This is a genomic window from Reticulibacter mediterranei (assembly GCF_016587455.1).
On record NZ_BNJK01000001.1, the window covers coordinates 4,667,405 to 4,724,189 of the forward strand.

Sequence of the window (56,785 nt, forward strand, 5' to 3'; positions counted from 1 at the left end):
TTCTGGCGCTGGCTTTATCGTTGGCCCCGCGATTGGCGGCTTTGCCTCGGAGCTGGGCTACGCGGTGCCTGTCTATATCGCTTTTGGCCTTACTGTAGTCAGCGTCGTCTGGGGCTACTTTTACCTGCCCGAAAGCCTCAGTAAAGAGCATCGGAGCGAGCAGATTACCCTGCCACAGCTAAATCCATTGACGCAATTTCGCAAGCTGTTTGCTATAGTACAATTACGCTGGTTGTTGCTGGCGATCTTTCTCTTCGCGCTCCCTTTCGCTATCATGCAAGCCAATATTGCGGTGCTGGTGAAGGATAGTTTGAACTGGAATGCCGATACGATTGGCCCGATTTTTTCTGTCGTAGGCGTCGTTGATATTCTGATGCAAGGTGTGTTGATCGGGCGTCTGCTGCCGATGTTCGGTGAGATCAAGCTAACAGTTGGTGGATTGGTCTGTGTGGCTGGTGCATATCTGCTGCTTGGGGTCATCGCGTTGATCCCTTCACCTTTGCTCGTGTTTGGTGGCGTTGCCCTTTTTGCGGTTGGTACGGGCCTATTGGAGCCTTCGCTCAGTGGTTTGTTATCCCGTGCAGCCGGACCACGCCAGCAAGGAATCGTTCAGGGTGGTAGCCAGTCGATTCAATCGCTGGCAATGATTATAGGACCGCTGCTGGGCGGCATACTCTATACACAGATCAATCATGCGGTGCCATACTGGGTCGGTATTGGCTTCGTGGCCCTGGCGATTATCGCAACCTTCCTGGCTACTCCTGTCTTGAGAGCCAATCAAGCCGCCGATCAGGCATAGGCAACTCGACAGATTGCTGCAATTGGTGCAATCTGTCGAACAGAGCCTCTCCTCAGTTGTGGGTGGTGGGATTTATTTTGCATCGTGGAAAATAATCCCGAGACTGAAGCGCTGGCCGGAGAGGATTGGACTTACTCCATGCCGAATGTTGGCCCGATACCATCCTCGCGTTCCAGCAACCGGGCGATGATGGGTAGGAAAGATGAGACCCTCTGCCTGCTCAAGCGTGATGACGCGACCAAGAGATTGTGCGCGTGGACGCTGCTCAATGAGCAGCGACTCGCCACCTGTATAATCGATGTGGCGCTGGTTGAGGACAAAGACGACCTGAAACGGAAAAGCGATTTCCCCATAGATATCTTGATGCAGGCAGTTGTAGCCGCACGTCTCGTACCACAATATGAGAGGCGTTGGTCTCGTTTGATTATGTGTGTGGCAACGTTGGAGAAAGCTGGATAGCTCCTCTGGATAAGAAACATCGCTTGCAAGTTTTTGCATCCAGCGATTGGCAATCCCGGCGAGATGAGGATAGAGCGACTCACGAAGCTTTTGTACTGGTTCTGGCAGGGGATAGGCCAGGTACTTGTATTCGCCTATGCCAAAGCGATGGCGGGCCATGTCGATGTGGCTACGAAACTTGCTCTCATCCCGATATAGCTCGATCAGGTTGTGGCATTCCTGTTGAATGAGCACCGGCGGTAGTATAGCATAACCCTGCTCATCGAGGTTATGTTCAAGTGTGTGCCAGTCAAATTGATTGATTTGTTCGCCGATAGCAATCGTTCGAAACATAATAGTGCACCTCCAATAGTCCTTTGTGCTTGTAGCATAGAACTATTGGAGGTGTCTGGCTATCCGATTCTTGCGCTGGCAATTTGAGGAAAAGCTAAAAGGCCATCGATAACAATGACCCTTCAGCTGCGGTTTGCGAGGATTATTGCCCGCCCTCGAAACCAGAGAGATTAATGCCTAGTTCCGGCATCACGTCGCTTGAAGTGTCTTCAACGAATTGAATTTTCTGTTCATCATCGTTGAGGACTTCAACGTTAATGCCCAGACTTTGCAATTCTTTGACCAGCACTTTAAACGACTCTGGCACGCCAGGTTCGACGATATCCTCACCCTTGACGATAGCCTCGTAGGTCTTGACGCGACCAACTGTATCGTCGGACTTGACGGTGAGGATCTCCTGAAGGATATGGGCGGCACCGTAGGCCTCCAACGCCCAAACCTCCATCTCACCGAAGCGCTGCCCACCAAACTGCGCCTTTCCACCCAACGGCTGCTGAGTAATCAGGCTGTATGGGCCAGTTGAGCGCGCGTGGATCTTGTCTTCGACCAGGTGTGCCAGCTTCAACATGTAGGTGTAGCCAACCGTGACCGGATGGTCGAAGGGTTCGCCAGTGCGTCCGTCAAACAACTGCACTTTACCCGAATCTGGCAGATTGGCGCGACGCAGCATCTCTTCGATGTCTTCCTCGCTGGCCCCATCAAAAACGGGGGTTGCAATCTTAAAGCCGAGGGCGTTGGCAGCCCAGCCCAGGTGGGTCTCCATGATCTGACCGATATTCATGCGGTGCGGCACACCCAGCGGATTGAGAATAATGTCAACCGGGGTGCCATCGGGCAGGAAGGGCATATCTTCAATCGGCAGGACGCGCGAGATGACGCCTTTATTGCCGTGCCGTCCCGCCATCTTGTCGCCAGCGCCGATCTTGCGCTTCTGTGCAATGCTGACCCGGACCAGTTGGTTCACGCCGGGAGGGAGCTCGTCGCCAGCCTCACGCGAGAAGATCTTGACCTCAACGATTTTGCCGCGCTCGCCGTGTGGTACACGCAGCGAGGTATCTTTGACCTCACGAGCCTTTTCACCAAAGATGGCACGCAGCAGCTTCTCTTCTGCCGTCAGTTCGGTCTCGCCTTTCGGGGTGATCTTGCCGACCAGGATATCCTGAGCGCCGACCTCTGCCCCGACATAGATGATGCCGCGCTCGTCGAGGTTGCGCAGTCCCTCTTCACCCACATTGGGGATGTCGCGCGTGATCTCTTCTGGTCCCAGCTTCGTATCGCGCGCCTCTGACTCGTATTTCTCAATGTGAATCGAGGTGAAGTAGTCCTCACGCACGATGCGCTGGCTCACGAGGATAGCGTCCTCAAAGTTGCCGCCCTCCCAGCTCATGAAGGCCACCAGGATGTTCTGACCCAGCGCCAGTTCACCCAACTCGGTTGAGGAGCTATCAGCGATCACCTGTCCTGCGCTGACCATGTCGCCCTTGTTAACGATAGGGCGCTGGTTGATGCAAGTGCCAGCATTCGAGCGCACGAATTTGCGTAAACGATAGGTATGTAGCTCTCCCTGCTCATCCATCACCTCGATCTTGCGCGCCGTCGAGGACATTACCTCTCCGTTGGTGCGGCTGACGATCACTTGCCCAGAGTCGACGGCAACTTGTCGCTCCATACCGGTGCCGCAGATTGGAGACTGTGGACGCAGCAGCGGGACCGCCTGCCTCTGCATGTTCGCACCCATGAGTGCGCGGTTCACGTCGTCGTGCTCCAGGAACGGGATCAGTGCGGTGGCGACGCTGACGGTCTGCCGAGGCGAGACATCCATAAAATCGATGCTATCGGAGCGCTCTTCAGCAAACTCACCCTGGTAGCGAGCCAGCACGCGCTCTTCAGCAAACTCGTTGTTCTCGGTCAGCTTTGCATTGGCCTGTGCGATCCAGTAGTTCTCTTCGTCATCGGCGGTGTGATAATCCACTTCGTCAGTGACAAAGGGCTTGATGCGTACAGGAGCATCGCCCAGCAGTTCGGACAACTGCTTGAAGAGCGCCTCATCGACACGCACATAGGTCCGAGGCTTGATGAGCACGGTGTCATCGGGCAGCTTCACGCCTTCGCGCTCACGTCCAATGACGCCCCGGAACTCGCGTCCAATCAGGCGGGGATCGTTAGCAGCCAGACGTTTGCAGACCTTGCGATATGGAGTCTCGATGAAGCCGAAAGGATTGATCTGCCCATAGGTCGCCAGGTTGCCTATCAGACCGATGTTTGGACCTTCTGGGGTCTCAATCGGGCAGATGCGGCCGTAGTGCGACTGGTGAACGTCACGGACATCGAATCCAGCGCGATCACGGGAGAGGCCGCCAGGACCGAGTGCTGAGAGACGACGTTTGAGACCGATCTCGGAGAGCGCGTTGGTCTGCTCCATGAACTGGGAAAGCTGGCTCCCACCAAAGAACTCGCGCATCGCAGCCACTACAGGGCGAATATTGATGAGCGCGTTGGGTGTGGCCTGTCCAGGTTCCTGAATGCTCATGCGCTCTTTGACGACGCGCTCCATACGCAGCAGTCCCACGCGGAATTGGCCCTGGATCAGCTCACCAACACAGCGCACACGGCGGTTGCCCAGATGGTCGATGTCGTCCTTGCGGCCATGCCCATTATTGAGATAAACCATGCGACGAACGATATTGACCAGATCATCCTGAGTGAGGATGCGCTGATGTTGTGGAATGCTCAGGTCGAGCTTGCGATTGAGCTTGTAGCGCCCGACGCTGCCCAGATCGTAGCGGCGCGGATTGAAGAAGAGGTTGCGCACCAGCGAGCGCGCATTCTCCAACGTGGCCGGATCGCCCGGACGCAACTTTTTGTACAGTTCGAGCAGTGCTTCGTCTTCCTTCTTGATCGGATCACGATCCATTGTCGCCTGAATATAACGGATCGTCGCATCATCATCAACGCCCGCAAAGGCGTCGAGAATGCCCTGGTCCGTCGAAAGGTCCAGCTCTTCGATGTGATAATATTCGCGAGCGAGGCCTGAGATGGCGCGCAAGAGCGTTGTCACAGGAATCTTACGCTTGCGATCGATTTTGACGGAAAGCAAATTTTTGTTGCTGGTCTCAAACTCCAACCATGCGCCGCGATTAGGAATAAGCTTGGCTGATACGAGCCGCTTTCCGGTCGCCTCGTCTTCATCAATACTGTAGTAGACGCCGGGAGAGCGGACGAGCTGGCTGACCACGACGCGCTCAGCTCCATTGATAATAAAGGTGCCTTCGCGTGTCATGAGAGGGAAATCGCCCATGAAGATATCTTTTTCGATGATCTCGCCAGTTTCTTTATTGATCAGGCGCGCTTTGGCCGTGAGAGGAGCGGAATAGGTGGCGTCGCGGTCACGGCACTCCTCCTCAGAATAGCGGGTTGGTCCAAACGGCTCTGGAGGAACAATAAACTCCAGACTCAGATTTTTTCCTGTAAAATCTTCGATGGGAGAGATTTCTTCAAAGAGTTCGCGCAGACCTTCGCGCTTGAACCACTCGAAGGAATCTATTTGAATCTGGATCAGGCTTGGCATGGGTCGAATATCTGGGATACGTGCGAAGGATACACGCTCAGGGAGCGCGATGGCTTTAGTATTGACAGCCATAGGATAGTGTTTCTCCTTTCACCGGGTCGCCTACAATCGCCTACAGAGGAAAGGCACGCTAAAAGCGTCTGGTTCGTACTTTTGCTCTTTTTCTTCTAAAGAAGAGACAGATTGTATCTTTTGCTAGGGTAGCAAAAAACATGCGAAAAAACACCGACCCTATGGACGATGTTTTTTCCAACAAATACTGTTATAATTAGTATAGATGGATGTGTTGCTGAATGTTCAGAAACGTATTTTCATATGAGTGCAGTTTGAGATGACAGGACAAGCCAGCTCTCAAAGATGTACTTTACTCTCTATTATACCCTCTTTTACTCGGTTTCTCTATGCCCCACTACTTTTATCCCCCACTTCCAGCACTTGATCTTCTGCCTGTGGGTGTCGTCCCAGGTATACCCACGCTTCATGCAACAGTTCATCGGGAATTCCCTGCTGATCGCGCAGCGTGTAAAGAGCCTGCGGGATAAGCTGAAGATCGGTCGGCCAGGAGACGTGTTGTGTCCAGACGACGCTGCAGCCAACATCCTGCATTGCATCGAGAATGGGCTGACGATGCCACCACAGAAACGGTTCTGGCAGATGTGAAGGGGAAGCATATTGGAGGGCCAGTACCTCTTCGGGTTGGGGACGCAGAGAGCCGCCAATGGGTCGCGCTGCGAAAATCGCGCTGTGGGGACTGCCAAACCATTGTGGGCGAGTGTAAAGGCCGACGAGTCGGGTTAGTTCCACTACCAATAAGGACGTTTTGAGTGCAGCAACGGTCAAAATGACCTTGCACTCCTTTCCTATCCTTGCTATAATCACCCTTATTAAGCGTTGGGGAATTACCAAAATGTGCCAGGAAAAAGAGTATGCCACGAACTGCACAATGGGTGCTACGCTGGTCGAGCGAAAGAGATAGCTATGAACTGCTTGGGCAGGGAAATGTCTGTGTGTTGCAGGGGAAGAGCGAATGGTTACTGGATTGGTTGATGGCGCATTCCTCGTTCTCGTTTCAGGGAAAGCAGGGGCGTGTGAGCCTGCTCAAAGAGGCGCGATCACGTGGAGAAGAAGGCTACTGGTATGCCTATCGCTCTTATCGACGGCAGACCTTGAAAAAGTATGCTGGACGCTCAGCAGATTTGACCGTTGATCGCCTGGAAACTGTTGCCAGAGCCTTGACTAACGAGGGGGAGAAGCTGGAACAGCAACCAGTCTCTTTGATACAGCGCGTCCCCTTGCTGCCAACAAAATTGCACCCACCCCGCCAGCAGAGCAGGCTTGTCGCGCGTGAACGGTTGCTGGCGCGGCTGGATAGTGGGTTAGCATATAAATGTACTCTACTTTCGGCCCCGGCTGGCTTTGGGAAAACGACCCTGGTGAGCCAGTGGATAGCCGACCGATGCGAGAAGCGCATGCTACTGCCTGTTGCCTGGGTTTCTCTGGAAGCGAGGGACAACAGCCTCTCTCTTTTCTGGCGCTCCCTGATTACTGCTTGCCAGCTATTTGACTCCGCCATCGGTCAATCATCTCTTGAATTGCTGGACCGTTCGCAAAAGCCATCAGCCGAACCGCTGTCCTTTGATCGTTTGCTTGCGGCATTCGTCAACGATCTCGTTCAACTTGCCGATAGAAGAGTGCTTATACTGGAGGATTATCACGTCATTGCCTCGGCTCAGATTCACGAGACGCTGATGGATTTCATCGATCATCTGCCGCCGTCGTTGCATGTCGTGATCGTGACCAGGAGTGATCCACCGCTTCCTCTCGCTCGCTGGCGTGCGCAAAACGATGCCTATGAATTACGGGCCATAGACCTGCGCTTTTCATCGACAGAAGCTCAAGTTTTTCTGAAGCAGAATTTCTCTTTGCAGCTTGCTACTGCGGCGCTTCAGCGTTTTTTGCAGCGTACCGAAGGTTGGGTGGCAGGCATGAAATTGACCGTCCTTGCGCTTCAGGGGCGTGATGATCCGCAGGAGATCGAGCATTTTCTCTCGACGTTTAGCGGTAGCCATCGCCACATTCTGGAATATCTTGTGATTGAGGTGCTGAACGCTCAGCCAGAGCCATTGCAGACATTTCTCCTGCAAAGTAGTTTGCTTGATAGCCTGACGGGTACGCTCTGTGATGCTATCACAGGTCGGCACGATAGCGTGCTTTTGCTTGAACAATTGGAGCGCACAAATCTTTTTCTGCTAGCCCTTGATGGATCGGGTCACTGGTATCGCTACTACGCCCTCTTTGCGGAGGCAATGCGTCACGAAGCAAGACGCCGCCTGGATGGAGAGTCGATTCACACGATCTATATGCGCGCGAGTCTCTGGTATGAACAGCAAGAGATGTGGACGGAGGCAATAGAGGCTGCTCTCTCTATCCATGATTTCTTGCGGGCGGCTCGTTTGATCGAGCGTGTGGTTGAAAAGAGGGAGACGCCCTATCAGATGCATCTGTTGCGTGGCTGGTTGGAGCAGTTGCCAGAGGCGATATTGCATGAACATCCGACGCTTGATTTTGCCCTGGCGGTAACATTGCTGTTCACTCTGGATCGCTCAGCCCCAGCCAGTCGTCCGTTGATCGAGGCTCCGCTCAAGAAGTCCGCACACTACTGGCGGAGCGCAGGCAACGATGAGAGACTGGGGATCGTACTGGCCTTTCATTCGCTGCTCGTTTTTTGGCAGGGAGATTACAAAGAATCGTCTATTATTGCAAAGCAAGCATTGGAGCTCTTGCCTGCACACGAGGTTGATGCGCGCGGTATGAGCTTACTCAATGTGGGGTTGCTGGAACTCTTAATGGGAAGGCTTCAGGTGGCTCGACAGGTGTTCACAGAGGCACGGTCCTGCTGCGAGGCCGCAAAAAATCTCTATTCGACCCTGGCCGCTCTGATTGCTTTAGGCGAGATCTGCTATCGACAGGGAGAACTACATCAGGCGGAACAGTTCTATCAGCAAGTGCTCCGCAAAACGGAGGATGGTAGAGCATTGGACGACAGGGGGCACGCTCTGGCTGGACGTGCACAACTCTCCTATGAGTGGAACAGATTGGAGCTTGCAGAGCAGCAGGGACGAGAGGCGCTGGCGATTGGCAAGCAGCTTTCTCTAGAGTCGCTGCTCGTTGTGGCCTCCCTCGTATTGGCACAGATACACGTTGCTCGTGGCGAAGTTGAGCAGGCAATGTCGCTGTTGCAAGAGGCGATTGCCCAGGCAAAAAAGCCACGCTATCAGCGAGAGCTGCATCTCTATCAGGCAAGACTTGCGCTCCTGAGTGGAGATGTAAACGCTGTACAGCGCTGGGAAGCTTCTATGCAGCAGGCCAGCGACGATCTGTTTCGCCTGCAGCAGGAGCAGGAGGCGCTGTTGCAAGCTCGCCTCTTGATCTCGCAAGGAGAGGCCGAAGCCGCTCTGAGCTTGCTCGATTGCTGGTTGGCAGAGGCCAGGGAGATGAAGCGCGCAAGAAGTGAGATAGAGATCTTGCTGCAACAAGCTCTGGCATATGGTTGCCTTAACGATCAGCCTCGTGCAGGACAGGCGCTTTTGCAGGCATTGGAACAGGCGCGGCCTGAAGGTTGTCAGCGCGTCTTTCTGGATGAAGGGAGGCCCATAGAGGTGCTGTTGCGTTCGCTGCTTGCTGAGATGCGTGCGCAAAGGCGTTCCAGTTCGTTGCGTTCGTCATTGCTGGCATATATGCGATTGTTGTTGTTTGCTTTTCAGGGATATCAAGCCGAAGGAGTGCATAGAGATGGCGTGGTAAGGGTGCTGAGTCCCCAGGAGCAGCGTGTGTTGCGTTTGCTGGTTGCTGGCAACTCCGGGCCGGAAATTGCTGAAGAACTGGTGGTCTCTATTAATACCGTGAAGACGCAGGTGAAAAGTATTTATCGTAAGCTCAACGTAACCAGTCGTCAGGAGGCCCACGAGGTCGCTCACCTGCTCCATTTGTTGTAAATCCCCAACGAGATATCTCCCCGAAAATCACCCTCACGGGTGATAGGAACCTTTCAATGGTGCTCGTAATAGTGGGTGTGAAGCTGCTTCACGCTACGATTATGAGAATTGGATAGACCGAAAGGGGATGATGTTTGTGGATACAACTTATGTAGAAGTTAATGAACAAGGGCGCAAGCCGCGGCGGCCCGTTCGTCCGGTGCTGGGTCGCGTCTACCTGGGGATAGCTGTATTGCTGGTGCTGCAAGTGATATTCCAGGTGTTTCTGGCGGGTGCTGGGGTCTTTGCCGGGGGAAACTGGTTCATGTTTCATGCTATCAACGCCTCCCTGATCCTGCTGGTAGCACTTGTGTTCTTGATTATTGGCCTGTTCGCGCGCTTGCCTCGCTCAATGAACTGGTATGGCACTTTACTCGTTCTTTTAGTTATAGTACAATCTTTGTTGATCTATCCGCCGCGCAAATGGGGTATGCCGCTACTCAGCGCTCTGCATCCGGTTAACGCTCTGTTCATATTCCTGTTGCCTCTCTACCTGGCTATTCGTGTGCGTCAGATCCTGCGCGTTCCCGCTGCAAATGGTCACTAAGCAGGCTGCGCCTGGAGAGATCGATCTGACTAAATGGTGAAAATGGAAGGATTATTACTGTGTATAGAAAATTGCTCTACATGCTCACTATGCTTTGCATTGTCAGCCTTGTTCTGGTTGCCTGTGGTGGTGATCGGTCGGACGGCAGCGCTGCAAATAGCGGTTCTGCTGCAATAACTGGCAATCAGGCGCATATGAACGATTCGCTGTTTGTGCAGAGTTCGATTACGATTAAAAAGGGAGAAAGTGTGACGCTGGTTAGCGATACCTTCACGCCGCACATCATCGCGAATGGCACGTGGGATAACGGGCAGGCACGACCAGAGGCGGAGGCAGGCGCACCAGCGGTTAAGGGGGTACAGGTCAACGGCAATAGTTCAAGTACTGTTGGGCCTTTCACTACTGCCGGAACGTTCCATCTCTACTGTACGATCCATCCGGGGATGAATCTGACAGTTGTGGTGCAATAAAAGAGCGCTTCCAAAACAAAAATAGAGGGCGCATGTATAGCCCTCTATTTTTGTGTACGTTTTTTTGTTTGGAAGCCCGTCTTTACGGGCACTACCTGTCGATCTGAAACACCATCCCTAGTAAGCGAACGGAAATCTTCATAGGTATCATTAAGCCTCCTTTCGGCTTTTGGCCTGACGAAGAACTGTCGTTGCTCACAACCAGGGCAATTTGTTTGTCCCTGGGATTTTCAGTGGTCCGCCTCTACGGACACTCCTGACTCACCTTAAACACCATCCCCAGTAAGCGAACGGGGATCTTGATTGGTGACATCAAGCCTCCTTTCGGCTGATCCTCCTGAGAACTTTTTCGCGAACTAGCGTATCCGTTATCGGTGTCCATCCAGCTGCCCGTCTTTACGGGCACTCCCTGGTGACCCGAAACACCATCCCCAGTAAGCGAACAGGGATCTTCATTATGGCCTCCTTTCGGCTTGCCTATGTGAGACCCTCATTTTTACCGGATCTGATTTATATTTGCTCATCTCGTCCGGCTCCTGTTCCCGAAAAGGGAACACTCCCATTGTAACACCCAACATGAATGATGTCAAGGTTTCTACTAGAGAAATTCTCACATGAGTTTAAAAATTTATTGTTGTGTTATTTTATAGTGTAATTGGGTTCGTAGTCGAGCAATTTATCGCGGGGAACTACACAATAAGCGCTCCGCGATAAATTGCTCGACTACAAAAGAGTGAGGGGTAAAAGATGCAGTGAGCATTGCGCAACGATCCCCTGAACATGTGCGTGTCTATAGCAGCATGCGGACTAGATCGAGCAATATGGAGGAATACAATGGTATCTTTGAAACGGGTAATAGAGCCTCATCAACTGATCTCTTCTCTGCGCGGGACTATTGCCGGCACCATTGGCACCGTCCCTATGACGCTGTTTATGCTGGTAATGCATCGCCTGTTACCGCGCTGGCAGCGTTATGCATTGCCGCCAGAGGAGATTACGCGTGAGGCGGCAGAACGTATGCAGGTTCGGCAACATATGACAAGGCCGCAAGAGCTGGCTGCCGCGCTCGTTTCTCATTTTGGCTATGGGGCCAGTATGGGAATACTCTATAGCATGTTTATTGAGTCATGGTCGCTGGCCGTTGTGGTTAAGGGTATGCTTTTTGGGCTACTCATCTGGGGAGGGAGCTATCTGGGTTGGTTGCCCGCTGCAAACTTCTCGGTAGCAGCGTCAGATGAGCCGCTGCGCCGCAACACGCTTATGATCGCAGCCCATTTGATCTGGGGAGCAACGACTGCACTTGTCAGTGATGCCTTAAAGAAAAAGCTGCAAAGAGGCGACCTGTTCATGTAGTTGCGGAGAGCATCTGATCCCTCTAAAACTCTTATGTCTACCCATCCGTTGTAAAAGAGACGGGATTGAGCGGCAGAATTGAGAAAGCGGGCAGACAGACAGAGTGATACCAGGTGGAGGTCGTTCGGTCTGAAAATTGCCACGAATAAGGAGGGATACGCATTTATGGAGCTGCATGTCGCGGGCAACATCCTCTATATGAGCATTGAATTGCCCTATTTGGTCATTATCATTGTCGTCCTGATTGTTATCGCCTTGCTCAGAAGGCGATAACAACGATGAACGTTAATCGTTGGAGCTATCTATTCCCTGGGCGGTTTGGATGCGCTCCTGAATATAGGGAAGCAGTTCTCCGACCAGCGTGTAGCGATCCAGAGGCATAAGATAGACGCCCTGGATATGGGGATAAATGGTATCAAAAAGTTCTTTAATGATATCCACTCCGGTTGCTGCCCCGGCTTCTCCAGCCTGGCGCAATCGTGTACGCACGCTTTCAGGAATCACGATGCCGGGTACTTCGTTATGGAACTTCTCGGCCTGCTGATATGAGTGCAGCGGTTGCAGACCTGCCAGCACCGGGATCGGCAGCGGGCCGTAGCGCTGCTTGTAGCGCTCAAGATAATCGAACAGAATGGCAGGATCATACAGCGGTTGTGTCATGATGAAGTTAGCTCCTGCCTCGATTTTGCGATGCAGCCGCTCGATATCAAGATCGACATCGGGGGCAGTGGGGACGGCGGCACACCCGATGAAGAAGTTGCTGGCAGCAGCGAGCTGGCGTCCCGTTCCATCAAAGCCTTGATTGAGATTATGAAGTATAGCGATTAAGCCGATACTGTCCACGTCCCATATCCCCGTTGCGTTGGGAAAATCGCCGTGACTGGGCGGATCGCCAGTGACTGCCAGCACGTTATGGATGTTAGAGGCGTAGGTGCCGATGAGGTCGCTCTGCACAGCCATCAGGTTGCGGTCGCGGGGCGTGAAGTGGACGATGGTTTCGATCCCAATACGATCTTGTATCAAGCGGGCGGCAGTGGTGTTATTCATGCGCACACGCGCCATCGCATTATCGGGAATGTTGATAAAGTCCACCCCTATATTGCGTAGATACGAGGCATTTTCCAGGAAGCGCGAGAACTTCACGCTGCGTGGTGGCCGCATCTCGGTGCTGACGACAAACTTGTTCTTCCCCAGCATACGAGCAAGCTTTGTGGGATATTGCGCATTTGCAGGGTGTGAGCCGCCTTCGTTTGGGATTGTTGGGCGTTCGCGCACGGATTCGACGCGTGGTGCTGGCACAGATGGTGCGCTGGTTGCCAGGTTGGGCGCGAACTCGACCAGGACTTTGTGCATCGCCGCGATATGCTGCGGAGTTGTGCCGCAACAGCCGCCGATCATGCGGACACCGGCATCGAGAAAGCGACGGGCGTAATCTGCGAAGTAATCGGGGGTAGAGACATAGATAAAGCGGTTGCCCACGCGCCTGGGCAGACCTGCATTAGGCTGAGCGGCAACGATGAAGGGATTATTCGGATCGCTGAGCATGCCCGTTACGACATCATATGTGCTGGAAGGACCAAGCGCGCAGTTAACCCCCACCACGTTAGCTCCCAGCTTGTGGAGCGTGTGGGCAACGGTCAGGGCATCTTCACCGCTGGCAATAGCGCTATCCTCGTCGAAGGTCATCAGAGCTACCACCGGCAACTCAGTCAGGCTACGAACTGCCATAAGCGCTTCGCGCATTTCGTCGAGATTAGAGATGGTTTCGAGTATGAATAGATCGACTCCTGCCTGTAAAAGTGCTTCGGCCTGTTCGCCAAACGCCGCTCGCGCATCCTCTGGCTGAATCGTGCCGAGTGGAGCCAGCGGGCTGCCCAACGGACCGATGTTCCCGGCAATAAAGATCTGCGCATCGCACATTTCGCGCACATCGCGGGCGATCCTGGCTCCGGCGCGATTGATCTTCTGCACCTGGGTTTCCAGACCGTGTTCGGCGAGGCGATAGCGATTGGCCCCGAAGGTATTGGTTTCAATAATTTCGGCCCCGGCAGCGACATAATCGAGGTGAATTGCTTTAATCAGTTCCGGTTCGGTGAGGTTCAGTTGCTCAAAGCAGCGTTCGTATGAGATGCCGCGTGCGTAAAGCTGCGTTCCCATCCCTCCATCACACAGAATCGGCCCCCGTGCGAGCCTCTCTAAAAAAGGGCTGTTTGTTTGCATTAGCTAGTGTGATCCTTTTTCCTTCTCTATAATTGGCGGCAGTATGAGTATACCTGTTTCTGTAACCCCTCTCGAAACAAATATGTCCGGGCTGTGTATTCTCTGCTGTGTATTATAACTCAAGTGCATCGAGGAAGACAGTGCGCGCAATCCGCAGGTTTCCCGGGCATGTCCATAGGAGAAAACCACCAGAGAGCGCCGTTGTAGAGATAAGGATACAACTTTTACATCTTATGGAAGTTTCCTTTCAAGATCGGCAAAGTGTTTCGTAGTCTAGCGATTTATCGCGTTGGGGCAAAGCTCCTCTCACGTGGACTCAACACGATAAATCGCTAGACTACGAAACACTTTGCCGGATTTGGTTGGAAAAACTTATAATCGGCGTGAAGCAATCAACATATCCCAAATAGTAGATCGTGCAGATTGACCACACGAGGTCAATCAATTACAATAGGGATAGTCCTATAATGAGCGAAGATGTAATTGGATTTCGCTGACAAATTTGTAAGGAGGACCGATGAGCATCAGGAAAGCAGTCCTACCAGTTGCAGGCTTAGGGACACGGGTGTTGCCTGCCAGTAAGGTAGTGCCGAAGGAGCTATTACCCCTCGTTGATAAGCCAACGTTGCAATATATTGTTGAAGAGGCCGTTGCAGCAGGAATTGATGAGATCATTTTTGTGACCAGTGCCAGCAAGCGCAGCATTGAAGATCACTTTGACATATTCAAAGAGCTTGAGCAGGCGCTGGAACGCAAAGGGAAGCGCAAAGAACTGGAAGAGTTGCGCCGCATTCGCACAATGGCAACCTATGCGTCAGTGCGTCAGCCTGAGGCGCTTGGTCTGGGACATGCCGTTCTCTGCGCAAAGAAGCTGGTAGGTGACGAGCCGTTTGTTGTCATGCTCGGCGACGATCTGGTCGATCCCGCGACCCCGTGCCTGCCACGTATGATAGAAATTCATGAGCAGTACGGCGGTTCGGTGCTGTCGCTTTTCAGCGTGCCAGAGCATGAGATCTCCCGCTTTGGGATTGTTGCTGTTGAAGAGACCGAGCCAGGTTCAACGACGGTCAAAGTGAACCACATGGTTGAGAAGCCAGCGGTAGAAGAGGCTCCCTCCGATCTGGCAGTGGCGGGACGCTATGTTCTGACGCCCGACATCTTCGAGATTCTGGAGCGCACCCCGGCAGGAGCAGGCGGCGAGATCCAACTCACTGATGCTATCGAGGTACAGGCGCAGGAGGGACGCTGCTACGGCCTGAAGTTTGGCGGCTTTGGCGGTATTCGCTACGACACAGGCACGCCGCTTGGCCTGCTCACAACCTCCATCGCCTACGCGCTCAAACGCTCCGACATCGCTCCGGCTCTGCGTGAATACATGCGCCAGGCATTGACCGAGGGGTAGTAGCGACAATCCCTTGCGGTTGTCGCAATCCCTTGCAGTTGTCGTAGTAATGACCCTTCTCACATAGCGACAATCCCTTGCGGTTGTCTCGGGAAATATGTAATATACATGTGTTACCCGCGACAACCACAAGGGATTGTCGTTACAGGATGGTGCGTCCAACGGAGTAGATCCTTACCCGGAAAGAGAGCGATAACATGGCAAAGTCACTAGAGAAGATCCAACAAGGTGCAACCGATGTACTCTACGAGAGGCTCACTGCTCCACTGCTCTATCTTTCCAGCGAGGAGGTGGGTTGGGAAGGACTGATCGCCCAGGCCTTCCATGAGCCGATGGAGATGGAGGGCTGGCTCTCGCCTCCTCCATCACGCGATATTTCTCTCGTTCTGTTTCAGGGGGGGGCAATGCATATGGAGCAGCGACCGATGAACGGTTCATGGAAGGCGCTCAGTGTACATCAGGGGGATTTGATGTTGCAGGCCGAGCCAGTGCCGGCCAGTGAAGTGCGTTGGTGGAACCTGACAGACGCGCCAACGCAGACGTTTCATCTGAGCTTGAGTCGAGAGCTATTTGCCCGCACTGCTGAAGAGGTGGGGGACCGTGATCCAGATCGCCTGTCTCTGGCAGGGCGTACTGGCTTTCAAGATCCGCTTTTGATGCAGATTGGGTTTACATTGTGGCGAGAACTGGAGGTACATTCTCCAGCCGGAAAGCTCTATGCTCAGACAGCCGCTCAGATGCTCGCCGTCCATCTTTTGCGCCATTATACTTCTGTGGGAGAGCACATCAAGGAGCCAGCGCAGGGTTTGACACAACAACAGATGCGCCGCCTGACAGATTTTGTGCAGGCGCATCTCGGCCAGGATCTCTCCCTTGAAGCGCTGGCTCAGCAGACGGGCTTCAGTCCCTATTACTTTGCTCGCCTGTTTCGTATGACAACGGGAGCAAGCCCCCACCAATTTGTGATGCAGCAGCGCATCGAGCGCGCGCAACACTTGCTCAAAAAGACTGATACCCCGCTGGCTCAGGTCGCGCTGGAGAGTGGCTTCGCCAATCAGAGCCACCTGACCCACGCCTTCAAACGCTATCTTGGCCTCACTCCACGTGCCTATCGACAAGATAGCACGATCTGATCTCTCTGTCGTAGTCGGTGTTTTTATCAAAAATCTGCGCAGATTTTTGATAAAATCGCAGGGATAGGCAAGATTGGCGGGTGCCTTTCACCGTATCATTGAAGCACGACGTTGCCATGGAGATGCAGCGAAGATGTAGTCAAGAGCAATGAAAGGAAAAGAAAGATGGGACTTGAGCTATATATGCTTGGCCTGATTCCGCAGAATATCAACGCATCATTGGAGTTTTATCGTCGACTCGGCATTGATCTTCCAGAGCGTATCGAAGGGCCGCCACATGTCGGAGCCAAGATGGAAAGTGGGATAACCTTTTTCCTGAATAATATGGTTGAATTGGTGCCAGAAGCGGACCGCCCCCGCGTCATGCTGGAGTTCTACTTGAAAGAGCGGGCCTTAGTAGACGCGAAATATGCCGAACTCACTGGCTACGGCTATCAGGGCTATCGTGCCCCGTTTGACGTTCCTCCCATCAAGATGTATTTTGCCATGATTAATGATCCCGATGGCAATATCGTCTTGCTCTCCGCCGACCAGGAATCCTGAAACGGAGCTTGAACAGAAGGAGGAAGCAGATGAGCAAATACTCTTTGTTCATCTGCTCTTTTCTCTTATAAGCTTAACATTGCTGTTATTGCACAATAACGGTAAGATTCATACCTGAATGGATCGTGCAGTAGAGCTTAAAAGTGCCAGCGGTTGTGAAGGGGCCAATGCTGCCAGAACTATTGCCATTGATCTGTACGCTCTTCACCTCGGGCGCGCCCGATTCTTTTGCGGCCTTCGCCTGCCCGTTGTCCCATGTGCCGTTCGCGATAATATGCGGCGTAAATGTAGTGGAAACCAACGTGATGCTCTCCCCTTTGTGAATCGTGATAGAAGATTGCACGAATTGTGTATCGTTCATCTGCACCTGATTGCCTGGAGCTGATCCTCCAGAAGCGGTGTCGCCTGATCTATCGGCACCACAGGCCGCCAGAAGTAGAGCAAAAAAACTGCATATGGTTATAATGATCATTAATTTTTTCACGGTTTGTCTTCTTTCTCTATTTTATCTATATATGTCGTAGCTGCATGATTCATCATAATTGTTTCACGTATTATAAATTGTAGGATAAGCTCGATAAATCGCGCAACTACGAAAAGCCTGATCACTATTAGCTAGCGGCCGCTGTTTGTTGAGCGGGTTGTTTGAGATGCCCGTAGCGTGTGTAGATGGTTTGTATCACCAGCATTGCTCCGATACCGACGAGCATATGTGCTAGCCGGATCAGCCAGTGCAGATCGCCAACGAGCAGTCCAGCCTGGATGACGCCAAAGACAGGGATGATGAGGGCATAGACGATGCCGATGACTCCCAGCAACCTCACTCCGCTGCTGAATACCATAATGATGCTCAGAATGAGAAATGAAAGGGTAAACGTAATCCCGACAAGCATATGGATGCCAGGAATGCTATTGATGCTCGTAACCCAGAAAGTCAATCCAAGCAGAAGAGTGATAATACCCGTGATGCGAGCGATCCAGTTGATAATACGTACTGCGGTCATCAAGAAAACTCCTTTTTCTTTTGTGTCAGTGACGATGTATAACGATGAAAAAAGGAAAAATACTGTGTTATTGTAGGTGATACCTCAGGAGAGCGCGCACCTGGTCTGTAATCGCGCTATGGTGCGCTTCAGCCACGAACGTTCAGCAGCCAGGAGCGTACGCATATGATCGTCGATGGCAAGTTGAATGATATCTTGTTCCGGCTCGCCAGCTGGCAACTGTTCCAGCATATCCTGTGAGCGTATGACCAGATCGAGGCGCTGCTCCAGCACCGTCAGAGCTTCTTCGGGCGAGAGTGCATGCAGGAAAAAGAGGCCAAGATCCATCTCCCCCGGTTCTCTGCCAGCTGAACGGAGAACACTATGAAACAATGCAAAGAAACGCTGCTGTTCGCTCGTCGTTACGGCTGGTAGACATAAACAGATGATTTGCCACATCGATCTCTCCCTCATTTTTATTCTTGAATGAGCATGTGAGCATGAAGCTTTTGAATGGTACGTTGAAGCCAGTTTAGCTCTGCATCCAGCATGGTATGGTAGTGATCCAGCATCAAAAGCGAGGCCGGGTCAGCATACTGGCTAGACATGGCTTCTCGATTGAGTTGAGCAAGGAGATGCTCCGCCAGATCGCGCCGTTTTTCCAGGGCTGCGAGCATTTCCGGCATGCTCAGGGCATGAAGGAAATGAGCCTGTCCAGTCTCCTGCCACAGCGTTGCCAGCGTGTACTCAAGCTTTTCTGTTGATCTCTGTGTCATGGTTCGATCTCCATTGCTCCGTGTTGTTCGATGTGTTCTGTGGCAATAGTGTAGCCAATGGAGATGACAAAAAGGTGAACCTGGGGCTGAGATTTTGTCATTGATTTGTCATATTCTGGGCCATGTCCTCACATGAGGGCAGAAGTGGCTTGAGGACCAGGACGTTGGAAGACGAACACTCAAGAGCGCCCCGTTCTGTGAGACTCTGAGGGTATTCCAGATATCCTGGGCAGAGTTGACGAACGTTGAAAAGTGGCCCTCATTGGAGTATGACGAAGATCCTGGCGACAATGTGCAGAAAGGCAAATCAAGCTGCAACGAGGGATGCTGACCTATGGAGGAACCAGCTCTCTGAGATCGGGAATGGCAGCTACAATGCACATTGTCGCCAGGATCTTCGTCCTGTCTCATTTCCAGATTGCTGTCAAAGGATATCCTTAGTTGTTTTCAGACTGGATCGAACCGAAGAGGCCGTGTGATTCATCGGCGATACCAGCGGCGAAGAAGAGCGTGTTACGTGCGCCCGCCTGACCACCGTTCCCGAAGCCTAATCCCCATAGGCCATTAATGGCAATGGGACGGCCAAATTGATTCTTTGGTTGCCCAAGGAAGGCTCCCGTGCAAGGATCGAAGACGTTGATCTGACCATCGCCGAAGTTGCCGACCCACAGGTCATTGCTGAAAGGGCCAAAGTGCTCCGGTGCCAGGGCCAGACCCCAGGGAGAATTGAGCTGACCATCCGAAATGAGACGCCGGAGCAACTGCCCATTGGTGTCGAAGACATCAACGAACCCATTGCCCGCACCTGCTACGTCATCATGATGGGCTGCGTCTTGCAAGGCAAAGGTGACGTAGAGCTTGCCACCAATGTTTTGGATGCCGAAGGGAGCGAAACATTGCGCTGGCGGCCCTGGTATAGGACATTTGCTCGCCAACTGCGGGTCAGTGAAGGATTTGACGAGCGTAAATTTCGCATCGAACATCTCTACGGTGCCAAAACGGAAATTGGTAGCGTAAATAAAGTTGCGAGAGCCGCTGCGCCCAAGGGCCAGCCCCTTGTAGACTGCACCCACGAACCCATGCTGAGCTACTGTTGAGCGATTCACTGCAATGATGGCATGGGTTGGGTCCACCGTCGGATCCCAGCCTGAGATCGTGCCATCTTCGGTGGCAAAAATAAATTGGCTTGGACTCGACTTGCCATGTTGTGAGACAACGAAACCCTTTGTGTTGTTGAAGACGTTGCCCGTTGGGGTTCCACCAGGCTTGCCTCCTGGCAGCGGGATAGTGATTACAAGCGGAGCGCTTCCCGAGGGGAACGCTTTGCCGTTGCCCCGATACGCCGTAGCCACGCCTGTGCCATTGTCCGAAACGAACCATGGACCGGTAGAACTATGTGACAGTCCCCAGGAGTTGACTAGATTCGGGTCGGTAAAGCGAGCGACCCCTCGGATGTCTGAAACCAGATTGGTCTGTTGGTAGAAGCCATTCCCATGCGCCAGGGCGGCTTGAGGGCACATCGCAAGGAAAGAAAGCGCGAGACCGAATACGAGCAATTTGCTACACAATACTGTTAAAAAGCGGCTGTTGCGCTTATCAGGTAGTATCATAGTTTCACTCCTTTCAAAGAAGTAAAAATAGAAACAAACAACTGTCACACCGCCTTCATCCCAAGCCCGGTGCGACGTAAGCTGTCATGAAGAGCAGAGGAACGGTTACTCCATGCAGAAACTGTAGAGTTGTTCATTGCTCGTGTCCGATTTCATTGGGTCGGAACTCTCATCGCTTGAACTCGCCAATTTGTAGGCGATGACAGCGATCTGGACAGTGAAAAATGCCGCATGTTCCGTTTCCATTTTGGAAGTCGGAACGAGCTAACCGTTCTATCGTCTATGCCCGTTACTCTGCCTCTGGTGTTACCTTCCGTGTGTGGAACTCCCACCTAACAAGCAAGCATCTCTTTTTATAATAAGTAGTGGGAAAAATTTCGTTGAGGTAGCTTTGGTACGTTCCCCGAATGTTTGCTCATTTTTGGTAAATGATGAGTTTATCGAGTGGTTTTGGGCTTTTCTTTGAGCACAGAAAACCAGGCCGGAAATGCCCAATAAACTCATCATTTACCAAAAATGATACTGTTGGCAAACCCTTGAAAAACACGAAGCCTTTTTCAACGGTCAAAATCCATTTTGAGCCAGGGAACGACGACAATTGGCGGTGTACCAGTGCTAAAAACTGGAGTGGGATGATTTGTATAGAGAACATCCCATGTGGAATCCATCCCCTTCTGTCCGCGATAATGATCCTGATGATGATTGGTTCTAACACTTCTCATCTCTCTCTTGTATAATAAAGGGCGAAAGCATTTGCTCTTTCTGCAACAGTTTTGAAGAAAGAGGACGAAGAGGTAAGGAAGCATACAACATGAAGCATAGTGCCTACCGAGCTTTTGAGCCTGTCTCATTTTCGCAGGTGACGATAGAAGATGCATTTTGGGGGCCACGTTTACAGATCAACCGGGAAAAGACCATTCCTCATATTTATCACATGTGTCAGCAGACCGGTCGTCTCGATGCCTATCGCCTGGATTGGAAGCCTGGAGATGAGCATATCCCCCATCAATTCTGGGATTCGGATGTCGCCAAATGGATCGAGGCGGCGAGCTATAGCCTGGTGAGCATGCCTGATCCCGCACTTGACGCCCTGCTCGATGAAGTGATTGCCCTGATTGCCTCTGCACAGCAGGCCGATGGGTATCTGAATCCACACTATACGGTGGTCGAGCCGGACAAACGCTGGGCCAATCTGCGGCATGGACACGAACTCTATTGCGCCGGTCATCTCATTGAGGCCGCTGTCGCGCACTTTCAGGCTACCGGCAAATCTACATTGCTCACTGTTGCCTGTCGCTATGCCGATTACATTGCGACCATTTTTGGTCAGGAGCCAGGAATGAAGCGCGGGTATTGCGGCCATGAGGAGATAGAACTGGCTTTAGTCAAGCTGTATCGCGTCACCCATAATACGCGCTATTTACAACTCAGCCAGTATTTTATCGATGAGCGTGGGCAGACACCATGCTATTTTGATACCGAGCCTGCTCCCGATTACCATGCATTAGGGCTGGAGTATCACCAGGCTCACCAGCCTGTGCGCGAACAGACTGAAGTGGTTGGACATGCAGTACGTGCAATGTATCTTTATAGCGCGATGGTCGATCTTTTCTGCGAGACAGGTGATGAGACGCTGTTGCAGGCATGCAAGCGCCTCTGGCACCATCTCTGCTCCAAACGCATGTTTCTTACTGGTGGCATAGGCTCGTCCATGTTGAATGAAGGCTTTTCTTCCGACTACGATCTTCCTAACGATACCGCCTATGCCGAGACCTGTGCTGCCATCGGACTGGTCCTCTGGTGTCATCGCATGTTGCAAGTAGAATGCGATGCGCAATACACCGATATTATGGAGCGCGCACTCTACAATGGCGTCCTCAGCAGTGTCTCGCAGGATGGAACGACCTTCTTCTATGTCAATCCGTTGGCAACCCAGGCTGATCTTGCGCGCCAGCGTTGGTTCGATTGTGCCTGTTGTCCTACCAATATCACGCGGTTGCTGGCTTCCTTTGGTCACTATATCTATTCACAGAACGAGCACGAGCTGGTTGTGCATCTGTATGTTCAGGGAACGGTCCGTGCAAAGATACAGGGGCAGCCTGTCGTACTCAGGCAAGAGACTGCCTACCCCTGGGATGGGCGCGTCAATCTGACTGTGGAGTTGGAGGGGCCAGTGGAATTTGCTCTGCGCCTGCGTATTCCTGGCTGGTCGTCGGGAGCAATGCTGATGGTGAACGGTGAGCGCGTCGATCTGAATGGGCTGAGTGAGCATGGGTATGCGAAAATAGAGCGGGTATGGAGCAATGCAGATCGGCTCACGCTCTTTTTCCCTCTGCCCCTCGTTCGTATGTATGCCTCCCCAGAGATTGCTGCCGATATCGGGCTGGTGGCCTTACAACGTGGGCCGCTCGTCTATTGTTTGGAGAGTATCGATAACGCTGTCCCCCTTCATCGTCTGGTCCTTCCCCGTACATCTGCTGTACAGATCGTTGACGAGAGTGACAGTGGATTGGATGGTGTGGTGACTGGGATTGCCGATGCTCTGGCAGTTGGCAGCACCGATTGGGAGGAGGCGACGCTCTATCGTCCCCAGCCGCCTGGGATGCAGCCTGCCGCGCTCAAAGCGATCCCTTATTATCTCTGGGGGAATCGAGGCGTCACCACTATGCGTGTCTGGCTGCACGAACAGAGCATATAACATATTTTCATGTATAATTGTATAAAAGAATGAGGAGGATAGGTGTGTTTTTCTTTCGTTTCTCGTCTGGCTGTCTCTGCGATGGTTTCTCCCACTTCCATCATCCCTCCAGGGAGCGCCTATAGCCCATTATCGCTCCGTCTGCGCAAAAGGATTCTCCTCTGCCCTCTTCTTACGTGTCTGGATCAACAGCATGACAGAGGGCAGACTCAATCGGGTTCCATTTCGCTCAGGACTTCAGCGGCTAGGCGTTCCATTTGCTCGGCGTCGTCGAAGAGCAGGTGGAGCTGGATGAGTTCAGCTCCCGCAGCCGCGACCTCACGCAGCCCTGCGATGCAAGCCGAGGGAGGACCGTACACGGCAACCGTGCTCAAGCCAGAAGCACCATAAATCTGCTTGAGTGCGGCGTCAACCCGCTCCCGGGCGCGAGTGGTGTTGTCATCGACAGCGATGTAGACCCGTTTGGCGATTGGGAACGTAGTGGGGTTCTGGTGTGCTTCTACTAGCGCAGCACGCAGTTCGCTCACCTGCTGACCAAACTGGGCGGTGGTAGAGCTACCAGCACCAAAGAACCCGGTCCCCAAGCGCGCCGCACGGCGGACGGCTGCTGGGTGATTGCCCCCGATCCAGAGCGGGGGATACGGTTTCTGAAAGGGTTTGGGTTCCATAGACGCGTCATCGAGTTGCCAGAAGCGACCGCTGAAGGAGATATGAGGCTCGGTCCAACAGGTCTTCATCAACCGCACTCCTTCGGTGAAGCGAGCAATAAAGCTCGCAGGATCAACCTCGAAGGCCGAGAACATTCTACCCCTCCCACCGGTGCCAATCCCGACCTCGATGCGCCCACGACTGAGCTGATCCAGGGTGCTGATACTTTTGGCAAGGTGAACAGGGTTGTGCAATGGGCTGACGAAGACGGCGCATCCCAATCGCAGTCGCTCTGTGCAGGCTGCGGCGAAGGTCATGAGTTCGAGCGGAGCCAGGGTGGGCGCGGAGCCAAGCACTGATTCTTGCGTCCAGGCACTCTGAAAGCCGAGTTCCTCAGCCCTGGTCAGGTAGTTGCGCAACCTGGTTGGATCAAATGCGCCGTCAGCAATGCGTTGGGGGATGGAAAGAGCGAAGTGCATAGTAGTCTCCTGAGAGTCAATGAACTAATCTCTTAAATTGAATACTCATGGCACATCTCTTACTATACCACCTTTTACCAGGATATCCTGTTACCGAATTTACCTGAAGCAAACAGAATAACATCATTGTATCGTCATATTTTCAGCGTTCTCAGAAAACGCAAGGAAGAAGGTAACATGAGAAAAGTCATTGCAGTAGAGTTTTTAACCCTTGATGGCTTCGTTTCAGGACCTGGACCTGAGATGGATTGGGTGGGGGATATCTACACGGATGAAATCGCACAAGCATTGGGTGAAGGCCAAAAATCGGTCGACACCTTTTTATTGGGACGGGTTACGTATCAAGGCATGGTCAATTACTGGCCTGAGAAGACCATAGAGGAAGAACCGTTCCTGGCCGACCACATTAATCCGAAACCTAAGCTGATCTTTTCCCAAACACTGAAAAGCGCTCCCTGGGGCAATCATAACAATGCAAGAGTGGTCAAAGAGAATGCTCTTGAAGAGGTGCAAAAACTCAAGCAGCAGTCTGGCGGGGATATGATGATTATTGGGAGCGCCAACCTCCTTCAAAGTTTTGCGCAAGCTGGCCTCATTGATGAGTATGTTCTGTACGTTCATCCCATTTTTGTCGGCAGCGGAGCGCCCTTATTCAAAGAGAAAGTCAACCTCAAACTGGGAGAAACAAAGACGTTTCGTAACGGCGTCGTCAGGTTGACCTACCAGAATGCCTGAAAGGGTGACGAAAAATAACTTGGGAATCTTCCTGGATATCCGCCACAAAATGACGGCCTGAGCTTCCCGGAGGCAAGAAACTTGAAGATTATCTTATCTGTTGCTCATAGGTAATTGGACTCAAGTAGTGGAGAGTCGAATGTCTCCGAACGCGATTATAAAACACTCGGTATATTCAAAAATGGTTTGCCTGGTCTCTCGTCGGCTTTGAAAGCGATGCCGGTCAACACTTTCCCCTTTGAGCGTCGAAAAGAAGCTCTCCATTGCAGCGTTATCGTAGCACTCGCCCACCCGACTCCGGCTTGCAAGGATGCCCTTCTCGGCTCACCTGGCTACGTAGTCGGTGGCTGTATAGGGCTGTTTTGATCGGAGTGCAACAGCATTTCTGCTGGAGGTGTAGGATGGGCCAGTGCCATCTCCAGAGCATTTCTGACCAACTCCTCATCATTGGTTTCACCCATTGCCCAGCCTACGACCAAGCGCACAAACAAATCCAGGATCACGACCGCACACAGCCAACCTCCGCCGTCCAGACATCGGTCGTATCGCTGACCCATTTTGCCATTTTGTATTGGGTGCGACTGCGCTGAACGCTCGATTGAGCAAGTTAGGTGCCACTGGTGCGCCTTTGCGCCCTTTTGTTCTGAGGGGTTTATTGCGCCTGCGTTTGGTGGCCAGATCCATCTCGCGCATGAGACGAGCTGTGCGCTCACGAGAACAGCGAATGCCACGTCCGCGCAGTTCCACATGGACCCGCGGACTGCCATAGGCCCTCGATGGGCATGAAAGATGTTAACGAAGGGGAGCCAGCCTGTGGTGGGGAGTGAGAGCAGGTGAGAATTTAGACCATTTCTTTGTCATTGATTTGTCATATTGATGTGCGATAATCAAAAAGAAGAATGAAATACCTGTTTTTTGCTTGTATCAACCAGCCACGCAATGTGAGGTAAGTAGCATGCGCATTCTTGTGATAGAAGATAATCATCGACTAAACAGTTCTCTTCAGATGAATTTGACGCACGAAGGATATAGCGTTGACGCAGCCTATGATGGGCAGGAGGGTCAGGATCTTGCCGAATTGACGCCTTATGATCTCATCATTCTGGATATTCTCTTGCCGAAAAAGGATGGTCTGGAGGTCTGCCGAGATCTGCGGCGGCGACGAGTACATACCCCGGTGCTGCTGTTGACGGCGCGCGATAGCGTGGATGATCGCGTGAAAGGACTGGATTGTGGGGCTGATGATTATCTGGTTAAGCCGTTTGCGATGCGTGAGTTGCTGGCACGTTTGCGCGCTCTCTTGCGTCGTCAATCTCCCTACAAAACCGGGCGCATGGAGATGGGCGATCTGGTGATTGACCCGGTGACACATAGCGTGGAGCGGGACGGCTGTCCAGTCGAATTGACGCCCCGCGAATATGCATTGTTGGAATACTTTATGTACCATCCCAATCAGGTTGTTACGCGCGATATGATTGAGCAACATATCTGGAACTACGATTTTGAATGTGGCTCAAATGTGATCGATGTCTATGTACGCCGTTTGCGGAGAAAAATTGATGATCCTTTTAAGGTCAAGTTGTTGACAACTATTCGAGGCGTTGGCTATCGTCTGACTCCACCGCCGCAAGAGCGAGCATGACAAATGAAACGACGATCCCCTGTACAGGTTATTGTACGCTTCTTTTCTACCGTAAGGACGCGTCTGACCTTATGGTATCTGGCGGTAATCGCGGTAATTATGGTTGTCTTTGGCGGAAGCCTTTATGCCTCGCAGATGATCTTCAACGCAAGCACCGCCGCGAACCAGCTGGAGACGCGGCTGTCACAGGAAACGCAGAGGTTAGAGCATAGCTATAAGCAAGCGTTGCTGAAAGGCCAGATGCCCGCGAACCAACAACTAACGCTATCGGAAGATGAGATTGTTCTCTTGCTAAGTCCAGATGGCAACATTCTGGATCAACATGGGCCGCTGACAAACGATACCACACAGCAGTTGTTGAGCAGCGCGCAGAGCGGCCTGGCAACCTATGATCTCGCCATTTCTCAATCGAATGATAAATACAACAACGGGTGGTGGAATAACTGGCATGGCAAAGATACTAACTATCACATCCTCATTACACCAATCCTGAATAGCAATGCACGGATTGGCACGCTGATAGTTGGCCTGGTGCCCCAGTATCCATTCCCGTTGCTGTGGGCCTGGTTTTTTCATGCATTGATGGGGCTATTATTCGCTGCAATTGGTGGCTACTGGCTGGCAGGTAAAGCGTTGCGGCCCGTACGCACGATTACACGCATGGCGAATGAGATTCATGCCAGCGATCTGCGACGGCGTTTACATTTGGAGAGGCAGGATGAGTTTGGAGATCTGGCCGCCACGTTCGATCAGATGCTTGCTCGCCTTGAAGCTGCCTTCAAACGACAAACGCAGTTCACCGCCGATGCCAGCCACGAGTTGAGAACTCCACTTACTATTATCAATCTAGAGATTAACCGTGCACTCACCCAGTTGCAGCGGCCCGACGAGTATCAGCAGGTGTTGGAGCTGATTCAGGCCGAGAATGAGCAGATGACCGCTATTGTCAATAGCCTGTTGCTGCTGGCACGTGCGGATACCGGCCAGATCATGCTACATCAGGAAGAGGTTGATCTGAGCGATATTGCCCTTGCCTGTGTCGAGCGCCTGTGGCCTCTGGCAAAGCAGCGCAATATCAGTTTATCAATGGGAGAACTGCCCGAGCTGCTCGTGAGTGGCGATCCACATTATCTCGGTCGCATGCTCACCAACCTGATCGAGAATGCCATCAAATATACCAGCGGCGTTGGCAAGCGTGTGCACGTTGAGTTGGCCTGCGAGGAGCAGCGCCGGGGCATTATTCGTGTGCAGGACGACGGGCCGGGCATTGCTGAAGAGCACCTCCCCTATCTTTTTGATCGCTTTTATCGCGTCGATAAAGCCCGCACGCGCAAACAGAGGCAGGCAGGAGGCGAAGAGGTTGGCGGGACGGGGCTTGGTCTCGCTATTGTCCAATGGATCGTGCGGGTTCACGGCGGAGAAGTGCGGGTGGTGAGTATGATTGGGGCGGGTTCCATCTTTGAGGTGCGCCTCCCATTACGATCATGCGAGCCAGAGCAGCCATCCAGCCTGGAAGCTGTTTCGCATGGAGCAGGGGACAAGATGACAGATCGGTGACAAAAAAAGCTGCTAAAGTTCACTGCGATGTCATGTACTGGGGCTATACTCTCTCTATAAAATCGGTGACAGAAATATGACGAAACATCGCTATGATCGTTTCGCTGGAAAAAGAGAGGATAATATTATGCATTGGGGTATGGGCTTCTGGCCCCTGTTTCCGCTGTTGTGGATCGTGTTTCTTGTCTGTATCGTTGGTGGGATCATCCGCTGGGCAAGGTTTGGAGGCCGCAGGGGAGCCTTTTATGGCCCCGGAGTGCCAGTGCCAGAGCAGCCTTCAGCACTTGAAATCCTGAGCCAGCGTTATGCACGCGGAGAGATCGATTCAGAGACCTTTGATCAGATGCGCGAACGCCTGGAGAGCGTCAACAGGCCGCGCTATCCATAGTTGATCTAATAGAGAGAAAGACCCCCAACCAGATGAGCAGTTGGAGGTCTTTCTCTGTGTTGATGGCTAATGTGTGATCGTTACAGCCTCGGGCGGTTCAACAACTTCTTTGCTTGCTGCCGGCTCGCTCTTCGCTTTCTCTTCGGATGAGCCGGAGGTGAGGGCGCTAAATTTGATCCCCAGCAGACTGAGGTTGATAAAGGCCATTGTTGCCATAATCAGCGCGGTCAGTGGATGCGAAAACACGAACATATTCACTGCCAACGTTTTATCAAAGCCGAGCAAATCGCCAAAGACGAGGCCGCCAATCAGTTCGTTCCATCCCACCTGCCCAGGCGGTGTCGGCAGAATGGTGAACATATTGAAAAAGGTATAGCCGAAAATCGACATCCCAAAGTTGATTGTGTCGAGTCCCACAGCCCAGAACGAGAACATGGCGAACAGTCCATCGCAGGTCACAGCCAGACAGGTGAGCAGGACGGCGGGAATAAAGGTTTTGGGACGACTTGCAGCTGCAAGCAGGGAATCGACAAAACCCATTGCGAAGCCTTCGATCTTTGTGCCAATTTTAGCGGGGAGCAGGCGGCACATAAATTTAATGAAGGCAACGGCTTTGCCGCGATTCCAGGCTGTCAGAGCAACGACAAAAATGACGCCAATCAGGATACTGCTAATCAGTGCCAGCACGCCCCACAGTACCAGATTCATATGAATGCCCGGAATGAAGGGGACGACTGCCATAATGATGAGCGCGGGCATCAGGTCAAGCGCCTTATCCATCGCAACGGTTGGTAGGGATTGACTGACGGGGAGACCGGTTACGCGCTTGAGCATAATACTTTTGGTCAACTCGCCGCCCTGGACCGGTAATAATACATTTACGAATATGCCGATCCAGTAAATTTGCACTGTTTTGATCGGGCTGACCTTCTGGATTGGTCGCAAGAAGAAGCTCCAGCGGGTGCCGCGAATACTAAAGGCTGCCATAAAGAAAAAAGCCGCCAGTGACCCCATTAGCAGACCGTGTGGCGTGCCGAGATGGAGTTGGAGTTGTGCTGCCGCTTTGGGAATGTCGATAAATCGGAATGTCAGGACCAGCATTCCGATGCCGATCAGTCCACCCAGGATAACTTTGACGGCTGGTTTGCCTAAGAACGCTTTCCAGGCTGGTACGGCTGTGCCAGTCGTGGATGATGAGGCTGTGCCATCATTTGCTGTCTGATCTTCAGGACGTACGGCACGTAGGGAGCCGGTAAATTCTTTAATGCCTTGCTCCCATTCGTCTGCTGCAATGGTGGTGGTTGCCCCTGCCACTGTCACCTCATCGGGATGTGGCGTTTGTGGGATGCGCACGGCTTGAAGCAGGCCACTGATCTGCATCAATTCCACCGGACTCATGCGATGCGTATCGAGGTCAGGAACCAGTTGATCGTCCAAATCCTCGTAGGAGGAGAGATTATCGAGGGAGATGGGAGAATGGACACGGGGAATTTTGAGGGTAGGCTGTGCTGTAAAATCGAGCGCATGCATCTCTAGCTCTAAATCGTCGCCAGTATCTTGTGCCCCTGCATAGTCATCGAAAAGAAATTGGTGTGGATGTTTGAATAATCCACTCGGACTTGATGGAGGACGTGGTGTATATGGAATTGTTTTCGGTGATTTATCTTCCAGGTGCATCTAAACCTCACGCTAGCATTGCTTTTCATTCAAGGATTTAAAAGGGAACCTCTATATATATTACTGTAGCAATGAAATCGATAATGCCAGTAAAATTTCTTCTCGACCTTCCTTCTATTTTCTTAGCATAGGACTGAGGAACCGTCAAGAAAGGGCCATTGGTATAAGGTATAAAGGCTATGCCGAACTTCTCAAAGGTAGTACAATATGGTGAACAGCAAGGACTGATATACACTGAACTATAGAGATAAAGAAGGAATCATCTATATGGCTCTGACAATAGGGATTATTGGATTACCACAGAGCGGAAAAACAACGCTCTTTAATGCATTAACGAAGGCAGACGCACCGATTGGTGGATACGCTACCAGCACAGTGCAGGCGAATCTGGCGGTTGTGCCGGTCCCGGACCCGCGTTTGCAGCCGTTGGCCGATATCTTCAAGCCGCGCAAAGTAACGCCTACGACTGTCGAGTTTGTTGACGTAGCCGGTATGGGGCAGGCGGCTTCTGCTGGGAAAGAGAAGCGTGAAGGGTTGAGCGCCGAATTTCTGGGGCATATTCGCAATGCCGATGCACTGGCAATCGTGCTGCGAACCTTCGCCAACGAGAACGTTCCGCATATTTATGGGAGCATCGACCCCGAGCGCGACCTCGATAGCCTCAACGCGGAACTGGCCGTTACCGATCTCGCTACAGTTGAGAAGCGCCTGGAACGCACCTCACGCGCTGCAAAATCGGGCGATAAGAAATATCAACCCGAGATCGACCTCTTGCGCCGTTTGCAAGAGACGCTGAACGAGCTAAAAATGGCAAGCGAGCTTGAGTTCTCACAGCAGGATCAGGCCGTGCTGGGCGAGTTGTTCTTGCTCACGATGAAGCCGCGCATGTACGTGTTGAATGTTAGCGAGGATGTGTTGGGAGATGCTAACGAACTGCTGGCAAAGATCCGCGAGGGCGGTGATGTGCAGGTTGAGAGCCTGGAGGGAGAGCTAAAGGGGATTGCCAGGATTGCGCAACGTGCGAAGGCCGAGGGTGCCGAAGTGGTGGCCGTCTCTGCACGTTTGGAAGCAGAACTGGCAGAACTTTCCGAAGAAGAGGCCCATGAGTATCTGGAAGCGCTGGGGTTGCCACAGTTGGGAGCGGACCGCGTGATTCAGGTCGGGTATCGCCTGCTCAATCTGATTACGTTCCTGACAGCTGGTGAAGACGAGGTGCGCGCCTGGACTGTGACGAAGGGGGCGAAAGCACCAGAGGCCGCAGGCAAGATCCACTCCGATATCGAGCGCGGCTTTATTCGCGCCGAAGTCACTCACTTCGATGATTTCATGGCCTCTGGCTCGTTTGCCGCCGCCTCCAAGAAGGGCTTGCAACGGCTCGAAGGCAAAGAATACGTCATCAAAGACGGCGATATCGCTCATTTCCGCTTTAACGTTGGGAAATAGGGTAGATATCTAGAATGTAAATATGAGTCATCCCAAATTTTTTTGCGGCGACTCCTGCTCGCTGCGCAGCGGTTCGCTGTTGAAGGAGGGGATGGTGGCTGGTGGGAGGCAACGCCTCCCACCAGCCACCATCCCCTCCTTCAACAGGACGAAGTGCCGAAGGCGCTGAGGAGTGAGAGAGCCGCAAGGAAAAAGTTCGGGATAACTCCTTATAACGTTACACCGCAACCATAACGGGGCGGAACATCTTCTCTTCTAGTCCAGCTTTGACAGAGGACCATTCGCTATCGAGAATGCTGTAGTAGACCGAATCGCGGCAGAAGCCGTTTGGTAGCACCATATGGTTGCGGAGAATGCCCTCTTTGACGGCTCCGAGACGTTCGATGGCTCGCTGCGAAATCTCGTTGCGACTATCGGTCTTGAATTGTACGCGCACGGCTCGCAGCGTCTCGAAGGCGTGGCGCAACAGCAGGTATTTACATTCGGTGTTAATTCCAGTGCGACGCGCCTCTTTTGCCAGCCAGGTCCAGCCGATTTCGAGACCGCGATCTTTAGATGAGATGTTCATATAGCGGGTCGCACCAACAACTCGATTGGTGGCCCGGTCGATGATCACAAAAGGGAGGTCGGTTCCCTCTTCCTGGCCGCGCAGAGCAGCGCGAATCCAGGCCACCATATCAGCCAGCGAACGACCGGGATTGGTGGGCATATAGAGCCAGATGGAGGGATCTTGAGCCGCCTCATATAAATCTTCCACGTAGTCCATGCTCAACGGCTTCAGGTAGACGACATGTCCCTCTAAGGTAGTTGGTTCGATTTTCATGCGTAACATGTGGGTAGTGTGATTTCCTTATAATATGTATTGAACTGGTCGTCGGGCGCGCTTTCCATGCCCTGTGGCCTGATAAAAGACACAAAAAAAAGAAGGGTTAGTTCCTATTTCATTATACTCATCAAATCTGCATTCTATTTTATACAACAATGTATAAGCATCTCTTTATGCCCGACAATTGCAAATGGTGATCTCTATGTGAGAGACGGATGAGTTCATCAAATATAAAACGGTGCATCGATAGATTTTGTCACACGCTCAGCTTTTCGGGCCAGTTCGTCATATTAGCTGATGGCGAAGCTGGCCTGTCCATAGATGTGTCTGCGATCCCGACCGGGAACGGACGGTCCCAGACGCATATGAGCGAGCGTGCGCTGTTCTCTGAAGCCATAGCGATGCAACAAACGCATGCCTGCCTCATTGCTGACTGGAATGATGGCTCGTGGTGCGCCTGCAAAGGGCAAGGCCTGGGCGCGGCTCAAGAGTTGCTCGGCAACCTCAACATTTGTCGCCATCCAGGGGCCTAACATATCTTCCTGAGCGATCAAGAAGCCGGTAATGGAGCCGCCTGGATCGCGAGCAATGAAGGCGCGTTGCGGATCGTCGGCCAGGTAGGACGCCAGTACGTGGCCGCGTGCAGCACCGAAATAGGCGGCATCGAAAGCGACAAGCTCTGGCAGGTCTGATGCTTGCAACTGGTTGATTGCTTCATTCTGTGGAGGCATTATCTCTAATATATTATCGCGCTGCAAGAGCATTGCCCCATCGTCCTCCACAAAGCCAAGACGTGGATAGAGCCGCGCTCCATCCTTGCTTGCGTCCAGCAAAACGGTCGGACAGCCATGCGCTTCAATGCGCCGCAATAGCTCTTCCATAATGGCTCGTCCAATGCCACGTCTCTGCGCTGTGGGGGAGACTCCCATCAGGCCGATAAAGCTGAACGGGCCGTAGTGCGTCGCTCCACCCATACCGATCGGTTTGTCGTTGGAGAGCGCGAAAAGCCAGTCGTTCGGCAGCAAGGGCAGGCAGCGAGGCAAGCTGCTGGTTGGACCGCCATAGGCAGCCAGCAATAGTTCGCTGGCGACTGGAATATCCTGTTCGGTGATTGTACGAAAGGTTAATTGCAATCCTATTTTCTCCTGAGTGTGACCAGCGCAACACCGGTTAGAATAATCAGCATGGCAAACAGACCTACGGGCGTGATGCGCTCACCTGCAACCAGGGCACCAAGCAGCACCGCGACCGCCGGATTGATATAGGCATAGCTGGTAGCAAGCGCGGGACGGACATGGCGCAGCACATAGCCATAAGCGCTATAGGCGATCATCGAGCCAAACAAGACCAGATAGCCCAGCGCCAGCAGCGAGCGGAGATCGGGCCAGTGCGTGATGCGTTCGCCGAGCAACAGACCAAGCAACAGTGTAATCAGTCCACCTGCGACCATCTGGGCTGCGCTGGACATCATCCCTGTTGGCATGGAGAGGCGAGAGCTGAGCGCTGAGCCAAGCGACCAGCACATCGGGGCAAGCAGTAGCGAGATAGCTCCTATGGGGTTTGCCCATAGCCCATGTTCCATATTGAGGAGAAAGACGCCAGCCAGACCCAGCAGCAGCCCTATCCACTCTCCACGCGCTGGCCAGCGACCCATCAGGCCAATGATGAGTGTGAGCCAGAGAGGAGTTGCCGCGACCGCCACTGCTGCCAGACCGGAGGCGACCCACTGTTCTGCGAAGGAGACGCCGCCATTGCCGCCAACCACGAGCAAGGTGCCGACTACTGCCGCCCCGCCCCATTGTGCGCGGGAGGGTGCCGGATTCCCGCGCACACGTAGAAGAAGGAAGAGCAATATGCCAGCCAGCGAAAAGCGAATGCCGCTCATGAGAAACGGTGGGAAGCCTGTGAGCGCTATGCTCATGCCGAGATAGGTTGAACCCCAGATAAGGTAGAGCGCCAGCAATGCCAGAATAATGCCGACGCGCTCCTGGGCTTTTGTTGTAGGGGATGTTTCCTGCTCTGCGGAGCTGTTTTGTTGGATGCTATTGGTCTGAGTGATAGGGTTCCTCTCTTCCTGTATGTCGTGTGAAGGGCAGCATCGCCGCAATGGTAGTATGGACAAATCCACATACGGACATACAGAGAATATATCACATCAATGAAAACCGGGCCAGACCTGCCGCATCTCCCACTCATGACTATGGATACCATCGCGGCTATCAACTCCCCAGAGCCGAGCAGCGACATTAAACACCACGAGAACGCACAAAAGAGCGATAAGTTCCATGATCCTTCCTTCCTTTTGCGATAGGCACATGTATGTCTTTGCATATAAAGATGGTAAACGAGGTTTGGTGGAATTCCTACAGCCAATAAAGGGCCAGCCCATGCGGACTGGCCCACCAATGTAAGATGAGTTTAGCGGATGGGTTGCAAGGCGCTGGCTCGTTCCTGTTGCAGGAGTTGCTGTTTGCGCTCGCGACCCCAGCGATAGCCGCCCGCCTCGCCGTTTTCGCGCACAACCCGATGGCAGGGGATAACGAGAGCAACGGGATTGGTCGCGCACGCCTGAGCAACGGCCCGTGCCTTTCTGGTATCGCCGAGCGCACGCGCAATCGCGCCATACGAGCGGGTCTCGCCATATGGGATGGCCTGTAACTCTTTCCAGACCTTCCACTGGAACGCCGTGGCCTGCACATCGATCGGTAGCGCCAGGTGTGGCTGCTGGCCTTGAAGATGCTCTAGCAGCGCGTTGACCCACTCCGAAAGGATGCTGCTATCGTGTGTGATCTCTGCTGCCGGATACTCTTTGAACAGGGCGGCCTCAAGATCCGTATCCACCTCGCCGATACAGACGGAGCAGACGCCTTTTTCGGTTCCCGCCACCAGCAGGCGGCCCAGGGGAGAATCGACGATAGTATAATGAATAGACATGCCATGCCCTCCTCTTTGGTAGACAACTGGGGTCATCCCTAATTGCGTTGCCGTGCGTTCGTACAGTCGGCTGGTCGAACTATAACCAGCATCATACATTGCGGTTGTCACGGTTTCACCTTCTTTCAGACGCTCTTTGAATTGTTTGAGCCGTTGCGCCTCGGCGTATTGATGGGGAGTAATGCTCATAATATGCTTGAAAACGCGCTGGAGGTGATAGGGACTCATTCCGGCCTGTTCGCCCAGCGTTGTCAGCGTGAGAGGCTCCTCAAGGTGTTGCTCGATATAGCGACAGATGCGTTGTATCAGGTCCACATGTGCCTCGCCTGTCGTTGTCTGGTTTGGTTGGCAGCGGCGACAGGGGCGAAATCCTGCTTGCTCAGCCTGTTCGGGCAAGGGGAAGAACGCGACCTGCTCGCGTCTCGGGCGTCGCGATGGGCAGGAAGGATGGCAGTATATCCCTGTCGAGCGAACAGCATAGACAAAGACGCCATCCATATGAATATCTTTCTGTTGTACCGCCTGCCAGTACTCTTCTTCTTGCAGTATCATGTCTTTCCCCTGCCTCTCTGCTTGCTTCAAACGATGATTCTCGTGTTTCTTGATGAAAGTATAGCCTAAATAGAGGCGAACAACTATCCGATTATTGCGCTGTAATTTGCTGTGGAGGGAGCGGTGTTTGAAGGCGTGCCTGACTCTATGATAGTATTATAGCATTGGAGGGGTTTGCCACCCAGCCGATTTGTCTTCCATCTTCGATGTTGTGCGTTCAACTTTGTATTTGACCCTGTATTTGTGTGTTTGTATTTGGACCCGGTATTTGCGACTGAGGGGTCTCGATAGCGTGTAGGAGGAATAATGTCTGATCTCCGTCTGGATCTAAAAACTGAGATTGATGAGCGCGTCCCTGATTTGATTGCGATGCGGCGCGACCTGCATGAACATCCTGAACTTGCATTTGAGGAGGTGCGCACATCTGGTATTGTTGCTCAACGGCTCAAAGCGTTGGGGTTGGAGGTGCAGACTGAGGTGGCGAAGACCGGCGTTGTTGGCCTGTTGCGCGGCGGTGCCAGCGGACCCGATGCAAAGACGCTTGCTATCCGTGCGGATATGGATGCGCTCCCCATCTTAGAGGAGAACGATATCGAGTATCGCTCGCAGATCGACGGCAAGATGCATGCCTGTGGACATGATGGACATACCTCGATCCTGTTGACGGTGGCCGATATTTTGAGCAAGCGACGTGCAGAGTTGAAGGGCAATGTCAAATTTGTCTTTCAGCCAGCTGAGGAGATGGTTGGCGGAGCCGAGCCAATGGTGGAGCAGGGAGCGATGGCGCAGGTGGACGGCGTGATTGGACTGCACCTGATCAGCAACTATGAGATTGGACGCGTTGGCGTGCGCTCAGGTCCAGTTTTTGCTGGTGCGCAGCGCTTTGATATCTCTGTCAAAGGGAAGGGTGGACACGCAGCCATGCCCGAATCGGCTGTTGATCCTATTGTTATTTCTGCCCAGATTATTCTGGCGCTGCAAACGCTGATCAGCCGCGAAACCTCGCCCTTTAGCCCGGCGGTTATCACGGTGGCTTCTGTTCACTCCGGGACAGCCTTCAACATTATTCCAGAGCAGGCGACCCTGCTAGGAACAATGCGCGCCTTCACCAGAGACCATCAGCAATATCTTGCGCGCCGTGTCGCTGAGGTGGCGAACGGGATTGCAACGGCTATGGGTGGTGGCTGTGAAATCTCCTGGAACGACGCGATCCCTCCATGCGTTAACGATCCCTCTATGACCGAACTGGTGCAGAAGGCGGCGAGCGCGACCGTTGGTGAGGATCACGTTGATAGCGGCGAGGAAGTGATGACGACGGGTAGCGACGATATGGCGATCTTTCTCAATACCGTTCCGGGCTGCTACTTTATCGTGGGTGCTCGCAACGAGGCAAAAGGTGCTGAGTATCCCCATCATCATCCACGCTTCAATATCGATGAAGAGGCGCTGCCAGTTGGCGTCGAGGTCTTAACCCGTGCCACGCTCGATTATCTAGGATCGTAATCGATGTTTGTGAATATCAAAAGGCGGGCTTACGTAGCCCGTCTTGTTCTATTTGATCGAGATTTATACCTGAATCTATAAAAACTTTTCATGCGAAGAGCCAAATGTTTGATAAGGCGTATCTTTATTCGTTCCGCTCTTTGAGGCGCTGATACACTTCAGCGTAAGGCTTGTTTTCAGTGCGGGCCATAGCCTCTATTTCCCATCGGAAATGATTTGTATCATCTTTTATGGCTTTCGCAAAATTAAAAAACTGTTTATAACCATATGCTCCTGTTGTATCACCACCTAAATTGAACGGCCTGGTTTGATCTATAATAAATTTATGAGAATAGCCTGTATCATCTTTAACTTTTTTGTATCTGGAATACATTTCTGATTCAGGAATACCTTCTTGTGCTGATAAAGCTAATGCTTGATCATAAGTCATGCCTGTGTTCTGGTAAAATATTGCCATCTCGTTGTATACTTGCTCTATACTTTTATTTGATTCAAGCGCTTTTTCGTTGATATATACTTTAGAATAGCCTGTATCATCTTTAACTTTTTTGTATCTGGGATATATTTCTGATACAGGAATACCCTCTTGTATTGATAAAGCATGAGCTTGATTGTATGGCATGCCTGTATCATCGTAAAACTTTTTCATCTCGTCGTATACTTGCTGTATGCTTTTATTTGATTCAATCGCTTTTCTAGCAATATCTGCTTGGGAAGAGCCTGTATCATCTACTAATTTCTTAAGCCTGTCTCGCATGATTTTACGATTCAAGCCGTTGGCAAGAGCCATAGCTTCTATACCAGGCGTATCGAAGCCTGTACCTGTGCTAAACGTGCCCTCAGATGTAAAGGTTCGTCCTTCTAAATCCTCAGGTTTACGACCTCCTAAGCTTCTAGGAATATCTTTCTGTCCGCCAAAAATCTGCTTGATTTCATCAGATGGGCTGAGTTCCCGGCTACCAGGGCTAGAGGAGCCTTGATCACCCCTTTCTTCGTGTTGTTGCTCTGGATTGAAAAGATTAAGCGTATCTGGCTTCGATTTCTTTGCATCCTGTGGTGGTGTCATTCCTTCTCGGTCTCTCTTAGGCATAGCATATCCTCGCTTTATACCGTGTTTTCCGTAACGGTTTTATTTATTGACGTTTAAGACTATCTCAAGCAAAAAGGAAGCCCTGGCTTGCCAGAAACTGCCGAATGAAGTAAGGTTCTTTGCACAGAAGAAAAACCAGGCAGAGGACGCTTACACTTTGAACCTTAACACATTCAAACAGATTCGTCATCAGATCTATCAGTACTATGAGCGCAGCGCGGATGCGCTGTTTGAGTCGTGCGATGTGATCCCTCCCTGCGTCAACGATCTCGCTATGACGGAACTGGTGCAGAAGGCGGCGAGTGCAGCCGTTGGCGAAGATCACGTTGATAACGACGAAGAGGTAATGACGGCGGGTTAAGCAACTCGTCTCTGTTTTCAGGTGAGGCATATGGGGATCAATCCCTATTTTTGTGTGTGCCATGCTAATTGATGAGTTAAATGCTCACCTCAGTACATACCCTATGTCCCGACGAAAGGTACGAGCCTGACAAAAAGCGGTGCCGGAATATTTCAGGTTGTTACTGGATAGACGTACACATATCCGCACTTTATACTTTTCCCAGAGATGAGCAGATCTGTAGAAAGGAGAACAAGAGCATGACAAGAAAGTACGTTACTTTTATCAGTTTGCTCGTACTGGCAACTATGTTGCTTACTTCCTGCGGTATAGCGGATAATTCGGCGCAATCATCTGGCCCGCAGGTGCGTATGGGACTGTCTACGTTTATCGATACGACAGTGACTATTCAACAGGGGCAGTCTGTTGTGCTGGTGGATACGGTCAGTTCGACGCATATCATCACCAATGGGACGTGGGATGAGAACACGCCTATTGCAAAGACCGAGGCTGGTGCGCCCAAGATCAATGTGACCGTTGCCAACGCCAATCAGCAGCAAAGCATCGGCCCATTTACCAATCCTGGCACGTTTCAAATGTACTGTACCGTCCATCCAGGTATGAATCTTGCCATCACTGTGAAGTGAGCGCGATTTGAAAAGAGGAAACATATGGAATTGAAAACAATTGCCGTGATAAAGAAAAATCAGAACTACTATCGTTCTGACATATTGTCATCAAGAAGAAAGTTGCTATTTTCTTTATTGGGCCTGAGTAGTGCTATGCTACTTGCAGGCTGTGGTGCTGAGAGTGCTGATGGGATGCAGATGCAGCATACTATGTCCACTCAGCCCTCAACAACCGCCGTTTCGCAGGCAGATCTGGGCAATGTACCTGCTCCTGATCTACGGTTGCAGGATCAAAACGGGAAAGCGGTCTCTCTGTCGCAATTGAAAGGTAAGGTTGTCGCGCTCACCTTCTGGTATACACACTGTCCAGATATGTGTCCGCTGGCGGCAGAAAAGTTTCGGCAGGTACTCTCCGGCCTGGATCATAAGAAGGTGGAGCAGATCGCTGTGCTTGCGGTGAGCGTTGATCCTGCCAACGACACGGCGAATAGCGCGCAACAATTCTCTCAGGCCCATCGTCTGTCGTCCTATGCAAACTGGCACTTCCTGCTTGGCACGCAAGAGCAGTTGCAACCAGTCTGGAAAGACTATCACATCTATACCGACGCGGAAAAGGAGACCCCGGCTCAGGGGCAGGCGCTCAACCACATGGCGATTATCTATCTGATTGATCGGCAGGGAAGAGAACGAGTGATGCTCCCCGCCGATTTTACGCCTTCGCAATTGAGTAAAAATCTTGAGAGTTTGCTTGTGTGATAATGTTTTTTTCAGGTGGAGGCCGGCCAAAAATAGGTATCTCTCCTCATGACAGAGCTCCACAGTTCGTCTACCTATGAGTAGGATCTGAGAACCATCGGGTGTTCTTGTCATCTATTGGAAGATGCACGAGCGGGGATGGTTCGGATACCTGAAGTGGATTTTTCTTGTGAAATAGGAAGGGTGAAGAATGAAGAGATTATTTTGTCGCAGCGGGATCTCTCTAGTTATTGCTCTCGCTCTGGTTACAATTGTAATCAGTCCCACATTTGCTCATGAAAAGCGTCAGGTTGGCAAATATACGTTTTAGCGATCTAAAGGTCTATAACCAGGCCAGGCAGCGCGTCGATCTCAATGATAGCCACGCCGCCGCTGACTCGTATTCGCTGCTCGTCTCTGTTCGTCCCAATTTGCCAGATGCCGCATATACGGTTGTGTTTAGCAATATATCGAGCGAAGATGGGCATCATGTGGTAGGTGCCTTCAGCTTCGTTGTTGGCGCTGGTGCCTTGCCGACCAATACTGATGCGCTTGTGGCTCAGGTGCAGAGCGGACAGAGCAATTTTAACGCCTGGAGTGTCGGGCTGCGCTGGCTAAATTATCTGGGCATGGCCCTCTTACTGGGAACGGTCGCGTTTATTCTGTTCGTCTGGCGTCCAACCTTTGTTTCGTTGCGAGAACAGGTTGGCGCGGCAATCAATAAAGCGGATGTCGGCGTCGAGCAAGGGGCGCTACGCATCATGGGTGGCAGCATGCTCCTGCTCTTCGTGGCGACCCTGGCATTTTTGATCTATCAGGCCGCCTTTGCCAGTGCCAGCGCGCCCTGGGAGATTGTGGGCAATGGCACTGAACAATCTGCTGTTTCAGAGCCGCTTTGGGGTTGTCTGGTGGATACGAGTTGCCCTGCTTGTCGCAACTGGCGGTGTTATGTTGTTCAGTTGGCGGCGTCTCTTCCACTGGGCGAAGCGTCCCCGCACGCTCTATAACACCCTCATCTTTCTCAGCATTGCGATCATGACGACCACCTCGCTTGATGCTCATGCGGCGGCAAAAGCTGAGGCGTGGCTGTTGCTGCCCTTAGACCTGATCCATCTTGTCAGCACAGGTTTCTGGATTGGTGGCGTGTTCTGTCTGGCGATCCTCTTACCAATAGGCGTGGGTAAACTGGCGCCTGAAAGCGGAGAGCGCACACAACTTCTGGCGTCTCTGTTGCCGCGTTTCTCAGTGGTTGCGATTTGCTGCGTCGTGTTGCTCGTGGTGACGGGAACGGTCCAGGCTGTGTTCGATGTTGGCTCGTGGGAGGCACTTTGGGGCAGTAGCTATGGGCAAACGTTGCTTATCAAAATCGGTCTCTTCGCGCTGCTGCTTGCTCTGGGCGCGTTTCACCTGCTGCGTATCAGTCCACAATTGCGTGCGTTTGTCGCACCTGCTGATGGCGAGATGGATGTTGCAGAGGCGGGAAAGGTGCGGACCACTTTTGGTAAATCGATCAGAGTAGAAGCAGCACTGGCTGTTGTGCTGCTGGTGATCGTGGGAGCGCTGACCAGCTTGAGTCCACCGCCGCCGGGCGCACCGGTTAAGAGTACGAATCAGAGTGGGAGCGCACCGCTGGTCTATCAGGGCAAGATGGACGACCTCATCTATAGCCTCGTCGTCAATCCGGGGCGTGTGGGCATGAATACGTTTGAGGTGTCATTGAAAGAGCGCAACGGACAGCCATTGACGAAAGCAGATGGGGTGCGTTTGCGCTTTACTATGCTGGATATGGATATGGGCACGCAGGAGTTGGATCTGATGCCAGTGCCGGATCAACCGGGCCATTACATGGTCAACAGCATAGCTCTGGGCATGTTGGGACACTGGAAAATGACGTTGCTGGTCTATCGCACAGGCTTTGACGATGCCCAAACCACAATAAATCTCTCAGTTCCCGAAAGCTGAAAAAGAGCGAAAACATGGCCCCGAATATGGTAGGAGCGATGGCTTGTCCTCGCCCCTACCATACACAAGATGCCCCTGGAATAGATCGTGGACGCGCCAATAGTCAGGTGTTCGAGGCAATACTATCGCTGTTCGGTGTCAGGATTGCATCGACCTGTTCGAGCAGGCGTTGGACGTTGGCGAAGCCGTAATTGATGGCGTGTGCCTTGCCCGTCGCGTCAAGCACGACCGTTGTTGGCACCGTAAGCACCTGATAGTGGCGGGTCAATTCGGGGGTCGTGGGAGCATCGATATATTCCACCGACACAGCCTCGCCACGCTGAGTAAGCAAACGCTGCAAGGCCGGTTCCTGCAATTGATGACACTGACGACAATCATCGCTGCTAAATGCCAGGATGCGTATGCGGCCTGTATCTTGTGGCGATGGTGCTAAGGGAGCAGCCGCTAGCGCGTGCTGGCGACGAGAAGCGACGAAGCGGCGGCCAGACCAGATGAGCAGCCAGGTGAAAAGGCCGAGCGCTGCGACAATGACAATACGGAAGAGAAGCTCTGACATCGCGTTCAGACTCCTCGCCAGTGAAAACCGCCCTCGTAGCGCACACGGGGGAGAATGCCGAAGCGTCCAAGATGGTAGTAGACGAAGCAGCCTGCACAGAAGCCAACCGTCAGGTTCAGACCGGCCAGCACAAAGACGATCAAATCGAGCGTCCAGCCGAGTGCGGATAGACTGGTAAGAAGAAGAACGAGGCTGGCTGCGATCAGGAAGATGGCACCAATGGCCTGAGCAAAGCGATGTGGCGCAGGATCATCTTCAACGGGGCGTGGCTGCCAGAGATGGAGGGGCAGCACAATTCCTTTGTACAACAATCGAAATGGCCCTGCCGCTGGCACCAGCGCACTCAGGGCCAGTGCGAGAGCCGCCAGCACCACCAGCCAGGGCTGTGCAAAGATAAAGGCCAGTGCGGTGAGAACGACGACGCCACCTTGCGAAAACTTCAAAAGATGAGCATCAACGTGGAGAGGTTGAGAGACAGTCGAGGCAGTACTCATCAAATAGATCCTCCAGAATGGTGAGAACGGGGTTATTAATATAATAACTGACAGGAATAAACCTGTGTATGATTTAAAACATCCGTTAGCAGATCATTTATTCCCATTGTTGAGCAGGGAGGCGCGTTTCTCGCGGAGAAAATTGGCGATCTGTGTTGGATCATCTTTGCGCAAAGCCTGTTCTTTGATCTGAGCCAGCACCGTACTCCATTGTTCTTTTGCGGGGAGATAGCGATTATCGCGCGCGACCAGTTCCTCGAAGATGCGGCGCTCTAACTCGTGCCAGACAGAGCGGTCGCGACCATCGATATCGCCATCGTCTGGAGCATAGTCCTGATCGTTGGTATGGTTGTCCACGCGGACATAGAGTGGTTGAAAGCTGCGGCGTACGATCTCTTCCATGTGGCTCTGATCGAGCGAGCCAGCGTCGAAGCCGAGCGTGCCCACGAGATGGACCAGGACCAGGGGACGCGTTGTGTCCTGTACGTATTTCTGACTCTCGCGCTGACAGTACTCTTCAAGACGGCTATAGAGCGCGTTCGGCTCGTCGAGACCATCCACGCGCAGATCGTGGCGCACGAAAGGTCGGCGCTGACTGGCTACGTGTTCGGCATGATGAACGCGCTCTTTTTGCAGGGGATTGATAATGCGCTCCGGTGTCTCGGTGTCGATCTCGACGTAGTAAAAGCCCCGGTCGGGCCATTGCAGTTCTTCCGCGCTACAGGTCTCGGTTGAGCCAGGATTGTAGATCCAGCCGGCGAACTCGTAGGGCTTGTGGACGTGGCCCAGCGCCAGATAGTTGATGTAGGGCTGTAACGCCTCGAACTGTCCCATTGTGGGAAGACCCTGGATGCGTGCAACCATGCCGTCAATGCCAGTATGCATGGTGAGGAGGCGATACTCAATGCCTGCGGCCTCTTCTTCATCTCGTTTCGCTGCTAACGCCTGCGCCATGCCTTCCATTGCCCGAGCTGTTCCCGCGCCCTGCCAGTGGATACCGTAGACGCGCAAACGGCCTTCCAGTAGATCGACATACGAGCCGATCATGGTGCTGCGATCCCAGGGATCAAGCACAGGCGCGCCATCCTGTACGGCGGGTTCGAGCAGAATCAGGTAGTCCTGATAACAGAGGAAGCGCAGCCAGGAGGTGCCTTCACGATAGTAGCTGCGGTCGTGGTTGCCTTCAATCGCGATTACAGGGATGTGGTGATCCTTGAGCTTTTGCAGACCTTCGATGGCGTGGATCAGCGTGAGGGCGTCGATGGCGCGTTTATTGAAGAGATCACCGGCGATGATGACAAAATCGACCTTGCGCTTGACCGCTTCCTCGGTGACATTCCAGAACGTTCGACTGAAATCGTTGAAACGTTCGCGAACGCCATATTGCTCGTAACCCAGGTGCGTATCAGCGAAATGGATAAAGGAAGCACGCATACTATTCCCGTCTCTCTACCTTGTAGATTGGTAAATTGTGATGATTGCTATTGATTATGCCGGTCCGGTCATCCAGGCACGCACGCCGGCAGCAACCAGGATCAGCAGCGCGATACTATAGATCAGAACATCGCGGCGCGGATTCTTGCCACCAGTGGTGTATGAAAGATAGGCCAGAGGAATGATCAGCGCCACAATTCCGCCATAGACATAGTGTAGATAATAGAGGCCAGTGCCACCATCTGGTTTCAGGCCGAAGAGAACCATAATCACGCCGAAGAGTCCTTGCAACAGGCCCAGGGCAGCGGTAATGCGCAACAAAATGCTCCAGGAGCGAGGAATGGTTGTCATCTCCTTCTCCTTGCGGCTTCTGAAATAGAGGACCAGTCCCCAGATGCCTGTAATCAGAGCGACGGCCAGCACCAGATAAACATTATATGAGTGCAATATAAGCACAAATCCAGCCAATTTCGTACTCCTCCATGTTGCCAAATGGCAACATGTCTCTCTCTTCATCAGAGAAGCTTGGTTCTTCTAAAAGACTATTCTTTCTCCTGTGAAAAATAGCGGAACCTTGCCGTTCAGCTATCGGGCAACCACACTTCAACCCTACTATAGCGCGCGTGAAACGGAATGACAAGACGCAATGCAGGAGGCAGATAGTTTTGGTTGGACATCATTGATGCTGGCAGCGTGTGTCGAGTACGTTTGTTGGTAGCGCAGTGATTGGGACATAATTGTAATTTCTCAACGTTGCCTGTTCCTCTGGCGCTCCTATATAGTTGATGAATGCCTGCGAGAGCTTATCTGCATTGTTGTTAGTGAGGTAGAGATGCTCAATATTCCAGAAGGGATATGTATTTGTAACAATATTCTCCTCTTCTGCCGATAGCCCATTAATGCGAACCGCCTGTAAGCCCTGTTGGTCTGTATGCATCCAATCGTATAACGAGACATAGCCGATACCGCCGATTGTGTCGCGGATTGCTGAGAGCATTTCGTCAGGAGAGTTGCGGGTCTCGGCCTGGGGAACGCTGGTCTCGCCATTTAGCACAAATGCTTGAAAGGTACGCTGTGTCCCTGAATTGGCGTCTCGTATGAATGGAACGATTGGGATGGTTGCTGGTCCGCCAACCTCGCCCCAGGTTGTTGCTCGCTTGCCTCCCCGCCCAAAGATCTTTTGCAGGTCTCCCGTGCTGAGATTACCTGGCATATCAGTTGCTGCGACTCCCTTTTTGCTGACGATGACCACGTAGATAACAGCGGCAACCTCGTAGTTGCGGTAGTCCTGGGCGCGTGCATGCCCGACAAAATCTTCCATAAAGATATCCGACGAGGCAATCTGAATACTATTGTTCATTAGCAGGTCAATGCCATCGCGACTGCCGCTCACGGCTGGATCGCTTTTTTCATTAAGAACGGTGATGCTTGCTTCCGTACACTCTCCCTTTGGATTATGGATATAGTGATCTTCCATTGTCAGCAAGAGGGGTTGGAGGGCAGTTGAACCTCCTACTTTGATCGCCCCTTGTTCGCAGTGATATTCTCCACTGAGCGGCCAGGAGGTACAGGCGCGAGGCCAGAGGGCGGAAGCAATAATAATGATGAGGGTAATAGGGATGATGCCAGAACTTAGGATGATCAAAGGCACTTTTCGCTTCGGACGCGTAAATTTGAAGGCATAGCGTGCCGCCGTAAAGCTGGCGGCAACTGTCAACACGATCAGTAGAATTGTGCCAGTGATGATGAACCACGTGCTCATTGTCGAAACTCCACACGATCAAATGGACGGCACAACTAGAGAGCGCTTATACAATATCATCGATAACGCTCCAGATTTGAATGAGCTTATCTTCACCGGCAGACGCAATGTATCTGTCATCGGGCGACCATGCGACCGTCCAGACAAAGCCGGTATGGATAGGGTTGATAAAAATGATGTTCCGCGTGGCAGTGTACCAGACGGTGATAGTTCCCTTGCTTGCCGATGCGATGCGGCGTCCGTAGCGTGAACGGGTCAGGCTCAAGACGTAATCGCTGTGGCGTTGTACAGTGAAGCCCGGCGCTCCTGTCGTACTCCATATACGTACAGTTTTATCGGTGCTTGCCGAAGCGATATCGGTGCCGCCAGGCGACCAGAGCAGATCGTTAATGCTGTCGGTATGATGCGGGAAGATGAGCTCATTGCGTATTGGGCTGATATTCCAGATATGGACCGTTCTATCCTGACTGCCCGAAGCGATACGCCGCCCATCGGGAGACCAGGCTACAATGTTGACCCAATGTCGATGTTCGTTGTAAACGGCGATACACTTCCCCTCCTGGATGTCCCAGACCTGCACTGTTCTATCATCGCTGGCCGAGGCGACATAGCGTCCGTCAGGGGACCAGGCCACGTCATTGACCAGATCTTTGTGTTTCCACTGCAATTGCTCACCATGCTCAGGATGCCAGATATGGACCGTTTTATCAGCGCTGGCCGAGGCTATCCAGTTGTTAATCGGCGACCAGTCCACCGCATTTATTCGTCCTTTATGCTTCCTATATACATAGGTTGGTTCATTCTCGTTTCCTTCAATTGACCAGATGCACACCGTTTTATCTCCGCTGGCCGAGGCCAGTTCCTTCCCATCAGGAGACCAGGCAAGATCGTAAACGGTGCCATGATGTCCGCGAAAGGTGGAGATATACTCCGGCCTTGGCGCTGGCAATGGCCTGATTGGGCGTCTTGGTTTGTTTAAGATGCTTGTTGCCTGTTGGCGTAGTTTCGCCCATTCTCTATCGTTTGGCGCGAGCAGAAGAGCGCTTTCAGCGATACGCAGAAGATCTTCCCAGCGATCCTCTGTGTGTTCGAGAATGCGCTTCAGTGTTTGCAGACACTTCAAATGCAAATCTGGCTCGCTTACCACTGCCAGGGCCATATTGAGTGCATTCTCCGCCTGAACGAAATCACCCAGTTTAAAAAATGCCTGCCCCCGCAGATAATAAGCTTCCGCTGGCACTGCACCAGGAAATTGATCCTGTAGTATTTCCGTTAATCTCAAAACCTTTTCCCATGCCTGATCTTGATCTGCCTTGCGTACCTCGATGATTCTTTTCGAGATCTGCTCTTCTGTGACTGTCGGTGGTTCTCCGCTGGCTGGAGGCGTTTCCATACCAAACGGCGTTTTCAGTTCAGTCAGTAAATTGTTCAATGCTGTAGCATACTCTGCATTAGAAAAATCAATGTGTTGCAACGTTTCAAGGAATGGCCATCTGTTGCACTCTTTCCATAAAAGAGGCAGGATGCGTTTCTTTTTCGCAAACGCCGCGTGAAACTCTTTATCGACCCACTGAGATTGCATTGCGTCTGGTGATGCGATAAGGATGAAAAATGTGCAGTGTTCAATCTGCTCGCTGATGCTGTGTACCCACACCTCTCCGGGGCGAATCGAGAGCGCATCATACCAGACGATGTGGCTGCTACCAAGTGCCTGGCGTAAATCCTGTGCCAGTTTCAAGCCAAATTCGTTGTCCTTTGAACTGTGGCTGATGAAAATGTAGGTCGGGTTCACCGTTCTACCCTTCCCTTCATACGATTTTCCTGCTATTTTCTCGTCACTTGTTTTCTATTATATTAGACGATATAAATTCATATAAATACAAGTATAATCCAATATGATATGACATATCCTTATGGAATAGTGTAATTGTAAAGCGTAAATGGAGTTCAAGGTATATAAAACTGTGGCGCGAGTACAACTCGTGCCACAATTTTAGTTACACTTTTCTATTTCCCCAGGTCTCGTTATCATTAGTTTGCTCAGGGATGTGGTTCCTCCTCATGCAACTTCATTGCATGCGAGAGGCTCACACCGAGGGCGCTCAGGCTGCCCATGCCCATCAGACACATAAGCAAGGCAGACCAGGCATGGAAGAGGACTATTTCAGCCAGCACAATCTGTGGGGGAATATGTAAAATACCGCTGAAGATCAGCAGGCCAACAAATTCGTTGCTGCCTACCTGCCCTGGTGGATTGGGCAAAATATAGAATAGATTGAAGAGCATATAGCCAAGAACGGCCTGCCCGAAGGTGATATGGTAGCCGATGGTCCAGAAGCCGAACATATTGTACAGGCCATCGAGCGAGACCGAGACGGCGGTAAGCAAGATCGCCACAAGAAATATTCTGGGTTGACGTGTGCAGGCGAGCAGCGATTCGACAAAGCCAGTCGCGAAGCTCTCCACTTTTGTTCCTATTTTGCCCGGCAAAAGGCTGCTTAGCTTGTGGAGCAGACCGAGTGCGAATGTGCGTTTCCAGGCCGTCAGCGCAACAAATAGGATTGCACCGAGCAAGACGCTTACGGCAAAAAATAACATAGTCCACAGTTTGGCATCAAATTGTTCTCCTAACAGAGGAGCAAGGGCGACAATCAACAGGGCTGGCAATAAATCCTGGATTTTGTCCATTGTAATCGTTGGTAATGATTGACGTACATCAATGCGATCGGTGCGTTTGAGAATGAGGCATTTTGCCAATTCACCAATGCGAATCGGGAGGACGAAATTGAGGAAGACGCCAACCAGAAAGACCTGGATAATTTTTACCTGGCTTATCTGTCGAACCGGGTTGAGGAAGAGCCGCCAGCGCAACGCGCGAAAACAAAAGGCCAGTATGAACGAGAGGCTAGCGAGAAAGGCAAAGAGCACTCCCTGGGGCGTTGTCAGATTTTTTTGAAGCGTACGTAGTATCTCGATTGGGTTCACATAATAGAGAACCAGAGCAAAAAGGACAATGCCTACTAGCAAGCCCGCTGCTGCCCGTGCAGTGGGCGACCGCCAGAGAGCCACTTTGCCAGCTGGTAGCGTTGCCGCTGACAAAGGGGTCGTTGTTGGTGAGATTTGAGGATATTGGTCTGTTTCCTGGGAAACGTGTGTCTGTAAGCCTGGGAGTTGTATGCGCTGATGCTGAGTAGTATCCGGTAATAATGATGGTTGGTCTACCTTACCTGGTAATGTCTGTCCACTCGGCAATCGCACCAGTTTTATGCGGGCTAGTCGGGCTGTCGTCGTTGTAGTTACGGATGGTCGATTTGGTTGTGTCACAAAAACCTCGCTTGAAATAGATTGAAATGAGATGTGATCTCGTCAGCTTAAATGGTGAGTTGCTGATGAAACTGACCAGATTATGGGTGTAGGTGAAATGTACTATTTGAATAGCTGTGCTTGTTCTTTCTATGTAATGTCGCGCTTGTAAACCTTATAGGCGACAAGAATGAGACAATTATTAAATGAGATAATTATTAGGAGGAATGGGGGATGAGACGGGGTTTCATTGTATCTTGACGAATAGTCAGGGGAGGCACTACAATATCAACAATCATATAAACATTGAAGTGTTTTCCAGTTGTTAGTAATAGCATTTCACCTGGAGGTATATTTTCATGCCGTTATACGAGTACTATTGCTCGGACTGTCAGGCCAAATTTGAATTGCTGGTCAGCCATCAGCACGCAGATGGGGTTGTCTGTATGAAATGTCAGAGCGAGAAAGTGCGCCGCCTGCTTTCGGTCTTTGCGTCTCAGCGGGGCAGCAGCGAAGATAGTTCTTACAATGATATGGCCCCTTCAATGGGTGGAGGATCTTGTGGTTGTGGTGGTGGTGGCTGTGGCTGCCATTAGTATTTGCTACTAGTGCAAAGGCGATCAGGTTATATCGATCATGTTTAGTAAAGTAAGTTATCGACGCGGCGTGATCGAGGGGGTTATTCTCTTCACGCTGGGTCGGCTCGGTGCCTTAATTACCCCCAGCATTTTTCCTGATTGGACCAGTGTTGTTGCTCCGCTGATCTTTATGACGCTGGAGTATATACTGGCTCCATATTGGGCTACTCGTCGTATTGCAGCGCCAAAGCGAGAGCGTTTGAGCAAGCGTTTCTGGCTGCTTGGACCGCTGCTGGCGAGTATCTGTTTCATCATTGATCTGGTCATTACGCTGAGTTGCGGGTTGCCCATCACCAGCTTTCTAGGGACACAATTGGGACCGGCTCTGCCGCGTCTGCTCAATGATGGTCCCAATCATCTCACGATGGCCGATTTCGCCCTCTATGAATTCAGGACGATATTGGCGCTCTTTGCCTTCTATACAATGGCGGTGGTTTGTACCAAACTGTCGCAAGGCGGATTTTTGCGTTTCACTATGCCAGCAGGGGGCAACCGCGTAACCCTGTGAGGAGAAGGGAGAATGAAAGCCTCCCTTCTTAAAATAACCCCTCCAGTGCTTAGCCCAGCGTTACCGCGATGAGCAGCGTAATCAATCCCACCATACGTACGATATCTCCGAGATTGTCAAAAAGTGTGGCAGATGTGACCGAGTACTGCAACACAATAATGAGATAGCCAAAGCTCAAGAGTAAGAAAGATGTTGCCATGAGGAAGCTAAAGCGCGTCTGTTTGCTCATGAACGCCGCTATGTAAGAGAAGAAAATAGCGAAGCAGAGCACGGCCCGGGTACTACGCAGCACGAATTTGACGGCGACATTGGGAAAGTCGGGAATAAAAGGAGCAGTTAACAGGAGGATGAGCGCAAGTAGCGAGCAAATAATCTGCCAGCGCATCAACTTGCCCTGATATTCCTCGTTGCCGCTGAGCAGGCTCAAGAAGATAAAGAGGAAGCTCACCGCCTGTCCAATATAGAGAAACCAGTTGGTATGCAATGTGATACTGGTCAGGGTGTTTGCTGCGAGATCAGCCAGGGCTGTGAGCGCAATGACCGCCATTGCCAGACCAAGTATAAACAGGCGTGGACTGCGAATACGGGCATATAGGTAAAAGGCTCTTCCAGCAATAAATATAGTAACGATACTTAATATTATAGCTAGAATGTTGGGGATCAGAGCTGAAATCATAAATATAATCTCCTTCTGGCATAAAAAATAATTATTAACATTGGCTGATCCAGACTAGAAAAAAAAGGTTGTCAGGGGAGAAAATCGACCGGGTTGACCAGTTTACCCCCTGGCTCGTATAACTCTACACGACGCTGAGCTATCAGCATTTTCGTGATGCGCACAAGTTCCTGGGCCTCTAAACCTGTTGTACGTCTGAGCGCGTCCATGTTTTTGCGACCATCGATCGCACTATAGACGCGGCGCGCCTGTTTATCAGCGATATCGACTGAACGCGATAAAGGATTGCTGGACATCAGTAGCTCATTTTCACGCCGACGATGGGGAATAAGTATCCAGAGATGCAATGCTGGATTATGCTGGGGTATCGGCGTTGCCATCTCGTAAGGCGAAAAAGGTGGTGATGTAATTGGATCGACCACGAGCAGTCCACGATTTTTCGCGATTAACACAGTCTGTGGTAGGAGAACTTGAAGTGTTGCAAGTGGGTCGTGAGAGCGCCTCTCATGCTGAAACAGCAGGATGGCGAGCGTAAAGGGAACCGGACGACCTGTGCCTGGCGGCGTCTGACGAGCCGGGGAGAGCCGCTCAACCGTATTATGAAAATAGTAGCCTGCAACATAGTTCAGCCCATAGCGGGAGAGCGTAGATGCCGGATAGTTGGAAAAGAGTCGTTTAACAGCTTGCAAGGGATAGTGCCGTTGTTCGCTAAAAAGGCGAGTTGTAAACTCCGCGATGTGGTTGTTCGCGACAACGTGTTGCGGCAATGTCGTATCGCGGGTGACAAGCGTACGCAACTGGAGCGCAAGTTGGCCCGTCATATTGGCTTGCAACGCCCAGATTTCTGCAACCTCAGCCTGACAATGTTCGATTAATTGAGCAGCCAGCCATTGAAATAGCTCGTCAATGTGATGCATATCAGTAATGGCTTTTTGTAAAAGGGAGAGGATAGCACGCGCTTGTTCTGTTATCTTTTCTTGAGAATCTGCCGTGTCTTTGCTCTCGAAATTGCTCATAATTCCTGGGCTTTCTGTTGAATGTCCTGCGGCCAGTGAAAGAGAAGCTTCTTTATATGCATCTTGTATGAAAATATGTGCGATGAAATGACGAAAACGCTCGATAATAAGACGTATCTTTAATGCATGTAAAATGCAACTCTAACACGTATCAAAAATACAGGTTTATTGTATCCCACTTGTAAATAAAAAAATCATTAAAAATAAGTAGAGTGGTGCTAAAAAATAGGGTGTATGTAAAAAAGAGTATGATTTGTGTTTTTAAGTAAGGAGAGGGACATAGGCTGAACAGTTCCTGAGAGCAGGTGGTTGGATGGCGTTATACCGAACTCCTTGTCCCTGTGGTATGATGCGAAGGAGAAGCAACTCGGGCGACTCGATTTGATGTGTATGGTTGAGAAAGCTGTACTGATGGCTTGCTGGGCAATGGGAAGAGTGAGAAAAAAGTACCTGTTAAAGTGGAGGAAGAGATATAGTGTAAGTTGAGGAGGAAACTTGCTTCTCATCAGGACATTTGTTACAATGACGGTGCAGCATAATGCTAAGCTTGTCTCATCTGGCAGGAGAGAGGAAAGGTACGGTAGCAACCTGTGTCAAAAGTGTACGCTATTGCGAACCAGAAGGGTGGCGTGGGAAAAACCACGACTGCCATTAACCTTGCTACGTATCTAGCAGCCGCAGGACGCAAAGTATTGCTGGTTGATATAGACCCACAAGCAAACACTTCCAGTGGTATAGGTGTATTAAAGCAAAAACGACAGTATACAATTTATGATTTGCTTGTACAGCAGCAAGATAACGTCTCAATATTTGATGTGATCGTTCCCTCGCCCCGGCGAGAACTGGTCGTCGCACCCTGTACAGTGGACCTTGCAGCGGCAGAGATAGAACTGGTGGGCGCGCTGGCACGCGAGCAGCGCTTACGCCAGATCTTAGAGCCTATTCGGAACCGCTGCGACTATATTCTGATTGATTGTCCCCCCTCGCTGGGCTTATTGACGATCAATGCGCTTGTTGCAGCTGATGGTGTCCTGATCCCGATCCAGTGCGAATATCTGGCTCTGGAGGGATTGACCCAACTGCTCAATACGATTAATATTGTCAAAAAGCAACTCAATCCATCATTGTCGGTTGCTGGCGTCGTGCTGACCATGTTTGATCCACGCACCCGCCTGGCAGGAGAGATTGTACGTGAGGTGCGTAGTCACTTCCCGGAAGAGGCTTTTCAAACCATTATCAGTCGCAATATCCGTTTGAGCGAGGCTCCCAGTTATGGGCAGGCGATACTGGATTATGATCCCACATCTCCTGGGGCAATGGCTTATCGTGCGCTCGCTGAGGAGGTAATGGCTCGTGGCTAAACAAAAATTCGGTCTGGGGCGCGGCCTCGATGCACTGATTTCGGGTGCCTCGGAGGTGATCGCCTCGCAACAGGTGGTTCCTCAGAGCGAGACAAGCGCGCTTCCCCAGGTGCCCATCGATAGCATCATGCCCAATCCTCGTCAGCCTCGCCGGATCTTCCGTGAAGATGATGCACGATTGCTTGAGCTAAGTGCTTCGATTAAAGAACATGGTGTCCTCCAGCCAATTGTCGTGATGCCCTTGAATACTGCTTCTGATAAAGCGGCGGTGAAAGAGACCTCATCCTGGTTTAGCGACGATGCGGGAGCGTTGACGGATCAAGATGCCACGGCTGAAAAGCCAGTTGTTGATTATCAGATCATTGCGGGTGAGAGACGCTGGCGTGCGGCACGGCTGGCCGGTTTGAAGCAGGTGCCGGTCGTTATTAAGGACGTGACGCCGCAACAGATGCTCGAACTGGCTCTGATCGAGAACATTCAGAGGGCCGATCTCAATCCAATCGAGGAAGCGCTGGCATATCAGGCGTTGGTGCAGGAGTTTGGACTGACGCAGGAGATGGTGGCGAAGCGGGTCGGAAAGGATCGGACAACCATTACCAATGCGTTGCGTTTGTTGAATCTTGCCCCCAAAGTGCGGGAGATGCTGATGTCGCAATCCGAGTTTTTTACAGAGGGCCATGCACGTGCGCTCGTGGGCATAGCACGCGAGGAAGATCAGGAAACGGCGATGGGCAAAATCGTCGCGTTACGCCTGAACGTGCGACAGGCCGAAGAATTGGCGGCGCGTATGAAAGCATCTGAGAATATAGAAGCGGCTGTACAGCAGGTCACAGGGCCAGCGCGTCGCCCTTCCGAATTGGACGCGTTGGAGACGCAGTTTCGCAATGCTTTGATGGTAAAGGTTGATCTCAAATTGAATGCCAGAGGGAAGGGCACGCTGGTTCTGCATTTCAACGACCAGGAAGAACTGGAGAATTTATATAGTCGTCTGGTCAAACAGGAAGAACAAGGATCGTAGGGGACGAGGGTTTAGCCTCGTCCGATGAAGGGGAGAGTAGTTCCCCGTCTGCGTGCGGGTGGCGACGATCCCCGTTTGTAGGGAGGGAAGAATGACGACAGTGGAAAGTTCATTTGAGAAGGTGCGCCCTAAGATGGTGGCGGCACGTATCGAGTTTATGGGCCGGCTGGCAAAGTTTAGCAAGGCAGAACTGGCTCAGCTATCTACGCATGAGGGATACACTCCACTCCGACTGGCCTATCATCTCTATATCGCTGACGGCCTGGCTTTGGACCAGATGCAGCGTGTCCAGAATGAAGAGAATCCGCTCCTGGAAGATCTTGCGGTAGAGGTTCCTCACCTGCTGGAGACTGCGGAGCCGCCCACCTCGCTGGATGCTGTGCTGGGAGGGCTGGTTGCTCGGCGTGAAGAGATTTTTGAGTATCTGAAGAGTCTCCCCGAGGAGGCGTGGGCGCGCCCTTTCCATACCTCAGAGCAGGAAGGGTGCAAGTTCTATCAACTCGTTGATGCTTTACCACAATTTGACCAGGAACATGCCCAACAACTTGTAGCCATAAAAGCGCAAAAAACAGAATAGCATCTCCTCCCTGCTCATCATAGACAGCGCTTTTATTTCGTTGCTTCAAGCTCCTGACGCAGTTGATGGAGGTATGTGCGCATAAACGCTGTGCGCTGTGCTGCCATTGCACGCGCTGTTTCCGTCTCCATTGTCTTCTCCAATTTAAGCAGTTTGGCATAGAAGTGATCGAGGACGTAACGCTTATCGTCGGGAATATGCTTTTCGGCAAAGGGGTCGTCGGGATGGTAGGAGCGCGTCTCGCTTGTCTGCAAGACAATTCCCGTCATGGCCCAGCGCATAATGCCAATCGCTCCTAGCCCATCGAGCCGGTCTGCGTCTCGCACCACATGCGCCTCTAATGTTTGTGGTGGGACGCCGCGACTAAAACTATGTGCAATGATGGCGTGGAGAATAGCCTGTTGTTTGTCAACGGGTACCGCGTATGTGTTCATCAGATCTGTGGCAAGCTGAACGGAGAGATCGGCGTGGTGTCCCGCCTGTTCTTGCGGTGCTGTGCGCCCCAGATCATGCGTCAGCGCTGCCATACCAACAATAAAACGATCTGCTTCCTCGCGCTCTGCAATAGAGAGGGCCAGATGATACACGCGCTGCACGTGCTCCCAACCATGCGCCAGATCCTCGATCCCGCTAAAACGCTGTTGTATCTCTTCATAGACCTGAGCCAGTACCCCTGACTCATTGAAGACTGTCTCCATGCTCTCTGTACTCATTTCTATCTTGATGCAAACATACTATTCTTGTCTGCTTGCTATACTGAATAAAGAAAAGGTTTCGTCAACTTCATCGTCCTGGAAGGAGTGGCCATGCACCATGTCTTATCCTGATGCAGACAATAGGCAGTATACCATAGCTGTGACGGAGCCAGATGGACCTGACCCCGCATTATCGGCCGTTCGAGTGGGATTGCGCGAGGCGGAAAGCCCCGGTGATGATAAACAGACTGCATGCAAGCAGGCCATTCGGGTGCTGCTGGTTGATGATCATGCATTGCTACGCGAGGGATTGAGCCAGCTCTTTGCTTTGGAGAAAGATATCCAGGTGGTTGGCGAAGCTGGTGATGGCTTTGATGCTCTGCAAAAAGTGCGCCAGCTCCATCCCGATGTCGTCTTGATGGATATTCATATGCCTGTGCTGGATGGCGTAACGCTGACCCGGCAGGTGACGCGCGAGTTTCCCTCGATTGCAGTGATTATCCTGACCGTGTACAGGCAGACGCGGCAGATGTTGCAGGCGATAAAGAATGGTGCCAGGGGCTATCTTTTGAAGAGCGCCTCAGCGCGTGAGGTCATCGAGACTATTCGCGCTGTCCACACTCAGGGCGTTGCGCTGCAACCAGGGATTACACGTACTTTACTTGATGAATTCCAGCGC

Annotated in this window: 57 protein-coding genes and 1 pseudogene (2 of these 58 cut by a window edge); 26 read left to right on the forward strand and 32 right to left on the reverse strand. The window is 51.9% G+C overall.

Going from position 1 to position 56,785, the window contains the following annotated elements:
* A protein-coding gene (locus K3T83_RS20075) for an MFS transporter (protein WP_220204725.1) crosses the window boundary here: on the forward strand, window positions 1-799 show its 3' portion. It extends 470 nt beyond the left edge of the window; 799 of the gene's 1,269 nt are visible here — the last part of the coding sequence; the start codon falls outside the window, past its left edge; its stop codon occupies window positions 797-799.
* Window positions 800-871: 72 nt separating this feature from the next.
* On the opposite strand, the gene K3T83_RS20080 is transcribed toward K3T83_RS20075, so the two are convergent.
* From K3T83_RS20080 to K3T83_RS20090, 3 genes are all read right to left on the reverse strand, one after another.
* The gene (locus tag K3T83_RS20080) at window positions 872-1,591 is read right to left on the reverse strand and encodes a 2OG-Fe(II) oxygenase (protein ID WP_220204726.1); all 720 of its coding nucleotides are present in this window, start codon (window positions 1,589-1,591) and stop codon (window positions 872-874) included.
* Between the two features lie 142 nt (window positions 1,592-1,733).
* A complete protein-coding gene (gene rpoB / locus K3T83_RS20085; RefSeq protein WP_220204727.1) occupies window positions 1,734-5,231 on the reverse strand; it encodes a DNA-directed RNA polymerase subunit beta in 3,498 nt (1,165 codons plus the stop codon).
* 327 nt (window positions 5,232-5,558) lie between these two features.
* A complete protein-coding gene (locus tag K3T83_RS20090) occupies window positions 5,559-5,999 on the reverse strand; it encodes an NUDIX hydrolase (RefSeq protein WP_220204728.1) in 441 nt (146 codons plus the stop codon).
* An 86-nt stretch (window positions 6,000-6,085) separates the two neighbouring features.
* On the opposite strand from K3T83_RS20090, the gene K3T83_RS20095 reads away from it, so the two are divergent.
* From K3T83_RS20095 to K3T83_RS20110, 4 genes are all read left to right on the forward strand, one after another.
* Complete coding sequence (locus tag K3T83_RS20095; RefSeq protein WP_220204729.1) at window positions 6,086-9,154, forward strand: winged helix-turn-helix domain-containing protein; 3,069 nt, start codon at window positions 6,086-6,088, stop codon at window positions 9,152-9,154.
* A 136-nt stretch (window positions 9,155-9,290) separates the two neighbouring features.
* On the forward strand, window positions 9,291-9,740 hold the full coding sequence (locus K3T83_RS20100) for a DUF6220 domain-containing protein (RefSeq protein ID WP_220204730.1): 450 nt from the start codon (window positions 9,291-9,293) through the stop codon (window positions 9,738-9,740).
* Between the two features lie 59 nt (window positions 9,741-9,799).
* A complete protein-coding gene (locus tag K3T83_RS20105) occupies window positions 9,800-10,210 on the forward strand; it encodes a cupredoxin domain-containing protein (RefSeq protein WP_236064938.1) in 411 nt (136 codons plus the stop codon).
* A gap of 834 nt (window positions 10,211-11,044) precedes the next feature.
* Window positions 11,045-11,563, forward strand: coding sequence for a DUF1440 domain-containing protein (locus K3T83_RS20110; RefSeq protein WP_220204731.1), 519 nt, complete (start codon window positions 11,045-11,047; stop codon window positions 11,561-11,563).
* Between the two features lie 285 nt (window positions 11,564-11,848).
* Here the strand turns inward: K3T83_RS20110 and K3T83_RS20115 are convergent, their stop codons facing one another.
* Complete coding sequence (locus tag K3T83_RS20115) at window positions 11,849-13,783, reverse strand: bifunctional homocysteine S-methyltransferase/methylenetetrahydrofolate reductase (protein ID WP_220204732.1); 1,935 nt, start codon at window positions 13,781-13,783, stop codon at window positions 11,849-11,851.
* Between the two features lie 517 nt (window positions 13,784-14,300).
* Here K3T83_RS20115 and galU point away from each other — a divergent pair.
* The 3 genes from galU to K3T83_RS20130 all read left to right on the forward strand — a co-directional run bounded on the left by galU (window position 14,301) and on the right by K3T83_RS20130 (window position 16,861).
* Window positions 14,301-15,185, forward strand: a complete 885-nt coding sequence (gene galU / locus K3T83_RS20120; protein ID WP_220204733.1) for a UTP--glucose-1-phosphate uridylyltransferase GalU — start codon at window positions 14,301-14,303, stop codon at window positions 15,183-15,185.
* Between the two features lie 197 nt (window positions 15,186-15,382).
* Complete coding sequence (locus tag K3T83_RS20125; RefSeq protein WP_220204734.1) at window positions 15,383-16,318, forward strand: helix-turn-helix domain-containing protein; 936 nt, start codon at window positions 15,383-15,385, stop codon at window positions 16,316-16,318.
* Window positions 16,319-16,483: 165 nt separating this feature from the next.
* Window positions 16,484-16,861, forward strand: a complete 378-nt coding sequence (locus tag K3T83_RS20130; protein ID WP_220204735.1) for a VOC family protein — start codon at window positions 16,484-16,486, stop codon at window positions 16,859-16,861.
* 85 nt (window positions 16,862-16,946) lie between these two features.
* Here K3T83_RS20130 and K3T83_RS20135 read toward each other — a convergent pair whose 3' ends face one another.
* The 6 genes from K3T83_RS20135 to K3T83_RS20160 form a co-directional block, all read right to left on the reverse strand.
* The gene (locus K3T83_RS20135; RefSeq protein ID WP_236064939.1) at window positions 16,947-17,345 is read right to left on the reverse strand and encodes a cupredoxin domain-containing protein; all 399 of its coding nucleotides are present in this window, start codon (window positions 17,343-17,345) and stop codon (window positions 16,947-16,949) included.
* Window positions 17,346-17,472: 127 nt separating this feature from the next.
* The gene (locus K3T83_RS20140; protein WP_220204736.1) at window positions 17,473-17,865 is read right to left on the reverse strand and encodes a hypothetical protein; all 393 of its coding nucleotides are present in this window, start codon (window positions 17,863-17,865) and stop codon (window positions 17,473-17,475) included.
* An 84-nt stretch (window positions 17,866-17,949) separates the two neighbouring features.
* The gene (locus K3T83_RS20145) at window positions 17,950-18,303 is read right to left on the reverse strand and encodes a hypothetical protein (protein ID WP_220204737.1); all 354 of its coding nucleotides are present in this window, start codon (window positions 18,301-18,303) and stop codon (window positions 17,950-17,952) included.
* Between the two features lie 17 nt (window positions 18,304-18,320).
* Window positions 18,321-18,620: a hypothetical protein gene (locus K3T83_RS20150; protein WP_220204738.1), complete on the reverse strand. Its 300-nt coding sequence runs from the start codon at window positions 18,618-18,620 to the stop codon at window positions 18,321-18,323.
* Between the two features lie 437 nt (window positions 18,621-19,057).
* Window positions 19,058-20,230, reverse strand: coding sequence for a TIGR03118 family protein (locus K3T83_RS20155; protein ID WP_220204739.1), 1,173 nt, complete (start codon window positions 20,228-20,230; stop codon window positions 19,058-19,060).
* Window positions 20,231-20,787: 557 nt separating this feature from the next.
* Window positions 20,788-20,952: a hypothetical protein gene (locus K3T83_RS20160; protein WP_220204740.1), complete on the reverse strand. Its 165-nt coding sequence runs from the start codon at window positions 20,950-20,952 to the stop codon at window positions 20,788-20,790.
* 89 nt (window positions 20,953-21,041) lie between these two features.
* On the opposite strand from K3T83_RS20160, the gene K3T83_RS20165 reads away from it, so the two are divergent.
* Entirely contained in the window at window positions 21,042-22,928 is a 1,887-nt protein-coding gene (locus K3T83_RS20165; RefSeq protein WP_220204741.1) for a glycoside hydrolase family 127 protein, read from the forward strand.
* On the opposite strand, the gene K3T83_RS57915 is transcribed toward K3T83_RS20165, so the two are convergent.
* Window positions 22,865-23,032 carry a hypothetical protein gene (locus tag K3T83_RS57915; RefSeq protein ID WP_373324535.1) on the reverse strand — a complete coding sequence of 56 codons (168 nt, stop codon included), beginning with the start codon at window positions 23,030-23,032 and terminating at the stop codon, window positions 22,865-22,867. The genes K3T83_RS20165 and K3T83_RS57915 overlap by 64 nt on opposite strands.
* 105 nt (window positions 23,033-23,137) lie before the next feature.
* Complete coding sequence (locus tag K3T83_RS20175; protein ID WP_220204743.1) at window positions 23,138-24,055, reverse strand: LLM class flavin-dependent oxidoreductase; 918 nt, start codon at window positions 24,053-24,055, stop codon at window positions 23,138-23,140.
* A gap of 177 nt (window positions 24,056-24,232) precedes the next feature.
* Between K3T83_RS20175 and K3T83_RS20180 the strand changes: the two genes are divergently transcribed.
* A complete protein-coding gene (locus tag K3T83_RS20180; RefSeq protein ID WP_220204744.1) occupies window positions 24,233-24,790 on the forward strand; it encodes a dihydrofolate reductase family protein in 558 nt (185 codons plus the stop codon).
* Window positions 24,791-24,910: 120 nt separating this feature from the next.
* On the opposite strand, the gene K3T83_RS57925 is transcribed toward K3T83_RS20180, so the two are convergent.
* The 3 genes and pseudogenes from K3T83_RS57925 to K3T83_RS57930 all read right to left on the reverse strand — a co-directional run.
* Window positions 24,911-25,102 carry an integrase core domain-containing protein gene (locus K3T83_RS57925; protein ID WP_505912368.1) on the reverse strand — a complete coding sequence of 64 codons (192 nt, stop codon included), beginning with the start codon at window positions 25,100-25,102 and terminating at the stop codon, window positions 24,911-24,913.
* A gap of 20 nt (window positions 25,103-25,122) precedes the next feature.
* Window positions 25,123-25,347, reverse strand: coding sequence for a DDE-type integrase/transposase/recombinase (locus K3T83_RS20190; protein WP_220208380.1), 225 nt, complete (start codon window positions 25,345-25,347; stop codon window positions 25,123-25,125).
* Window positions 25,244-25,552: pseudogene (locus K3T83_RS57930) on the reverse strand (IS3 family transposase); the annotation flags it as partial. The gene K3T83_RS20190 and the pseudogene K3T83_RS57930, both read right to left, overlap by 104 nt.
* Window positions 25,553-25,745: 193 nt before the next feature.
* On the opposite strand from K3T83_RS57930, the gene K3T83_RS20200 reads away from it, so the two are divergent.
* From K3T83_RS20200 to K3T83_RS20210, 3 genes are all read left to right on the forward strand, one after another.
* A complete protein-coding gene (locus tag K3T83_RS20200; RefSeq protein WP_220204747.1) occupies window positions 25,746-26,432 on the forward strand; it encodes a response regulator transcription factor in 687 nt (228 codons plus the stop codon).
* Between the two features lie 3 nt (window positions 26,433-26,435).
* A complete protein-coding gene (locus tag K3T83_RS20205; RefSeq protein ID WP_220204748.1) occupies window positions 26,436-27,989 on the forward strand; it encodes a sensor histidine kinase in 1,554 nt (517 codons plus the stop codon).
* Window positions 27,990-28,116: 127 nt separating this feature from the next.
* On the forward strand, window positions 28,117-28,377 hold the full coding sequence (locus tag K3T83_RS20210; protein ID WP_220204749.1) for an SHOCT domain-containing protein: 261 nt from the start codon (window positions 28,117-28,119) through the stop codon (window positions 28,375-28,377).
* 66 nt (window positions 28,378-28,443) lie between these two features.
* On the opposite strand, the gene K3T83_RS20215 is transcribed toward K3T83_RS20210, so the two are convergent.
* Window positions 28,444-30,054 (reverse strand): lysylphosphatidylglycerol synthase transmembrane domain-containing protein, encoded by a 1,611-nt coding sequence (locus K3T83_RS20215; protein WP_220204750.1) that lies wholly within the window; start codon window positions 30,052-30,054, stop codon window positions 28,444-28,446.
* Between the two features lie 267 nt (window positions 30,055-30,321).
* Between K3T83_RS20215 and ychF the strand changes: the two genes are divergently transcribed.
* Window positions 30,322-31,497 (forward strand): redox-regulated ATPase YchF, encoded by a 1,176-nt coding sequence (gene ychF / locus K3T83_RS20220; protein WP_220204751.1) that lies wholly within the window; start codon window positions 30,322-30,324, stop codon window positions 31,495-31,497.
* 217 nt (window positions 31,498-31,714) lie between these two features.
* Here ychF and K3T83_RS20225 read toward each other — a convergent pair whose 3' ends face one another.
* The 5 genes from K3T83_RS20225 to ada form a co-directional block, all read right to left on the reverse strand.
* Window positions 31,715-32,329 (reverse strand): GNAT family N-acetyltransferase, encoded by a 615-nt coding sequence (locus K3T83_RS20225; protein WP_220204752.1) that lies wholly within the window; start codon window positions 32,327-32,329, stop codon window positions 31,715-31,717.
* 284 nt (window positions 32,330-32,613) lie between these two features.
* Window positions 32,614-33,456, reverse strand: coding sequence for a GNAT family N-acetyltransferase (locus K3T83_RS20230; protein ID WP_220204753.1), 843 nt, complete (start codon window positions 33,454-33,456; stop codon window positions 32,614-32,616).
* A gap of 2 nt (window positions 33,457-33,458) precedes the next feature.
* Window positions 33,459-34,445 (reverse strand): drug/metabolite exporter YedA, encoded by a 987-nt coding sequence (yedA, locus tag K3T83_RS20235; RefSeq protein WP_236064940.1) that lies wholly within the window; start codon window positions 34,443-34,445, stop codon window positions 33,459-33,461.
* Window positions 34,446-34,478: 33 nt separating this feature from the next.
* Window positions 34,479-34,610 (reverse strand): hypothetical protein, encoded by a 132-nt coding sequence (locus tag K3T83_RS57255; RefSeq protein WP_268963470.1) that lies wholly within the window; start codon window positions 34,608-34,610, stop codon window positions 34,479-34,481.
* Window positions 34,611-34,741: 131 nt separating this feature from the next.
* Window positions 34,742-35,809: a bifunctional DNA-binding transcriptional regulator/O6-methylguanine-DNA methyltransferase Ada gene (gene ada, locus K3T83_RS20240; RefSeq protein WP_220204754.1), complete on the reverse strand. Its 1,068-nt coding sequence runs from the start codon at window positions 35,807-35,809 to the stop codon at window positions 34,742-34,744.
* Between the two features lie 306 nt (window positions 35,810-36,115).
* On the opposite strand from ada, the gene K3T83_RS20245 reads away from it, so the two are divergent.
* Window positions 36,116-37,312 carry a M20 metallopeptidase family protein gene (locus tag K3T83_RS20245; protein WP_220204755.1) on the forward strand — a complete coding sequence of 399 codons (1,197 nt, stop codon included), beginning with the start codon at window positions 36,116-36,118 and terminating at the stop codon, window positions 37,310-37,312.
* Between the two features lie 124 nt (window positions 37,313-37,436).
* Here K3T83_RS20245 and K3T83_RS20250 read toward each other — a convergent pair whose 3' ends face one another.
* Window positions 37,437-38,402 carry a hypothetical protein gene (locus K3T83_RS20250; protein ID WP_220204756.1) on the reverse strand — a complete coding sequence of 322 codons (966 nt, stop codon included), beginning with the start codon at window positions 38,400-38,402 and terminating at the stop codon, window positions 37,437-37,439.
* 157 nt (window positions 38,403-38,559) lie between these two features.
* On the opposite strand from K3T83_RS20250, the gene K3T83_RS20255 reads away from it, so the two are divergent.
* The 5 genes from K3T83_RS20255 to K3T83_RS20270 all read left to right on the forward strand — a co-directional run bounded on the left by K3T83_RS20255 (window position 38,560) and on the right by K3T83_RS20270 (window position 42,068).
* Complete coding sequence (locus K3T83_RS20255) at window positions 38,560-38,763, forward strand: hypothetical protein (protein WP_220204757.1); 204 nt, start codon at window positions 38,560-38,562, stop codon at window positions 38,761-38,763.
* A gap of 239 nt (window positions 38,764-39,002) precedes the next feature.
* Window positions 39,003-39,389, forward strand: a complete 387-nt coding sequence (locus tag K3T83_RS20260) for a cupredoxin domain-containing protein (RefSeq protein WP_220204758.1) — start codon at window positions 39,003-39,005, stop codon at window positions 39,387-39,389.
* 24 nt (window positions 39,390-39,413) lie between these two features.
* A complete protein-coding gene (locus K3T83_RS20265; protein WP_220204759.1) occupies window positions 39,414-40,127 on the forward strand; it encodes an SCO family protein in 714 nt (237 codons plus the stop codon).
* A gap of 290 nt (window positions 40,128-40,417) precedes the next feature.
* Window positions 40,418-41,113, forward strand: a complete 696-nt coding sequence (locus tag K3T83_RS56310) for a copper resistance protein CopC (RefSeq protein ID WP_236064941.1) — start codon at window positions 40,418-40,420, stop codon at window positions 41,111-41,113.
* A 28-nt stretch (window positions 41,114-41,141) separates the two neighbouring features.
* Window positions 41,142-42,068 (forward strand): CopD family protein, encoded by a 927-nt coding sequence (locus tag K3T83_RS20270; RefSeq protein ID WP_236065124.1) that lies wholly within the window; start codon window positions 41,142-41,144, stop codon window positions 42,066-42,068.
* A gap of 103 nt (window positions 42,069-42,171) precedes the next feature.
* Here the strand turns inward: K3T83_RS20270 and K3T83_RS20275 are convergent, their stop codons facing one another.
* From K3T83_RS20275 to K3T83_RS20305, 7 genes are all read right to left on the reverse strand, one after another.
* Complete coding sequence (locus tag K3T83_RS20275; RefSeq protein ID WP_220204761.1) at window positions 42,172-42,624, reverse strand: thioredoxin fold domain-containing protein; 453 nt, start codon at window positions 42,622-42,624, stop codon at window positions 42,172-42,174.
* A gap of 5 nt (window positions 42,625-42,629) precedes the next feature.
* Window positions 42,630-43,118 (reverse strand): DUF4395 domain-containing protein, encoded by a 489-nt coding sequence (locus tag K3T83_RS20280; RefSeq protein WP_220204762.1) that lies wholly within the window; start codon window positions 43,116-43,118, stop codon window positions 42,630-42,632.
* 93 nt (window positions 43,119-43,211) lie between these two features.
* On the reverse strand, window positions 43,212-44,552 hold the full coding sequence (locus K3T83_RS20285; protein ID WP_220204763.1) for a metallophosphoesterase family protein: 1,341 nt from the start codon (window positions 44,550-44,552) through the stop codon (window positions 43,212-43,214).
* Between the two features lie 54 nt (window positions 44,553-44,606).
* Window positions 44,607-45,020, reverse strand: a complete 414-nt coding sequence (locus K3T83_RS20290) for a hypothetical protein (protein WP_220204764.1) — start codon at window positions 45,018-45,020, stop codon at window positions 44,607-44,609.
* Window positions 45,021-45,228: 208 nt separating this feature from the next.
* Window positions 45,229-46,314: a substrate-binding domain-containing protein gene (locus tag K3T83_RS20295; protein WP_220204765.1), complete on the reverse strand. Its 1,086-nt coding sequence runs from the start codon at window positions 46,312-46,314 to the stop codon at window positions 45,229-45,231.
* 46 nt (window positions 46,315-46,360) lie between these two features.
* Window positions 46,361-48,106 carry a TIR domain-containing protein gene (locus tag K3T83_RS20300; RefSeq protein ID WP_220204766.1) on the reverse strand — a complete coding sequence of 582 codons (1,746 nt, stop codon included), beginning with the start codon at window positions 48,104-48,106 and terminating at the stop codon, window positions 46,361-46,363.
* A gap of 248 nt (window positions 48,107-48,354) precedes the next feature.
* Window positions 48,355-49,638 carry a lysylphosphatidylglycerol synthase transmembrane domain-containing protein gene (locus K3T83_RS20305; RefSeq protein WP_220204767.1) on the reverse strand — a complete coding sequence of 428 codons (1,284 nt, stop codon included), beginning with the start codon at window positions 49,636-49,638 and terminating at the stop codon, window positions 48,355-48,357.
* Window positions 49,639-49,976: 338 nt separating this feature from the next.
* Here K3T83_RS20305 and K3T83_RS20310 point away from each other — a divergent pair, with 338 nt between their 5' ends.
* Together K3T83_RS20310 and K3T83_RS20315 are read left to right on the forward strand one after the other, a co-directional pair.
* On the forward strand, window positions 49,977-50,213 hold the full coding sequence (locus K3T83_RS20310) for an FmdB family zinc ribbon protein (RefSeq protein WP_220204768.1): 237 nt from the start codon (window positions 49,977-49,979) through the stop codon (window positions 50,211-50,213).
* Between the two features lie 40 nt (window positions 50,214-50,253).
* A complete protein-coding gene (locus K3T83_RS20315; protein ID WP_220204769.1) occupies window positions 50,254-50,763 on the forward strand; it encodes a hypothetical protein in 510 nt (169 codons plus the stop codon).
* Window positions 50,764-50,812: 49 nt separating this feature from the next.
* Here the strand turns inward: K3T83_RS20315 and K3T83_RS20320 are convergent, their stop codons facing one another.
* Together K3T83_RS20320 and K3T83_RS20325 are read right to left on the reverse strand one after the other, a co-directional pair.
* Complete coding sequence (locus tag K3T83_RS20320; RefSeq protein WP_220204770.1) at window positions 50,813-51,439, reverse strand: hypothetical protein; 627 nt, start codon at window positions 51,437-51,439, stop codon at window positions 50,813-50,815.
* Between the two features lie 71 nt (window positions 51,440-51,510).
* On the reverse strand, window positions 51,511-52,455 hold the full coding sequence (locus K3T83_RS20325; protein WP_220204771.1) for a hypothetical protein: 945 nt from the start codon (window positions 52,453-52,455) through the stop codon (window positions 51,511-51,513).
* A gap of 590 nt (window positions 52,456-53,045) precedes the next feature.
* On the opposite strand from K3T83_RS20325, the gene K3T83_RS20330 reads away from it, so the two are divergent.
* The 3 genes from K3T83_RS20330 (at window position 53,046) to K3T83_RS20340 (ending at window position 55,411) form a co-directional block, all read left to right on the forward strand.
* Window positions 53,046-53,816 (forward strand): ParA family protein, encoded by a 771-nt coding sequence (locus K3T83_RS20330; RefSeq protein ID WP_220204772.1) that lies wholly within the window; start codon window positions 53,046-53,048, stop codon window positions 53,814-53,816.
* Complete coding sequence (locus K3T83_RS20335) at window positions 53,809-54,834, forward strand: ParB/RepB/Spo0J family partition protein (protein ID WP_220204773.1); 1,026 nt, start codon at window positions 53,809-53,811, stop codon at window positions 54,832-54,834. Before K3T83_RS20330 ends, K3T83_RS20335 begins: the two co-directional genes overlap by 8 nt.
* Window positions 54,835-54,925: 91 nt before the next feature.
* The gene (locus K3T83_RS20340; protein WP_220204774.1) at window positions 54,926-55,411 is read left to right on the forward strand and encodes a DinB family protein; all 486 of its coding nucleotides are present in this window, start codon (window positions 54,926-54,928) and stop codon (window positions 55,409-55,411) included.
* Window positions 55,412-55,443: 32 nt separating this feature from the next.
* Here the strand turns inward: K3T83_RS20340 and K3T83_RS20345 are convergent, their stop codons facing one another.
* The gene (locus tag K3T83_RS20345) at window positions 55,444-56,109 is read right to left on the reverse strand and encodes an HD domain-containing protein (protein ID WP_220204775.1); all 666 of its coding nucleotides are present in this window, start codon (window positions 56,107-56,109) and stop codon (window positions 55,444-55,446) included.
* Window positions 56,110-56,224: 115 nt separating this feature from the next.
* Here K3T83_RS20345 and K3T83_RS20350 point away from each other — a divergent pair, with 115 nt between their 5' ends.
* Window positions 56,225-56,785 carry the 5' portion of a response regulator transcription factor gene (locus K3T83_RS20350; RefSeq protein WP_220204776.1) on the forward strand. 240 nt of this gene lie beyond the right edge of the window, so only the first 561 of its 801 coding nucleotides appear in the window; the start codon lies at window positions 56,225-56,227; the stop codon falls past the right edge of the window.

Bases quoted from the DNA above. Each gene is read 5' to 3' on its own strand.
- K3T83_RS20245 (WP_220204755.1), top strand. From the start codon at position 36,116: ATGTCTGATCTCCGTCTGGATCTAAAAACTGAGATTGATGAGCGCGTC.
- K3T83_RS20210 (WP_220204749.1), top strand. From the start codon at position 28,117: ATGCATTGGGGTATGGGCTTCTGGCCCCTGTTTCCGCTGTTGTGGATC.
- K3T83_RS20155 (WP_220204739.1), bottom strand. From the start codon at position 20,230: ATGATACTACCTGATAAGCGCAACAGCCGCTTTTTAACAGTATTGTGT.
- K3T83_RS57915 (WP_373324535.1), bottom strand. From the start codon at position 23,032: ATGATGGAAGTGGGAGAAACCATCGCAGAGACAGCCAGACGAGAAACG.
- K3T83_RS20160 (WP_220204740.1), bottom strand. From the start codon at position 20,952: ATGAGAAGTGTTAGAACCAATCATCATCAGGATCATTATCGCGGACAG.
- K3T83_RS20130 (WP_220204735.1), top strand. From the start codon at position 16,484: ATGGGACTTGAGCTATATATGCTTGGCCTGATTCCGCAGAATATCAAC.
- K3T83_RS20115 (WP_220204732.1), bottom strand. From the start codon at position 13,783: ATGCAAACAAACAGCCCTTTTTTAGAGAGGCTCGCACGGGGGCCGATT.
- K3T83_RS20095 (WP_220204729.1), top strand. From the start codon at position 6,086: ATGCCACGAACTGCACAATGGGTGCTACGCTGGTCGAGCGAAAGAGAT.
- K3T83_RS20270 (WP_236065124.1), top strand. From the start codon at position 41,142: ATGACGACCACCTCGCTTGATGCTCATGCGGCGGCAAAAGCTGAGGCG.
- K3T83_RS20265 (WP_220204759.1), top strand. From the start codon at position 39,414: ATGGAATTGAAAACAATTGCCGTGATAAAGAAAAATCAGAACTACTAT.
- K3T83_RS20215 (WP_220204750.1), bottom strand. From the start codon at position 30,054: ATGCACCTGGAAGATAAATCACCGAAAACAATTCCATATACACCACGT.
- K3T83_RS57255 (WP_268963470.1), bottom strand. From the start codon at position 34,610: ATGGAACTTATCGCTCTTTTGTGCGTTCTCGTGGTGTTTAATGTCGCT.
- K3T83_RS20345 (WP_220204775.1), bottom strand. From the start codon at position 56,109: ATGGAGACAGTCTTCAATGAGTCAGGGGTACTGGCTCAGGTCTATGAA.
- ychF (WP_220204751.1), top strand. From the start codon at position 30,322: ATGGCTCTGACAATAGGGATTATTGGATTACCACAGAGCGGAAAAACA.
- K3T83_RS20285 (WP_220204763.1), bottom strand. From the start codon at position 44,552: ATGCGTGCTTCCTTTATCCATTTCGCTGATACGCACCTGGGTTACGAG.
- K3T83_RS20250 (WP_220204756.1), bottom strand. From the start codon at position 38,402: ATGCCTAAGAGAGACCGAGAAGGAATGACACCACCACAGGATGCAAAG.
- K3T83_RS20320 (WP_220204770.1), bottom strand. From the start codon at position 51,439: ATGATTTCAGCTCTGATCCCCAACATTCTAGCTATAATATTAAGTATC.
- K3T83_RS20205 (WP_220204748.1), top strand. From the start codon at position 26,436: ATGAAACGACGATCCCCTGTACAGGTTATTGTACGCTTCTTTTCTACC.
- K3T83_RS20145 (WP_220204737.1), bottom strand. From the start codon at position 18,303: ATGTGGCAAATCATCTGTTTATGTCTACCAGCCGTAACGACGAGCGAA.
- K3T83_RS20140 (WP_220204736.1), bottom strand. From the start codon at position 17,865: ATGACCGCAGTACGTATTATCAACTGGATCGCTCGCATCACGGGTATT.
- K3T83_RS20110 (WP_220204731.1), top strand. From the start codon at position 11,045: ATGGTATCTTTGAAACGGGTAATAGAGCCTCATCAACTGATCTCTTCT.
- K3T83_RS20260 (WP_220204758.1), top strand. From the start codon at position 39,003: ATGACAAGAAAGTACGTTACTTTTATCAGTTTGCTCGTACTGGCAACT.
- K3T83_RS20200 (WP_220204747.1), top strand. From the start codon at position 25,746: ATGCGCATTCTTGTGATAGAAGATAATCATCGACTAAACAGTTCTCTT.
- rpoB (WP_220204727.1), bottom strand. From the start codon at position 5,231: ATGGCTGTCAATACTAAAGCCATCGCGCTCCCTGAGCGTGTATCCTTC.
- K3T83_RS20180 (WP_220204744.1), top strand. From the start codon at position 24,233: ATGAGAAAAGTCATTGCAGTAGAGTTTTTAACCCTTGATGGCTTCGTT.
- K3T83_RS20225 (WP_220204752.1), bottom strand. From the start codon at position 32,329: ATGTTACGCATGAAAATCGAACCAACTACCTTAGAGGGACATGTCGTC.
- K3T83_RS20310 (WP_220204768.1), top strand. From the start codon at position 49,977: ATGCCGTTATACGAGTACTATTGCTCGGACTGTCAGGCCAAATTTGAA.
- K3T83_RS20315 (WP_220204769.1), top strand. From the start codon at position 50,254: ATGTTTAGTAAAGTAAGTTATCGACGCGGCGTGATCGAGGGGGTTATT.
- K3T83_RS20080 (WP_220204726.1), bottom strand. From the start codon at position 1,591: ATGTTTCGAACGATTGCTATCGGCGAACAAATCAATCAATTTGACTGG.
- K3T83_RS20325 (WP_220204771.1), bottom strand. From the start codon at position 52,455: ATGAGCAATTTCGAGAGCAAAGACACGGCAGATTCTCAAGAAAAGATA.
- galU (WP_220204733.1), top strand. From the start codon at position 14,301: ATGAGCATCAGGAAAGCAGTCCTACCAGTTGCAGGCTTAGGGACACGG.
- K3T83_RS20190 (WP_220208380.1), bottom strand. From the start codon at position 25,347: ATGGGTCAGCGATACGACCGATGTCTGGACGGCGGAGGTTGGCTGTGT.
- K3T83_RS20150 (WP_220204738.1), bottom strand. From the start codon at position 18,620: ATGACACAGAGATCAACAGAAAAGCTTGAGTACACGCTGGCAACGCTG.
- K3T83_RS20295 (WP_220204765.1), bottom strand. From the start codon at position 46,314: ATGAGCACGTGGTTCATCATCACTGGCACAATTCTACTGATCGTGTTG.
- K3T83_RS20280 (WP_220204762.1), bottom strand. From the start codon at position 43,118: ATGAGTACTGCCTCGACTGTCTCTCAACCTCTCCACGTTGATGCTCAT.
- K3T83_RS20125 (WP_220204734.1), top strand. From the start codon at position 15,383: ATGGCAAAGTCACTAGAGAAGATCCAACAAGGTGCAACCGATGTACTC.
- K3T83_RS20275 (WP_220204761.1), bottom strand. From the start codon at position 42,624: ATGTCAGAGCTTCTCTTCCGTATTGTCATTGTCGCAGCGCTCGGCCTT.
- K3T83_RS20340 (WP_220204774.1), top strand. From the start codon at position 54,926: ATGACGACAGTGGAAAGTTCATTTGAGAAGGTGCGCCCTAAGATGGTG.
- ada (WP_220204754.1), bottom strand. From the start codon at position 35,809: ATGATACTGCAAGAAGAAGAGTACTGGCAGGCGGTACAACAGAAAGAT.
- K3T83_RS20175 (WP_220204743.1), bottom strand. From the start codon at position 24,055: ATGCACTTCGCTCTTTCCATCCCCCAACGCATTGCTGACGGCGCATTT.
- K3T83_RS20165 (WP_220204741.1), top strand. From the start codon at position 21,042: ATGAAGCATAGTGCCTACCGAGCTTTTGAGCCTGTCTCATTTTCGCAG.